54 protein-coding genes are annotated in these 57,671 nt (G+C 43.8%); 14 read left to right on the top strand and 40 right to left on the bottom strand.

The genetic code is table 11. From position 1 onward, the window contains the following. The first annotated feature begins 107 nt into the window (after nt 1-107). Both ACFFGT_RS23505 and ACFFGT_RS23500 read left to right on the top strand, forming a co-directional pair. Entirely contained in the window at nt 108-377 is a 270-nt protein-coding gene (locus ACFFGT_RS23505; protein ID WP_377024959.1) for a hypothetical protein, read from the top strand. Between the two features lie 322 nt (nt 378-699). Then, nucleotides 700-2,358 (top strand): glutamine--tRNA ligase/YqeY domain fusion protein, encoded by a 1,659-nt coding sequence (locus tag ACFFGT_RS23500; RefSeq protein WP_377024958.1) that lies wholly within the window; start codon nt 700-702, stop codon nt 2,356-2,358. 278 nt (nt 2,359-2,636) lie between these two features. Here the strand turns inward: ACFFGT_RS23500 and pgl are convergent, their stop codons facing one another. From pgl to ACFFGT_RS23455, 9 genes are all read right to left on the bottom strand, one after another. Next, complete coding sequence (gene pgl, locus ACFFGT_RS23495) at nt 2,637-3,368, bottom strand: 6-phosphogluconolactonase (protein WP_377024957.1); 732 nt, start codon at nt 3,366-3,368, stop codon at nt 2,637-2,639. Between the two features lie 7 nt (nt 3,369-3,375). Continuing rightward, on the bottom strand, nt 3,376-4,890 hold the full coding sequence (gene zwf, locus ACFFGT_RS23490; protein ID WP_377024956.1) for a glucose-6-phosphate dehydrogenase: 1,515 nt from the start codon (nt 4,888-4,890) through the stop codon (nt 3,376-3,378). Between the two features lie 26 nt (nt 4,891-4,916). After that, nucleotides 4,917-6,341 carry an NADP-dependent phosphogluconate dehydrogenase gene (gene gnd, locus ACFFGT_RS23485; RefSeq protein ID WP_377024955.1) on the bottom strand — a complete coding sequence of 475 codons (1,425 nt, stop codon included), beginning with the start codon at nt 6,339-6,341 and terminating at the stop codon, nt 4,917-4,919. Then, entirely contained in the window at nt 6,338-6,964 is a 627-nt protein-coding gene (locus tag ACFFGT_RS23480) for an HAD family hydrolase (RefSeq protein WP_377024954.1), read from the bottom strand. The genes gnd and ACFFGT_RS23480 overlap by 4 nt, the downstream gene beginning before the upstream one ends. A gap of 101 nt (nt 6,965-7,065) precedes the next feature. Further along, nucleotides 7,066-8,154: a transaldolase gene (gene tal, locus ACFFGT_RS23475; RefSeq protein WP_377024953.1), complete on the bottom strand. Its 1,089-nt coding sequence runs from the start codon at nt 8,152-8,154 to the stop codon at nt 7,066-7,068. Nucleotides 8,155-8,302: 148 nt separating this feature from the next. After that, complete coding sequence (gene rpiA, locus ACFFGT_RS23470) at nt 8,303-9,064, bottom strand: ribose 5-phosphate isomerase A (RefSeq protein ID WP_377024952.1); 762 nt, start codon at nt 9,062-9,064, stop codon at nt 8,303-8,305. A 20-nt stretch (nt 9,065-9,084) separates the two neighbouring features. Next, nucleotides 9,085-11,088 carry a transketolase gene (gene tkt / locus ACFFGT_RS23465; protein ID WP_377024951.1) on the bottom strand — a complete coding sequence of 668 codons (2,004 nt, stop codon included), beginning with the start codon at nt 11,086-11,088 and terminating at the stop codon, nt 9,085-9,087. 28 nt (nt 11,089-11,116) lie between these two features. Further along, nucleotides 11,117-11,872 carry an ROK family protein gene (locus tag ACFFGT_RS23460; protein ID WP_377024950.1) on the bottom strand — a complete coding sequence of 252 codons (756 nt, stop codon included), beginning with the start codon at nt 11,870-11,872 and terminating at the stop codon, nt 11,117-11,119. Nucleotides 11,873-12,114: 242 nt separating this feature from the next. After that, on the bottom strand, nt 12,115-14,499 hold the full coding sequence (locus tag ACFFGT_RS23455) for an alpha-L-rhamnosidase-related protein (protein WP_377024949.1): 2,385 nt from the start codon (nt 14,497-14,499) through the stop codon (nt 12,115-12,117). A 156-nt stretch (nt 14,500-14,655) separates the two neighbouring features. Here ACFFGT_RS23455 and ACFFGT_RS23450 point away from each other — a divergent pair, with 156 nt between their 5' ends. Continuing rightward, on the top strand, nt 14,656-17,064 hold the full coding sequence (locus tag ACFFGT_RS23450) for a DUF2339 domain-containing protein (protein WP_377024948.1): 2,409 nt from the start codon (nt 14,656-14,658) through the stop codon (nt 17,062-17,064). Then, nucleotides 17,057-18,274, top strand: a complete 1,218-nt coding sequence (locus ACFFGT_RS23445; protein ID WP_377024947.1) for a hypothetical protein — start codon at nt 17,057-17,059, stop codon at nt 18,272-18,274. The genes ACFFGT_RS23450 and ACFFGT_RS23445 overlap by 8 nt, the downstream gene beginning before the upstream one ends. Nucleotides 18,275-18,446: 172 nt before the next feature. Here the strand turns inward: ACFFGT_RS23445 and ACFFGT_RS23440 are convergent, their stop codons facing one another. Together ACFFGT_RS23440 and ACFFGT_RS23435 are read right to left on the bottom strand one after the other, a co-directional pair. After that, complete coding sequence (locus tag ACFFGT_RS23440) at nt 18,447-19,376, bottom strand: TIGR01777 family oxidoreductase (protein WP_377024946.1); 930 nt, start codon at nt 19,374-19,376, stop codon at nt 18,447-18,449. Between the two features lie 2 nt (nt 19,377-19,378). Next, on the bottom strand, nt 19,379-20,200 hold the full coding sequence (locus ACFFGT_RS23435) for a DCC1-like thiol-disulfide oxidoreductase family protein (RefSeq protein WP_377024945.1): 822 nt from the start codon (nt 20,198-20,200) through the stop codon (nt 19,379-19,381). 386 nt (nt 20,201-20,586) lie between these two features. Between ACFFGT_RS23435 and ACFFGT_RS23430 the strand changes: the two genes are divergently transcribed. The 4 genes from ACFFGT_RS23430 to xrtN are packed head-to-tail and all read left to right on the top strand — an operon-like array spanning nt 20,587 to nt 25,386. Further along, entirely contained in the window at nt 20,587-21,204 is a 618-nt protein-coding gene (locus tag ACFFGT_RS23430) for a hypothetical protein (protein ID WP_377024944.1), read from the top strand. After that, the gene (locus ACFFGT_RS23425; RefSeq protein ID WP_243484673.1) at nt 21,201-21,503 is read left to right on the top strand and encodes a winged helix-turn-helix domain-containing protein; all 303 of its coding nucleotides are present in this window, start codon (nt 21,201-21,203) and stop codon (nt 21,501-21,503) included. The genes ACFFGT_RS23430 and ACFFGT_RS23425 overlap by 4 nt, the downstream gene beginning before the upstream one ends. Nucleotides 21,504-21,554: 51 nt before the next feature. Beyond that, complete coding sequence (locus ACFFGT_RS23420) at nt 21,555-24,050, top strand: XrtN-dependent VIT domain-containing protein (protein ID WP_377024943.1); 2,496 nt, start codon at nt 21,555-21,557, stop codon at nt 24,048-24,050. After that, nucleotides 24,031-25,386, top strand: coding sequence for an exosortase N (gene xrtN / locus ACFFGT_RS23415; RefSeq protein ID WP_377024942.1), 1,356 nt, complete (start codon nt 24,031-24,033; stop codon nt 25,384-25,386). Before ACFFGT_RS23420 ends, xrtN begins: the two co-directional genes overlap by 20 nt. A 285-nt stretch (nt 25,387-25,671) precedes the next feature. On the opposite strand, the gene ACFFGT_RS23410 is transcribed toward xrtN, so the two are convergent. The 13 genes from ACFFGT_RS23410 to ACFFGT_RS23350 form a co-directional block, all read right to left on the bottom strand. Then, a complete protein-coding gene (locus ACFFGT_RS23410) occupies nt 25,672-26,349 on the bottom strand; it encodes an energy transducer TonB (protein WP_377024941.1) in 678 nt (225 codons plus the stop codon). A gap of 192 nt (nt 26,350-26,541) precedes the next feature. Continuing rightward, nucleotides 26,542-27,249: a peptidoglycan DD-metalloendopeptidase family protein gene (locus ACFFGT_RS23405; protein WP_377024940.1), complete on the bottom strand. Its 708-nt coding sequence runs from the start codon at nt 27,247-27,249 to the stop codon at nt 26,542-26,544. Nucleotides 27,250-27,258: 9 nt separating this feature from the next. Beyond that, nucleotides 27,259-27,636 carry a 30S ribosome-binding factor RbfA gene (gene rbfA, locus ACFFGT_RS23400; protein WP_090532309.1) on the bottom strand — a complete coding sequence of 126 codons (378 nt, stop codon included), beginning with the start codon at nt 27,634-27,636 and terminating at the stop codon, nt 27,259-27,261. Between the two features lie 100 nt (nt 27,637-27,736). Beyond that, entirely contained in the window at nt 27,737-28,102 is a 366-nt protein-coding gene (locus ACFFGT_RS23395) for a hypothetical protein (protein WP_377024939.1), read from the bottom strand. 15 nt (nt 28,103-28,117) lie between these two features. Beyond that, entirely contained in the window at nt 28,118-29,344 is a 1,227-nt protein-coding gene (locus tag ACFFGT_RS23390) for an FtsX-like permease family protein (RefSeq protein ID WP_377024938.1), read from the bottom strand. A gap of 62 nt (nt 29,345-29,406) precedes the next feature. Next, nucleotides 29,407-30,045 (bottom strand): MBL fold metallo-hydrolase, encoded by a 639-nt coding sequence (locus ACFFGT_RS23385; RefSeq protein WP_377024937.1) that lies wholly within the window; start codon nt 30,043-30,045, stop codon nt 29,407-29,409. 165 nt (nt 30,046-30,210) lie between these two features. Next, entirely contained in the window at nt 30,211-30,840 is a 630-nt protein-coding gene (locus ACFFGT_RS23380) for a SprT-like domain-containing protein (RefSeq protein ID WP_377024936.1), read from the bottom strand. An 880-nt stretch (nt 30,841-31,720) separates the two neighbouring features. Next, complete coding sequence (gene feoB, locus ACFFGT_RS23375; protein WP_377024935.1) at nt 31,721-33,835, bottom strand: ferrous iron transport protein B; 2,115 nt, start codon at nt 33,833-33,835, stop codon at nt 31,721-31,723. 11 nt (nt 33,836-33,846) lie between these two features. Continuing rightward, nucleotides 33,847-34,062 (bottom strand): FeoA family protein, encoded by a 216-nt coding sequence (locus ACFFGT_RS23370; RefSeq protein WP_321560051.1) that lies wholly within the window; start codon nt 34,060-34,062, stop codon nt 33,847-33,849. Nucleotides 34,063-34,701: 639 nt separating this feature from the next. After that, nucleotides 34,702-35,100, bottom strand: a complete 399-nt coding sequence (locus ACFFGT_RS23365; protein WP_377024934.1) for a VanZ family protein — start codon at nt 35,098-35,100, stop codon at nt 34,702-34,704. A gap of 1 nt (nt 35,101) precedes the next feature. Next, complete coding sequence (gene gcvH, locus ACFFGT_RS23360) at nt 35,102-35,482, bottom strand: glycine cleavage system protein GcvH (RefSeq protein ID WP_377024933.1); 381 nt, start codon at nt 35,480-35,482, stop codon at nt 35,102-35,104. A gap of 202 nt (nt 35,483-35,684) precedes the next feature. Further along, a complete protein-coding gene (locus ACFFGT_RS23355; RefSeq protein ID WP_377024932.1) occupies nt 35,685-36,707 on the bottom strand; it encodes a tetratricopeptide repeat protein in 1,023 nt (340 codons plus the stop codon). Nucleotides 36,708-36,750: 43 nt separating this feature from the next. Beyond that, nucleotides 36,751-37,698, bottom strand: a complete 948-nt coding sequence (locus tag ACFFGT_RS23350) for a tetratricopeptide repeat protein (protein ID WP_377024931.1) — start codon at nt 37,696-37,698, stop codon at nt 36,751-36,753. A gap of 140 nt (nt 37,699-37,838) precedes the next feature. On the opposite strand from ACFFGT_RS23350, the gene ACFFGT_RS23345 reads away from it, so the two are divergent. The 3 genes from ACFFGT_RS23345 (at nt 37,839) to ACFFGT_RS23335 (ending at nt 40,473) form a co-directional block, all read left to right on the top strand. Then, entirely contained in the window at nt 37,839-39,050 is a 1,212-nt protein-coding gene (locus ACFFGT_RS23345) for a serine hydrolase domain-containing protein (RefSeq protein WP_377024930.1), read from the top strand. A gap of 173 nt (nt 39,051-39,223) precedes the next feature. Further along, nucleotides 39,224-39,538 carry a YbaB/EbfC family nucleoid-associated protein gene (locus ACFFGT_RS23340; protein ID WP_377024929.1) on the top strand — a complete coding sequence of 105 codons (315 nt, stop codon included), beginning with the start codon at nt 39,224-39,226 and terminating at the stop codon, nt 39,536-39,538. Between the two features lie 257 nt (nt 39,539-39,795). Further along, a complete protein-coding gene (locus ACFFGT_RS23335; protein ID WP_377024928.1) occupies nt 39,796-40,473 on the top strand; it encodes a metal-dependent hydrolase in 678 nt (225 codons plus the stop codon). Nucleotides 40,474-40,672: 199 nt separating this feature from the next. Here ACFFGT_RS23335 and ACFFGT_RS23330 read toward each other — a convergent pair whose 3' ends face one another. The 7 genes from ACFFGT_RS23330 to ACFFGT_RS23300 form a co-directional block, all read right to left on the bottom strand. After that, nucleotides 40,673-40,858: a hypothetical protein gene (locus tag ACFFGT_RS23330; protein ID WP_377024927.1), complete on the bottom strand. Its 186-nt coding sequence runs from the start codon at nt 40,856-40,858 to the stop codon at nt 40,673-40,675. Nucleotides 40,859-40,931: 73 nt separating this feature from the next. Continuing rightward, nucleotides 40,932-42,194 (bottom strand): glucose-1-phosphate adenylyltransferase, encoded by a 1,263-nt coding sequence (locus tag ACFFGT_RS23325; RefSeq protein ID WP_377024926.1) that lies wholly within the window; start codon nt 42,192-42,194, stop codon nt 40,932-40,934. Beyond that, nucleotides 42,191-43,615, bottom strand: coding sequence for a glycogen synthase (locus ACFFGT_RS23320; RefSeq protein ID WP_377024925.1), 1,425 nt, complete (start codon nt 43,613-43,615; stop codon nt 42,191-42,193). Before ACFFGT_RS23320 ends, ACFFGT_RS23325 begins: the two co-directional genes overlap by 4 nt. Nucleotides 43,616-44,045: 430 nt before the next feature. After that, nucleotides 44,046-46,853: a DNA polymerase I gene (polA, locus tag ACFFGT_RS23315; protein WP_377024924.1), complete on the bottom strand. Its 2,808-nt coding sequence runs from the start codon at nt 46,851-46,853 to the stop codon at nt 44,046-44,048. Between the two features lie 252 nt (nt 46,854-47,105). Then, nucleotides 47,106-47,669: a DNA-3-methyladenine glycosylase I gene (locus ACFFGT_RS23310; RefSeq protein WP_377024923.1), complete on the bottom strand. Its 564-nt coding sequence runs from the start codon at nt 47,667-47,669 to the stop codon at nt 47,106-47,108. Beyond that, nucleotides 47,669-48,268: an ExbD/TolR family protein gene (locus ACFFGT_RS23305; RefSeq protein ID WP_377024922.1), complete on the bottom strand. Its 600-nt coding sequence runs from the start codon at nt 48,266-48,268 to the stop codon at nt 47,669-47,671. Before ACFFGT_RS23305 ends, ACFFGT_RS23310 begins: the two co-directional genes overlap by 1 nt. A gap of 106 nt (nt 48,269-48,374) precedes the next feature. Beyond that, nucleotides 48,375-48,722 (bottom strand): carboxymuconolactone decarboxylase family protein, encoded by a 348-nt coding sequence (locus ACFFGT_RS23300; protein WP_377024921.1) that lies wholly within the window; start codon nt 48,720-48,722, stop codon nt 48,375-48,377. Between the two features lie 112 nt (nt 48,723-48,834). Here ACFFGT_RS23300 and ACFFGT_RS23295 point away from each other — a divergent pair, with 112 nt between their 5' ends. Both ACFFGT_RS23295 and ACFFGT_RS23290 read left to right on the top strand, forming a co-directional pair. Then, on the top strand, nt 48,835-49,215 hold the full coding sequence (locus tag ACFFGT_RS23295; protein ID WP_377024920.1) for a VOC family protein: 381 nt from the start codon (nt 48,835-48,837) through the stop codon (nt 49,213-49,215). 78 nt (nt 49,216-49,293) lie between these two features. Next, nucleotides 49,294-49,653, top strand: a complete 360-nt coding sequence (locus ACFFGT_RS23290; protein WP_377024919.1) for a VOC family protein — start codon at nt 49,294-49,296, stop codon at nt 49,651-49,653. Between the two features lie 200 nt (nt 49,654-49,853). Here the strand turns inward: ACFFGT_RS23290 and ACFFGT_RS23285 are convergent, their stop codons facing one another. The 9 genes from ACFFGT_RS23285 to ACFFGT_RS23245 form a co-directional block, all read right to left on the bottom strand. After that, on the bottom strand, nt 49,854-50,186 hold the full coding sequence (locus ACFFGT_RS23285) for an MGMT family protein (RefSeq protein ID WP_377024918.1): 333 nt from the start codon (nt 50,184-50,186) through the stop codon (nt 49,854-49,856). Further along, nucleotides 50,186-50,845 (bottom strand): tRNA (guanosine(46)-N7)-methyltransferase TrmB, encoded by a 660-nt coding sequence (gene trmB, locus ACFFGT_RS23280; RefSeq protein ID WP_377024917.1) that lies wholly within the window; start codon nt 50,843-50,845, stop codon nt 50,186-50,188. Before trmB ends, ACFFGT_RS23285 begins: the two co-directional genes overlap by 1 nt. A gap of 103 nt (nt 50,846-50,948) precedes the next feature. Further along, nucleotides 50,949-51,395, bottom strand: a complete 447-nt coding sequence (locus ACFFGT_RS23275) for a hypothetical protein (RefSeq protein ID WP_377024916.1) — start codon at nt 51,393-51,395, stop codon at nt 50,949-50,951. Between the two features lie 3 nt (nt 51,396-51,398). Next, nucleotides 51,399-51,749, bottom strand: coding sequence for a phage holin family protein (locus tag ACFFGT_RS23270; protein ID WP_377024915.1), 351 nt, complete (start codon nt 51,747-51,749; stop codon nt 51,399-51,401). A 63-nt stretch (nt 51,750-51,812) separates the two neighbouring features. Then, nucleotides 51,813-52,079, bottom strand: coding sequence for a YtxH domain-containing protein (locus ACFFGT_RS23265; protein ID WP_090532345.1), 267 nt, complete (start codon nt 52,077-52,079; stop codon nt 51,813-51,815). Between the two features lie 163 nt (nt 52,080-52,242). Further along, the gene (locus tag ACFFGT_RS23260) at nt 52,243-53,277 is read right to left on the bottom strand and encodes an AI-2E family transporter (RefSeq protein WP_377024914.1); all 1,035 of its coding nucleotides are present in this window, start codon (nt 53,275-53,277) and stop codon (nt 52,243-52,245) included. Between the two features lie 82 nt (nt 53,278-53,359). Beyond that, nucleotides 53,360-53,563: a hypothetical protein gene (locus ACFFGT_RS23255; RefSeq protein ID WP_377024913.1), complete on the bottom strand. Its 204-nt coding sequence runs from the start codon at nt 53,561-53,563 to the stop codon at nt 53,360-53,362. Between the two features lies 1 nt (nt 53,564). Continuing rightward, nucleotides 53,565-55,019 (bottom strand): sigma-54-dependent transcriptional regulator, encoded by a 1,455-nt coding sequence (locus tag ACFFGT_RS23250; protein WP_377024912.1) that lies wholly within the window; start codon nt 55,017-55,019, stop codon nt 53,565-53,567. A gap of 174 nt (nt 55,020-55,193) precedes the next feature. Continuing rightward, nucleotides 55,194-55,799, bottom strand: coding sequence for an outer membrane beta-barrel protein (locus tag ACFFGT_RS23245; RefSeq protein ID WP_377024911.1), 606 nt, complete (start codon nt 55,797-55,799; stop codon nt 55,194-55,196). Nucleotides 55,800-56,200: 401 nt separating this feature from the next. On the opposite strand from ACFFGT_RS23245, the gene ACFFGT_RS23240 reads away from it, so the two are divergent. Next, entirely contained in the window at nt 56,201-57,406 is a 1,206-nt protein-coding gene (locus ACFFGT_RS23240) for an alkaline phosphatase family protein (protein WP_377024910.1), read from the top strand. Nucleotides 57,407-57,671 lie beyond the last annotated feature (265 nt).

Raw genomic sequence — 57,671 nt, 5'->3', positions numbered from 1 at the left:
CATCGTCGCGCTCTTGGCCGCGCGGGGCCAGATACTTTTGTCTTGACACAAAAGTATCCAAGACCGAGCGATAGCGAGATAACGAACACCATCCCTAAAAAACAACTGTGAGTAACTCAAGTCAGCAGATAGGCTTCTTTGCCGCACAGGCCTTTGCCCTGCAAAACGGTCAGAACCACGGGCTGCAATTATTTTGCCCCGCTGTGCTCGCGCTTTCCCTATGCTTCTGCAAAAACTTGCTATGCCCCTTCCTGCGCTCAAGGCCATCATTGTTCTGCCCGCTTTCACCCGAAGCTTACCTGCTGACGAGAACATTCTTTATTTATCATGTCATGGGTACATCTTCGTCGTCATGTATAGCGGCTCTGCATCTTTAAGAAGATCCTTTGCTATCGCTATCCATGACATAATAAAAACGGGGGTCATGCTGAGCCCGTCGAAGCATGGTGGACAGGGCCTCTGCGCGCGTCCTTCGACAAGCTCAGGATGACAGGCCCTCTTTTTGTCGTTTCACCTTCAGAGTTCGCTGGATTTAAACTCTCAGGATGACAAACACTATTTTGAACATTTAATTTAGTTCATTTTTACCCTTTGCATCTTCGCGCCTTTGCGCGATTAACCATCTCCATCTAACAGAACACTTCTTAGTGCACACCGCATAAAATTTTGTTACTTTTGCCCATATTGCTATACTTATTTATGAGCGAAGAAAGATCACTGAACTTTATAGAGGAAATTGTTGAAGAGGATTTGGCTGCCGGTAAAAACGACAACCGTGTACTTACCCGTTTCCCGCCCGAACCTAATGGTTACCTGCATATTGGCCACGCCAAGTCAATTTGCCTTAACTTTGGTTTGGCAAAAAAATATAATGGCCTTACCAACCTCCGTTTTGACGATACCAACCCCGTTAAAGAGGATGTTGAATATGTTGACAGCATTAAGGAAGATGTAAAATGGCTTGGCTTTGATTGGGCCAATGAGCTTTACGCTTCTGATTACTTCGACCAGCTATACAACTTTGCTGTCGAACTGATCAAAAACAACCTGGCTTATGTTGACGATAGTACTGCCGAAGAAATAGCCGCCCAGAAGGGTACGCCTACCGAACCAGGTACGCCTAATCAATACCGCAGCCGCTCTGTTGAAGAAAACCTGCAATTGTTTGCCGATATGAAGGATGGCAAATATCCTGATGGTGCCAAGGTACTGCGTGCAAAGCTTGATTTGGCATCACCTAACATGCACCTGCGCGATCCATTGATGTACCGCATTAAGCATGCCCATCACCACCGCACAGGCGATAAATGGTGCATTTACCCGATGTATGATTTCGCACACGGGCAGTCAGACGCTATTGAAGAGATCACGCACTCTATTTGTACATTGGAGTTTGTACCTCATCGCCCTTTGTACGATTGGTTTATTGAGCGGTTAAATATTTTTCCCTCAAAACAATACGAGTTTGCCCGTTTAAACCTTAACTATACGGTAATGAGCAAGCGCAAGCTGCTGCAACTGGTTACAGAAGGCCATGTTGACGGCTGGGACGACCCGCGCATGCCTACTATCAGTGGTTTACGCCGCCGTGGTTATACTCCCGCTTCTATCCGCGAGTTTTGCGAGCGTATTGGCGTGGCTAAACGCGAAAACATGATAGATGTTGGCCTGCTGGAATTTTGTATCCGCGAGGACTTAAACAAAACCGCATGGCGCCGTATGGCTGTACTTGATCCGGTTAAACTGATCCTTGATAACTACCCTGAAGGCGAAACTGAAGTGATGCACGGCGAAAACAACCCCGAAGTTGAAGGCGGTGACGGCGGCAGGGACATTCCATTTGGTCGTGAGCTGTGGATAGAGCGTGAGGACTTTATGGAAGTTGCTCCAAAGAAATTCTTCCGTTTAGGTATCGGGCTGATGGTGCGCCTTAAAAATGCCTATATCATTAAAGGCGAAAGTATTGTTAAAGATGCCGATGGCAACATCACCGAAATACATTGCAGCTACCTGCCCGAATCAAAATCAGGCAATGATACCAGCGGTATCAACGTAAAAGGCACCATCCACTGGGTAAGTGTTGAACACGCTAAAACCGCCGAAGTGAGGCTGTATGATCGTTTATTCCAGGTTGAAGACCCATCAAACGAGGATGGTGACTTTAAGGATTATATCAACCCTAACAGCCTGCAGATCTTATCAACCGTATACATCGAACCAGATTTGGTTAATGCCGAATTAGGCAAACCTGTTCAGTTTATGCGTAAAGGTTATTTCACTTTAGATAAAAACTCTACTGAAGATAAGCTGGTATTTAACCGCACGGTGACGTTGAAGGATGGATGGGGTAAAAAATAGCCTCGCCCCCCGGCCCCCTAAAGGGGGAGTTTTAGAATTTCAAAAGCGGGTTGAACCTTTGGTTCAACCCGCTTTTTTATGCCAATTTCTCTATTCAACCAAGTTGTCCCATAAAAACCATGTCATTGCGAGGTACGAAGCAATCGCACGGAAGCACGACCGCCCTGTATGGTATGCGATTGCTTCGTACCTCGCAATGACATGGTGTGATATTTAAACAACAAAAAGGGCTCAAGCATAATGCTTAAGCCCTTTTACTATTCAATTGAATAAAATTGTTATTCTTTATTCTCCAATGCTTCAGCAGCGGCTTCATCTAAAAACCATTCTACTTCGCCCGATATTGAATCGATAAGCTGCGCAGGATAAAGTTCAATATCCTCATCATCTTCCAGAATGTGTTTTACGGCTTCGGCTTTACCTGCTCCGTAAACTAAAAATGCTATTTGAACAGCGTCATTAATTAACGGGGCGTTCAGAGTAATACGCCATACCTGCTGGTCTTCCAGCCATACTTCTTTTACACCGGGTATACGATCATGCAGTACCGGTGTATAAGGGAATAATGATGCAGTGTGTGAATTATCGCCCAGGCCTAATAGTACCAGGTCAAAACTTACTTCACCATCGTCAAAAAAGGCGGAGATGATCTCCCAGTATTTGGCAGCAGCTTCGGCCGGCTCAAATGAGGTGTCAACCGCAAATATATTGCCCGGGTTTATCATTAAGGGCTCAAACAGCGCCTTTTTAGCCATCAGGTAATTGCTGTCCTTATGGTCTTGGGGCACGTTTCGCTCATCGCCAAAAAAGAAGAAAACCTTTTCCCAGTTTACCTGGTCGGCATAAGTTGTTGATGCTAACAGCTCATATAGCTTTTTAGGTGAGCTTCCGCCCGAAAGCGCCACGCTGAACTTACCATTTTTGTTAATAGCTTCGGTAGCCAGGGTAACAAAATGATCGGCCAGCCCGGTTAAAACTTCACCTTCCGTGTTATAGATATTCAGTGTCATCAGCTTTTTATTTTTTACCGTTTACAGGTAAAGTAAACCAATTATAGCCATCGCGGGCAATTAAAGCTTCAGCAGCTTCAGGGCCCCATGAATCGGCCGAATAATTAGGGAAATTCAGGCTCTTTTTACTTTGCCATGTGCTCAGGATAGGCATTACCAGTTCCCATGCAGCTTCCACCTGGTCACCACGCATAAACAGGGTTTGGTCGCCCATCATGGTATCCAAAATCAGTGTTTCGTAAGCCTCAGGTGCCTGGTTGGTATAAGTACCTTTGTAATCAAACACCATATCAACGGCGTTTAATACCATATCAATGCCAGGGCGTTTAGCCTGTACCTGCAAACGGATGCTCATTTCAGGCTGAATGCTGATAATAAGCCTGTTTTGCTGCCAGCTTTCTGTTGCCTCGGCAGGGAAAATCTGGTGTGGAACGTCCTTAAACTGGATGGTAATAACCGATGAAGACTGGTGCATCCTTTTACCTGTACGCAGATAAAAAGGAACACCCTGCCAGCGCCAGTTGTCAATAAAGAATTTAATAGCCGCAAAAGTTTCGGTATTTGATTCCGGATTAACTTTTGGCTCTTCGCGATATCCAGGTACTTCTTTACCTTTCATCCATCCGCTGCCATACTGACCCCTAACAGTGGAGCTACGCACATCCTCAGCAGTAAATTTGCGCATGGCTTTCAGCACATCAACCTTGCGGTCGCGTACTTCATCGGCACTAAAGCTGATTGGCGGCTCCATAGCAACGTGGCAAAGCAATTGCAACAGGTGGTTCTGGATCATATCCCTCATCGCACCTGAGCCGTCGTAGTAATCGCCGCGTTCTTCAACGCCTAACTGCTCGGTAACAGAAATTTGAACGTGCTCAATATGGTTACGGTTCCATAGCGGCTCCATAATGGAGTTTGCAAAACGGAAAGCCATGATATTTTGAACCGTTTCTTTACCAAGGTAATGGTCAATACGATAGATCTGGCACTCGTCAAAAATGCTCTTTAATAACTGGTTCAGGTCCTTCGCTGTTTCCAGGTCATGACCAAACGGCTTCTCAATGATGATCCTTACACGTTTCTTATCATCGGCCAGTTTGGCTTTTGATATGTTTGATGCAATGATCGGGAAGAAATTAGGCGCTACCGCAAGGTAAAACAACACGTTTGCCTTGGTTTTCCACTCGGCATTGTGTTTCTCGATACGTTTGCCAAACTCTTTATAAGTTTCAAAGTCGTTGGCATCCGATACCTGGTAATAGATGTTTTTAACAAATTCGGCCCATTGTTTATCGTCTGTTTTACCGCTGCGCGAAAACTGGTTGATATCCTTATACAGGTTCTCCCTGAATTGTTCATCAGTAAGCTTGGTACGACCGGTACCTATGATGGAAAACTGCTTAGGCATCCAGCCATCTAAAAATAGATTATATAGGGCCGGTGCAATTTTCCGGGAATTTAAATCTCCTGTGCCACCAAAAATGATGAATATGGTAGGATCTGATTTAGTGCTTGTGCTCATTGTTGTATTTTAATTAATACCGTTAATTAATCGTTTACCGGTGCCCATTGTGTATGGAAAGTACCTTCTTTGCCAATAAGCTCATAAGTATGCGCACCGAAGTAGTCGCGCTGGGCCTGGGTAAGGTTTGAAGGCATCCTTTCGCTGCGGAAAGCATCGAAATAACTTAATGCCGAAGCATAACCCGGAGCAGCAACACCGGCAGCAATAGTGGCCGATAATACTTTCCTGATGCCCGGTAAAGTTCCGGCAACCAGTGCCTGAACATCGCTGTCAAGCAACAGGTGAGGCAATTGCTGATCTTTGCTGTAAGCGTTGTAAATATCGTTCAGGAATTCTGAACGGATGATACAGCCGCCTCTCCAGATCTTGGCAATTTCGCCCAAATGAAGATCATATTTATACTCTTCAGATGCTTTGGTAAGCAGGTGCATACCCTGAGCATAAGTAACGATGCTGGTAAAGTAGAAAGCCTGCTCTAAAGCAACCAATAATTCTTCCTTATCGCCTTTCAGGTCGATAGGGTCATTATACAGCGTTGAAGCTTTTTCACGCAGTGATTTGTATTTTGACAGATCGCGCATGGATACTGATGTATCGATGGTTGGGATAGGGGTTACCAGGTCCATAGCCACTTGTGATGTCCATTTACCGGTACCTTTAGCTTTGGCTTCGTCCTTAATATCATCTAACAATAAATGATCGGTGCCCGGAGCTTTATATTTGAAAATATCTTTGGTGATATCTAACAGGAACGATTGTAAACGGCCTTCGTTCCATTTAGTGAACAAGTCGCCTATTTCATCATTACCTAACTTCAAGCCTTTTTTCAGGATCTCATAAGTTTCAGCAATTACCTGCATAATACCGTACTCGATACCGTTGTGTACCATTTTAACAAAGTGGCCCGATGCGCCGGGGCCAATGTAGGTAACACAAGGCTCACCGTTAACTTTAGCGGCAATAGCTTCAAAAATAGGTTTCATTACAGCGTAAGCATCCTTATCGCCACCCGGCATCATGCTCGGGCCGCGGCGGGCACCTTCTTCACCACCTGATACACCCATACCGAAGAAATGCAGGCCTATGGCTTCCAGTTCTTCAACACGACGGTTGGTATCGGTAAAGTGCGAGTTACCGCCATCAATCAGGATATCGCCTTTTTCCAATAACGGGGTTAATTCCTCAATTACAGCGTCAACAATTTTACCGGCAGGCACTAACATCATGATAGCCCTTGGCGTGGTTAGGCTTTGTATAAATTCCTTAACATCGGCAAAACCTTTAGCGGCCCTGTCACCAGCTTCCTGGTTCAATGAATCTACTTTACCGGTATCTTTATCGTGCCCGGCCACCGCGAAGCCATGATCGGCCATGTTCAGCAGCAGGCTGCGACCCATAACACCCAGGCCTATCATGCCAAAAGCGTATTTGTTTTCTGTTGCGCTCATTTTGTTTTGAGGTTTTCTTTTTTAAGTGTTTCTAAAATCTTTTTTGTGCCTTCGAGGCTGGTATGCTGGAACGAGCGGATACCTAATTTCTGCGCCGTATCAACAAACATTTTCCTGTCGTCAAAGTACACACATTGTTGTGGTGATGCCTGGGCTATGCCCATGGCCAACTGCCAGATGCCGGGATCAGGTTTACGCATTTTCACTTCGCATGATGATATAAAGGCATCAAAACACTCATGCAGCTTAAACTTGCGCACCCGGTAATCATTCAGTTCTTTACCTTCGTTATTAAGCGAAATAATACGGAAGCCGCAATCTTTTTTCCACTCTTTAAGAAATTGCAGCATCGGCAATTCAACCGACGTAGAGAAGATAAATTCCTTAAAATCTTCGCGTACAAAATCCCTTGGGTGGTTAAATATCACCGTATCAAGATATTCGTCGAGCGTGACGCTGCCAATTTCGTATACGTTGAAAATAAAATTGTGCAGGGCGTTAACCTCGGCATAGTCGAGTTTAAAACGTTTGGCCGCTTCTTCGCGGGCTTCGTGTCCCCATCCGTTCGACAGCAAAATACCGCCCACGTCGAAAAAAAGGATCTTCAGATCAGCAACTTCCATAGATGTAGTTTTATTGTTAGTCCTGAGTCGAAAGTCTTTAGTCTTAAGTTCTAAATCAAAAGTTTCGACTTAGAACTCAAGACTTTCGACTAAAGACTTAATTACTTGTTTTTTTGTGTTTCGATAGCGTTCAACAGCTTTTCAAATGGCTTGTTGAATTTCTCGATGCCTTCGTCTTCTAACTGCTGGGTTACAGCAGCAAGGTCGATACCTAAAGAAGGCAATTTAGCTAAGGTCTCGGTAGCTTTATCTAAACCGGCTTCCAAAGTGTTAGCTGCAATACCATGATCACGGAAAGCTTCAACAGTTTCCAAAGGAACGGTATCAACAGTATCCGGGCCAATCAGGGCCTCAACATATTTGGTATCTTTAAATGCAGGGTTTTTGCTGCCGGTACTTGCCCATAGCAAACGCTGTGGTTGCGCGCCCTGGTCAGCAAGTTTTTGCCACCTTTCGCCGCTGAATACCCTTTTGTAAATTTCGTATGCTTTTTTTGCTGATGCGATAGCAACTTCGCCATATAATTCTTTTTCGCCTTTAGCTTCGATGATCGGGTCAACAACCACGTCAATACGGCTCAGGAAGAAACTTGCTACTGATGCAATGTGAGCAATTTTATGACCGGCGGCCAAATGCTCTTCCAAACCTGCAATGTAGGCTTCAGTTACTTCTTCGTAACGCTCTAAACCAAACAGCAGGGTAACGTTGATGTTGATACCTTTTGCAATTGATTGCTGGATAGCAGCAAGACCTGGTTTAGTACCAGGGATTTTGATCATTACGTTTTCGCGGTCAACTTTTTTCCAAAGTTCTTCGGCTTGTTTAGCAGTACCTTCGGTATCTAAGGCCAAAAACGGAGAAACCTCAAGGCTTACATAACCATCAACTTTGTTCGACTCTTCGTAAACACCTTTAAACAGGTCGGCGGCAGCCTGGATATCTTTAACAGCAATTTCAAAAAACAGCTTTTCGTTATCGCTTTCAGATTTAAGGGCAGCAATATCAGCATCATAATCAGAACTGCTGCTGATAGCTTTTTCAAAAATTGCAGGGTTTGAAGTAACACCGCGAACGCCGTCAACATCAATTAATTGTTTAAGTTTTCCTGAAGAGATGATTTCACGGTCAATAAAATCAAGCCAGATGCTCTGACCGAAACCATGTATCTGTGCTACGTTATTAGTTGCCATAATAGGGTTTGTTTTTGTGTGTTTAATTAATTTTTTTAAAAGCGCGATGAAGGTAGCAAAAATCGCTACCAAATCGGTCTGTTATGTAAAGTTCTTAATAAGTACGCCAGCAATTGTAAGATTTATATCATAGTTTGTTAACATACAATCAACTGTTTGAAGCCATGATTATATTCAGGTTATAACCGATAAAAAGCCCGCTCTCAATCACTCCTGTTATCGATTTGATATCCTTTTCAAAGCTTTTTCCAATTTCATCAAACTTGCAATCCAGTACCAGGTTGCCGTTCTCTGAAATTATGGGGCCGTCTTTACCTTTTGCCGGCCTGATGGCTATTTCGGTAGCTCCCAAACTTTTCAGTTCCTTTTCCACATAGGGCAGGGCCTGCGGGAAAACCTCGATAGGCACCGGGAATTTCGAGCCTAATTTATCAACCATTTTTGAATCGTCAACTATAATGTAGCTAACCACGCTTGAGCTGATGAGCAACTTCTCTTTAAACATGGCCCCACCGCGTCCTTTAATCAGACTTTGATCGGGGTCAACCTCATCTGCGCCGTCAAACAGCCAGTCGGGTTTGTGTTCATAAAGGGTTGTCATGGGCAGGCCCAGCTTACTGCAAAACATAGAAAGCTCTACCGAAGTGGGGATAGCCTTTACATTCAGTTTTTCATCTTTTACCCTTTGGGCAATTGCCACCAAAGCCATGTACGATGTTGAACCCGAGCCCACACCTATAATATCGCCATCCTTTACTTTTGCCGCAATTTCGGCCGCTACCTTTTGTTTGCCTTCGATGTTGATGATCTTATCGGCCCACTCCAGGTTATTTATCAGGTTGCTGTTCCAGTTCATGTTAGGGTGAATGGAGAGCGGTGAGTGGTGAGTGGTGAATAGATAACTACTCACCGCTCACTATTCACTACTCACTATAATAATGCTTTCGCTTTTTTAACAACGTTATCAACAGTGAAACCGAAGTGTTTATAAAGATCTTCGGCAGGGGCCGATTCACCAAAGGTGGTCATGCCCAGCATATCGCCTTCATCGGTAGTATATTTATGCCAGCCCATTGGCGATGCCATTTCAACAGCTAAACGTTTTTTGCTTGCTTTAGGGAATACCGACTCTTTGTAAGCCTCATCCTGTTTTTCAAACAATTCCCATGATGGCATACTTACCACGCGGGTTGAAATACCTTCTGCTTCCAGTTTAGCCTGCGCATCCATGATCAGCGCAACTTCAGATCCGGTAGCCATCAGGATCAGATCAGGGCCTTTGCTGCCCTCAGAAAGAATGTAAGCACCTTTTTCCAGGTTTTCGGCTTTGCCGTATTTATCCTGGTCAAGGATAGGTAAACCCTGGCGGGTGAAGATCAATACAGTTGGACCGCCTTTTTTCTCGATAGCAACACGCCATGCATGCGCACTTTCGTTGGCATCAGCCGGGCGGATCACGGTTAAGTTTGGTATAGAACGTAAAGAAGCAAGCTGTTCAATAGGCTGGTGGGTAGTACCATCCTCACCTAAGCCGATACTGTCATGCGTATAAACAAAAATCGGGTTTATTTTCATAATGGCAGCCAAACGGATTGGCGGGCGCATATACTCAGAAAACATGAGGAAGGTAGCGCCGAAAGGCAGCAGGCCTTTAGTCAAAGCCATACCATTCAATGCCGACCCCATGGCATGCTCGCGGATCCCGAAGTGGAAATTGCGGCCTGCACGGTTTTCTGAAGTAAATGAATCGTATTCTTTCAGGTTAGTTTCGGTTGATGGGGCAAGATCGGCAGCACCACCTATCAGGTTTGGCAATGCAGGAGCAATGGCGTTTAATACTTTGCCTGATGCCTGGCGGGTTGCCATTTTAGGGTCGGAACCTTTAAATACAGGCAGTTTATCTTTCCAGCCTGCAGGAAGCTCACCTTTAGCGGCAGCTTCATATTCGGCAGCCAGCTCAGGGAATTTTGCTTTATAATCGGCAAAAAGCTTATTCCATTTTTCTTCAACAGCTGCTCCGCGTGCACCTTTAGTATGGTAGTAATCCAACACCTCGTCAGATACGTTGAATGACTTATCAGGATCAAAACCGAAGAATTGTTTTACCAATTTAATTTCGTCGGCCCCCAGTGGAGAGCCGTGTGAACCTGCAGTTCCAGATTTATTTGGACTACCGTAAGCAATCAGAGAACGAACACGGATAAATGACGGTCTCTGAGTTTCAGATTTGGCATTGATAATAGCCAGTTCAAGTGCATGGATATCATTAACGTCGCTAATATCCTGCACATGCCAGCCGTATGAACGGAAACGGGCGCTTACATCTTCAGTAAAGGCAATATCGGTGCTGCCTTCAATAGAGATGTGGTTATCATCATATAAATAAATAAGGTTACCCAATTGCAGGTGACCTGCTAATGATGCTGCTTCAGAAGTAACACCTTCCATTAAATCGCCATCGCTGCAGATGGTGTAAATATGGTAGTTAAATAACTCAAAGCCTGGCTTGTTGTAACGGGCAGCAAGATGTTTTTGCGCTATACCAAAGCCCACTGCATTAGCAAAGCCCTGTCCCAGCGGACCGGTGGTTACTTCAATGCCAGGAGCCAAACCATATTCCGGGTGACCGGCGGTTTTGCTGTTAAGCTGACGGAATTGTTTGATATCATCTAAAGAAAGATCATAGCCTGTTAAATACAAAAAGTTGTACTGTAAAATACAAGCGTGGCCTGCTGAAAGGATAAACCTGTCGCGGTTTGCCCAATCAGGGCTTTTAGGGTTGTAGTTCATGAACTTTGTCCATAAAACATGGCCCATTGGCGCAAGCGCCATAGCTGTACCAGGGTGGCCTGAATTTGCTTTTTGCACTGCATCGGCTGCCAATACCCTTACGGTATCTATCGCCAATTTTTCTATGTCTTGTTTGCTTTCCATTTTATTGTCGGTATTGTAGTTTTTTGTTTTATTCGGTTGGTTTTACTTTAGCGCGTTTAGTTTTGCCTTCACCCTCGTTGAGCCAAAGCCTTGCACCGCCTTTGATCCCATCGGCATTGGTAACAATCTTCATATTTTTATCAAGCTTAAAAGTAAGCTCATCTGAATTGCCGCCGCCAATATATAAAGTATCGTAATTAAATACGGTTTTCAATATTTTGAAAACCTTTTTCATGCGTTTGTTCCATCTTTCCTTACCTTCTTTTTCTAAAGCCTTTTCACCTATATAGTTATCATAGGTAATGCCCTCCTTTATCGGGAGGTGGGCAAGCTCAAAATGGGGCAATAAATGACCGTCCATTAACAAAGCGGTACCAAAACCTGTACCCAGTGTTATCACCATTTCCAAACCTTTGCCGCTTACAACGCCAAGGCCCTGCATATCGGCATCATTAACCACTTGCGCCGGTTTGCCAAGCGCTTTTTCCAATTTCTTGCTTAAATCAACATCAGCCCAAAAATCAGTACCAAGGTTAGGCGCAGTTTTAACAACTCCATTTTTTACGTAACCCGGAAAACCAACCGAGATCTTATCATATGCAGGAAAATCCTTTACGAGGGTATTGATAGTTTTAATAACATTTTCGGGATTTGCAGGAGCCGGAGTAGCAATTTTGTCATACTCCATCTTTAATTCCCCTTTTTTGTTCAGGATAGTGGCTTTGATGTGTGAACCACCGATATCGATTGAGAGAACCCTTAGTTGGGATGGTGTGTTTTTCATTTAGCGTAATTTATTTAGCTGGTTAGTAATTTGGTGAACCCCTTAGTTCCCAGCGCATAAATATCACATTTTAATAATATCAAATTGTTAAATAATGTGATAAAATCAATTTATCACTCTGCAGCAACGGAGGTAAAGTTAGCGTTGCTTTTATTTACCCAACCAATTTTTAAAAGTATTTTACTTATGCGTGGCAAAATCAATGTAATTAAGGTAAAATGTTAATAACCTCGTTAATTTTTTTAAATAATTAAACTGTTATTACCTGTTTTTAGCGTAAAAGTTTTCCCTTTCCACACAAAAATGCCCGATGTGTTTTTTGGAAGCGCTATATTGATGCTCCATTTCCCTTTTTCAAACACATATTTAGCATAAACCTTCCCGTTAGGATGCGGTATTTCGCCGCTGATATTTTTGATCTGACCCAAATGCGGCTCAATTTTTATTTTGCTGAAACCCGGTGCATAAGTATCCACACCTAAAATGGTACGGTAAAACTCAATGTTAGGGCTTGCGCCCCAGGCATGGCAGTCGGACCGGTTATGGTCAAGGTCGGAGATCTCGGCCCAGGTGGTTAAACCCATTTTAATATTATCCCGCCAAATGTTGAGCCAGTTTAAATAATCATCGCCCAAACCACCCTTTACCATAGCCTGGTGCAGGTAGTATTTAAAGTAAATAGTGCATTTGGTGAGTGCGGTATCGTTCAGTAATTTTAAACTCAGCTCATGTGCCGTAGCGCCATTTACCATTCCTGCTAATACAGCTATGGAATTAGTATGCTGGGAGAATAGTTGCTTATCCTCGGTATCGGCATAAAGTTTTTTACCTGCATCCCAGTATTTGCTTTGAATAGCGGTTTCCAATTGTGCGGCTTTGGCTTTATACATTGCCGCAAATGCAGGCATCCCCATTTTTGCTTCCATTTCGGCCGCCTGCTGATAAGCCCACATCAGCTGCAGGTCTAATATGGCCGATGTGCCTTTGGCGCTTTTTGGCGCCTGGCCAAAATCCCAGCCTTTATCATTCACCCAGTCAACAAATGTCCAGTAGGGCGTATCTTTTAAAGAACCATCGGCCTGCTGGTATTTGCTGAAAAAGTTGAGTACATCGCGCATGCCCGGCAGCTTGTCCTTAATATATAAACTGTCGGGCCGGTACATCCAGTAATCATGCAGCATACCTATATACCATAAGGAAAAGGTGGAGATAATTTGCGGTGAGAATGAGGGATGACGGCTCAGCGTGATCCCTTCGGCCAGCCGTGAATGATCCATCTGGTTGATGGCGTTGCGCACCAGCCTATCATCACCGCTGTTATAAAAGGATACCAGCGCCTGGATGCGGGTATCGCCTACGTATTGCAGCTGTTCATAATAGGGGCAATCGGTATAGGTTTCGCCGGCGCAAAGGCGGGCGGTGCGCCAGCCGATATCCAGCATTTGCTGCATTTCGGGATTGGGCGTTTCCAGTTTGGCGTTCAGCTTAAATGGATAGCCGGTAAACGTTCCGTAAATATCATCAATAATCAGCGGCTCATCTTTGGTTGTTATTTTAACTTCAACATACCTGAAGGTGCGCCAGGTTAGGGTAGTAAATGAATTACCGGCAGCACCATCGGCAATGATACTATCCCGGCGGCCTACGAAGATCTTTCCATCCACATCATTCCGGTTGCCTTTAACTGTGCCTTCGGGGCCGGTCAGTGTTTTAAACAGCGATTCGGTATAACTGATGCCAATGCCTGCATTTTTCCCCCTGCTGAAGTTAAGTGTTAAAAATGCGTTGGTTAAATACGTTTGATCAAGTATTAAAGTAGCTGAAGTATGAGCTGGGACGGTGATTTCTGTTTTGCCTGCAGGGAATGATGATGGTACACTTACACCATCTGCCTTTCTTAACACCGGGATCCTTTGTGTGGTCATTTCCATGGGCGGGATGGACGATGGCACCAGCATCCAGCCAAAAGCATTGGTTACTCCCTTGGGGTTCCCGTTATCAATACGGATGGCATTTTTCCAGTTGGTGTCGTCGAGCCCTGCCGTGTTCCAGTCTTTAACTGATTGGTTTAAATCGATCCGCTCGCCCGGCCCGGCAACATAGTAAGGGTGCCAGCCGATACCGGTAATAGGTAGAAATGATTTGTCGCGGATCCCTTTCCAGGTTTTATTGGTATTGATAAGTTCCTCATTTGGAGTATCGCCCTGCATAATAAACCCTGTTTGTAGGGAGATCTGTGCTTCGGGACGGTAATCGCCATCGTTCCAAACTACGGCAGCTATGAGGTTTTTTCCTGCCACGAGATACGGGGCAAGGTTAACCGTTTCGTAATTCCAATAATAGGTATCACCACGGGCCGGGCCTAATGAAACCAGCGTTTGGTTAACATAAAGCTTATAGCGGTTATCGGCAGATACATGGACGATAAATGATGAAGGCTTAGCTGCAAGCTCGACGCTTTTCCTGAAATAATAAACGCCGTAATCTTTCAGTGATTCACCCGGAACGGTGATCCATGAGGCTTTCCATTGATGATTTAAAAGCGCTGGATTTATGTTTTGTGCATAAGCGGATGCTGCAATAAAAAGAAAAAATGCAAAAAAGCTGCGCTTGAAAAATATCTTCATGAAACAGTGCGGTTTATGGGTGAGTGGTAAATGCTGCACAGCTAAATTACAATTAAAGCGGGATTTAATTTATATGCAATAGGTTTATTGATTAAAAGGCCAGATAGTGGAATATTTTATAATTCCGTTATCTTTATTTTTTACAAACCTAAAACTATGGATGTATTAGCCGTTGTCTTATTAGTGGTTGTCATTATAATGATGCTGAACCACAAGGGCAGTTTAAACAATAAGATCAGCGATCTTGAACTTAAAATACACGATTTAAAGCGCCTTGTTGAGCAGCTTAAGATAACCCGGATAGTTAGTGAAGACGTTAAACAGGTTGAAACGCCCAAGCCGGCAATCAGCGAACCGCCACCTGCGCCGCTGCCTGAAATCCCTGTTGTTAAACCCCAGCCCCCTGCCGGGCCTGAGATAAAACCACAGCCACCAATCCTCAAACCTGAAGAAATTGAAAGGCAGTACGAAGTTATTGAAGATAGCCTGTCAACCATCCATCGCCCCATAAAAACACGCGATTTTGGGCCCGCAAAACCTTTAGAACCCAAACCATCTTTCTTTGAGCGCCACCCCGACCTGGAGAAATTCATCGGCGAAAACCTCATCAATAAAATAGGTATAGCCATTCTGGTGCTGGCCATTGGTTTCTTTGTAAAATACGCCATTGATAACGACTGGATCGGTCTCGTAGGCCGCGTTGGTATCGGCATTCTTTGCGGCGGTATCCTGATTGGTGTTGCCCATATGCTCCGCAATAGTTATAAGGCATTTAGTTCGGTGCTTGTAGGCGGCGGTCTGGCAGTGTTTTACTTTACCATAACGCTGGCATTTCAGCAGTTTCACCTGTTTAGCCAAACAACGGCCTTCGTCATTTTAATTGTGATCACCATTTTTGCGGTGCTGCTTTCCTTGTTGTACGATAAACAGGAGCTTGCTGTAATTGCTTTGGTTGGCGGCTTTGCCAGTCCTTTTATGGTAAGCAATGGCAGCGCCAATTATAACGGCTTGTTTATTTACCTGCTGATATTAAATACCGGGCTGCTCATTATTGCTTATTACAAAGCATGGCGGGTACTCAATATCGTATCGTTCGGGTTTACGGTCATTGTTTTTTCAACGGTGCTGTATACGCTTACGCCGGCTACTTACCATTTTGGTTTTATTTATGCCAGCATTTTTTACGCGCTTTACTTTGTTATTAACATAGCTAACAACGTGCGCGAAAACAAAAAATTCATCGCTTCCGATTTCAGCATCCTGCTTATCAATACCGGTTTGTATTTTGCTGCCGGCCTGTACCTGTTAACCATGATGCATGATGAGCAGTACCGGGGCTTATTTTGCGTGAGTTTGGCTGTTGTAAACCTGGTGCTGTCATACATCCTGTTCCGCAATCGTAAGGTGGACACCAATATCCTGTACCTGCTTATTGGCATTACGCTAACCTTTATTTCGTTAGCTGCACCAATTCAATTGCATGGCAATAACATCACTATTTTCTGGGCTTCAGAAACGGTATTGCTGTACTGGCTTTACCTGCGCTCGGGGATTCAATTGATGAAATTTACCTCCGTTTTTCTGTGGATAGCCATGTTGCTAAGTTTATCGATGGACCTTTACCAAACCTATTATAACTACAGTGAAAGCCTCACTATAATAGCTAACAAAGGTTTCATCACTACTGTTTTTGCTGCCATCAGTTCAGTTTTACTTTCGATACTGGTTAAAAGGGATTCAACGAAACAGCTGCATACCGAAGTTTTTACAGAGCAGCTTTTCGGCGTGGCAGCGCTTGTGCTTTTATATTTAAGCGGCTTATTGGAAATCAACCACCAGTTCCTGAACCATTACCCGGGCACCGGGCTTAATGTTTTATACTTGATGGTTTATACGCCTGTGTTCGTGTTTATTTATTATACGCTGTCAGCTAAAATACAGGTCATCAACTTTGCCGGTGGTGTGAAACTTACCATTCTGCTCATCTGTGTAATTATTTACCTGGTGCTTACACCACAATACTATTCACTGCAGCATTTAATGCTTGAAGGCGGCAAACCATCAGCCAGTCATTTTATAGCACACTGGATAGGCGCTGTATTTATTGGTCTGCTGTTTTACAGGGTGATCCGCCTGTGCCAGCAAACCATGGACGAAAGCCTGAAGAAAGTATTTACCTGGGCATTAAGTGCAGGCGTTGTTTTGTTTTTAAGCTTTGAAGTAAGCCTGATGAGCAACCTCCTATTCTTTAGTAGAGCAAACCCCATTGATCAAATAGAAACCGTGTATGTAAAAACCGGTTTACCTGTATTATGGGGGTTGTTTTCCTTCGCGCTGATGTGGCTGGGGATGCAATACAAGCTGCGGGTAATGCGGGTGGCCTCGTTAACGCTGTTCTCGCTTACTTTATTAAAACTATTTTTGTTCGATATTAAAAACATCCCGGTTTGGGGTAAAATAGCTGCTTTCTTTTGTTTGGGGGTACTGCTCCTTATTGTTGCATTTATGTACCAGCGAACAGCAAAAAAATCCATTGCCGATGATGAAGCTAAAAAAAATGAATAGGCTAACACTTTTTATACTGCTGCTTTGCGGGGCGATATTACCTGCATCGGCACAAAAAAACTTTAAATATAAAGCCGCGCTGCAAAAAATTGACAGCACCGGCTTTTACCGCATTGGCCTACAACCCGGTTTGGTAGCGAAAGCCAAACCCGATCTGTCGGATCTCCGTATTGCCGATGCAAAGGGCAACTTTGTGCCATACATCCAGGCGGGCAGCCTCCCGCAAAAAAGCCAGAAAAGTTTTGTTATTTTTCCGGAGATAACCAACACACCAAAAACGGATACCAGCACCGTTTTCATTATCGAAAATAAAACTGGGCTGGTGCTCGACCGCCTCTGGATCCGCCTGCAAAACACCGCTGTGAAACGCAAAGTGAACTTACTGGGCAGCGACGACCTGAGCCAGTGGTTTGCCATACAGGAAGATATCCCGCTGCAGGAAGCTGTACAAAACAGTGAGGGCACTTACCTGCAATCGTTATCCTTCCCGGCCAGTAATTACCGTTACCTCAAAATCCAGGTAAACGACAAGAACAAAAACCCGGTTAAATTTTTGCAGGCAGGCATTTATACCGAATACGCATCGACCGCTCAAAGCTATACTGCGATTGCGCCTGTAAATGTTATCCGCGCGGACAGTAATAAAACCAGCTTTATTGATATTAAGCTGAATGATAACTACCAGGTAAACAGGCTGCATCTCAACATCAGCGCGCCGAGGTATTATAAACGCGGCGTTGCGGTTTACCAGTTTGTAAACAACGGTAAAGAGCTGTTGAGCGAAGCCGAACTCTCATCAGGTAAAGATCCCGACATGCTCATCGCCGCCAAAACCAATCACCTGCTGATAGAGATAAGCAATGGCGATAACCAGCCGCTGAACATCGGGGAGATCAAAGCTTATCAATCCGACGAATACCTGATCAGCTACCTGGAGGCGAAGCAAAGCTACCAGTTTTTGGTTGGCGATTCATCGGCACAGGCACCGGAATATGATCTTAAGTTTTTTGCAGATAGCATCAGGGGGAACACTCCTGTTATAAAGCACAACCCTGTTGTTAAAAATATCGGCTACTCTGTGACGGTAAAACTGGCCGGGAAGGATTATACGGTGCTGATTTGGGTTGCGATCATTGTTTCATTAGGCTTGCTGTTGTTTTTGACTTTGAAGATGATCAAGGAGGTTAAGAAGAAGGAAGGGGAAAAGTAAACGCTATTAAAATAAACCCATGCCATTGCGAGCGTAGCGCGGCAATCTCGTAGCTATACAGAGCGGATTTGCTTATCGAATAGTAAAACGACGAGATTGCCGCGTCACCCCCATCACTCATTCCCCCGCTGTTCCTCGCAATGACATTTTGGGAGTTTGTTTCATTAACTAACTACTCCCTTACACTCAAAATATCATGCACCGCATACTCCGCTTTTTCATATTGAAATTTAAAGCCACTATCTAATAATCTTTTAGGCATTACCCAGCGGCTTTTTAATATCAGCTCGGTTTCGGTACCGATTACAATAGCCCCAACCTCCAGTAACCATTGCGGGGCAGGCAAACCAAAAGGTGCACCATAGGCCTTGCGGATGGCATGCATCATATCTGTGTTTTTGGCACCTTCGGGGGCAGTACAGTTAAATACGCCTTTCAGTTCGGGATGATCCAGCAGCCATTGGGTACTGCGGGCTACATCATGCTCATGTACCCAGGCCATGTATTGTTGTCCGTCGCCCTGTTTACCGCCGAGGCCAAACCTTACTAAATTCAATAATCGCGGGAAAACGCTGTCGCTTCTGCCAAGCACAATGCCCATGCGCAAGGCAATTTTGCGGGTATGGGGCGTATCGGTTTTAAAAAAAGTACTTTCCCAGATATTGCAAACATCAATAGAAAAGCCATAACCTATTTCGCCGGTTTCCTCATCCTGCGGGTGATCTTCGGCATGGCGGTAAATGGTGGCAGAGGTTACATTGATCCAAACTTTTGGAGGGTTAACCATTTTATGGATCACCCTGCCCAGCAATTCGGTAGGTACCACCCTTGAGCGGATGATCTCCCTTTTATTTTTTTCGGTGTAGCGGCAGTTTACATTTTTGCCGCAAAGGTTTATCAGCATATCGGCGCCGGCAAGGTGTACTGTCCAGCCTGCTTCGTTTTCGCCATCCCAAAGGGCGGTATGCACATTGCCGTTTACCGGTTTTTGTTTACGGGCGAGGATGATCACTTCATCTGCCAAATTGCGGTAGTATTTAGCCAGTACCGTACCGAGGTAACCGTTGCCACCCGCCAGTACAATTTTTTTATAGGGTTTCATGATCAGTTAAGGTTTAAAATCAATAACAATAAAACTATGCGGTAGGTTACCCAGGTGATGGTGAGCACCCAGCCAAGCCCCAGTAATTTGGTACGCCGAATGTGTTCCAGGAACATCAAGCCGGCAACTGCCATAAAGTACAAAGCATAAACCGCCGGACCGAATTGAAAAAAGTGGCTCACAGCCAAACCTGTCAGCAGTAATAAACTACCCGCAAAAGAGATGGTCATCATGTTGCCGAGGTAGGTCCACAGGTTACGGCGGTCAAAGCTGCATATGGCTGCTCCCTGGAAAATGATTTGCCCGCCACAGATCAGGTATTCACGATATGGATTGCCCAATGGCACCAGGCCAACAAGCAGGTGAGCATAGCCGGTTAAAATAAACCCGGTGCAAAACCAGGTAAACAGCAAATACAATAAGCGGTAGTGAAGCTTAAATGTGGGCTGATATTCAAAACCGGTTTCGGCCGCGGGGATAATAACCCGGCGGTTGTATGATATAAAGGCATAAAGCTTGCTCATGAGCCAGATGAATGGCTTAAATGCAAACAGAGGAGTAAATATCGGCCAGGTATTGGCAATTATTTTGAACAGGCTTTTAACGCCATAGGTAACTTCACCGCTTTCCAAATCAATCAAAGCTATTTCATTAACTGCCCGTTGCCTGTCATAAACAGGGCAGGTACTGGTATGTGCTTCTTGCTGGTATGAAGAGCGGCCATTATGGTCAAGCATCCCGGTTTTAACAAAAGCGTGGGTATAAACACGGCACATGGGGCATTCGGCATCAAACAGGATCATGTGGTTCTTGAGCATTTTCATAACTTTCAGCGTTTTCTGAAACAAATATACAATATATTTTAAACTTTCAATAAATACTGAAAATTAAATTCATGTCAATCTGGTTATAAATAACATCTTAAAAAAGCTTTTAAAACGAATTTGTCATTTCGACAGAGCGGAGCTGGGTTGAGCAACGGGGCGAGGGAGAAATCTTATACGCCATGCTCTAAACCTTGCATGAGGCTCTACTGCGCGTATAAGATTTCTCCTCACCCCAACCACAAAACCTTCGCCGGTTCGTTCGAAATGACATGAAGGTTAATTATTAAATGGTAGTAAACTATTAAATGACTAATAAAAAATATTCTCTCGCCCCCTTGCAGAATCAAATCTTATCTTTAACTTTGAACAACAAAGTACTTTTAATGAAAGATCAAGACATTCATGCAGAATTAAGTTCCATCCGCAACCTGATGGAGCGTTCGGCCAAGTTTATTTCTCTCAGCGGCCTTTCGGGAGTAATGGCCGGGATCTACGCGTTTATTGGCGCGGGGATAGGATATAAATTACTTCAGGGCGAATATGCTGCACTTAGGGAGCGCCATACCTATAACGAAGAATTACTGATCATCAAATTATTTATCGTAGCTGTAGCGGTTCTTGTGCTTTCTATCGGTACGGGGATCTGGCTTTCGGTACGCAAAGCTAAAAGAACCGGGCAATCGGTTTGGAATGCCGGCAGCAAACGCCTGCTCATTAATATGGCCATCCCGCTGGTAAGCGGCGGCCTGTTCACTTTGATACTCGTTTACCGTGGTTATTATGGTGTTGTGGCGCCGGCTACAATGATATTTTATGGCATGTCGTTAGTTGCGGGCAGTCATTATACATATTCGGGTATTAGGAGCTTGGGGATATTGGAGATTTTATTAGGTTTGCTTTGTGCTGTAATGCCGGGCTACGGCTTAATTTTCTGGAGTATTGGTTTCGGTCTGCTCCACATTATTTATGGTACAGTAATGCATTTTAGATACGATAAGTGAAGATATCATTAGATCAGTTTGATAAAGCCTTTGAAAACCGCATCCGCCTGCAAATCATGAGCGTATTGGTTGCCAACGAAAGCTACGACTTTAACTCGCTTAAAGAATTGCTTGACCTTACCGACGGCAACCTGGCATCGCACCTGAAAGCGTTGGAGAAGGAAGAATACATCCAGGTGCAAAAAACTTTCATAGGCCGCAAACCCAATACCCGTTACCTGGCATCCGAAAAAGGCCGCGCCGCTTTCCGGCTGCACCTGCTTGCCCTCGAAAATTTAATCAAACAACAAAAACTATAATTTTTTTTATTCATATACTTTGAATTACAAAGTACTTTTAAAACAACAAATATGAAAAACCTTAAAGCAATCCTATATCACGATAGTGTACTAAAACTTGGCCTAATCCTAATCACTATATCTGCCGGTCTCTTCTTTATTGAAGAGTCCGGTCTTTTTGAAGTATCGGAAGGTGCAGCGTTTTCTATTTTCTTTTGTAATTACTTCCTCTCTGTATTCTATTTCTTCGCAATGATAAGATACCGAAAAGAGCTCCGCTATTGGGCCTTGCTCCTTGTATTATGGTTCATCAGCGCGTTCGCCCTTAACCTCGGTATGAATGTATTTGACAAATCAGTCACCTGGTTATGCGTTTTGATCTGCCTGTCATGCGTTGCCCTTATACTCTCCGTTTTTATGGATGAACTTGGCCAGAAATTGAAACATGTTGTCGTATTTTTACTGGGCTCGGCTTTTGTGCTATTTGTATATTACAGTATTTACCTAACCTCCATGTATCTCATCGGCATTTTTGCCGCTATTGTAATTGGCCTGTCCCTGCATGTTTTTGTTCCGGCCGGTCTGGCTATAGTTACCTTCATAACAATAAAAAAGGCGGTGCAGGGAAGCCGTTCACTGAAGGTGGCCGCGGCAACCGGTGTATTAATCCCTATTATAGCATGCAGCATATTTATATGGCAATGGAAAAGCATTAACAATCAGGTTAACCTTGCTATCAATCACAATACTCTATCTGAAGGCAAGCTGCCAACCTGGGTAGTGATCAGTCAAAACATCCCCAAAAATGCGCTGGCCGAACGCATTATTAAAGCAGGCATTGTATACAAAACAGCCAACCTGAGTGATAACTGGTTTTGGGGCGACTGGAATAAAGCTTCATTTGATGAACCCAAAAAGCATGACCCATTTGTGGTAATAGCAAGCCTGTTTGGCGGCGACTTAAACCTCGATGAAAAGGAACGGATAAAAATACTGGAAGCCCTGTATGATTCACGCCACCAGGCACAGGAGCGGCTTTGGAACGGCGATAAGCTGAAAACCGCCAATGTGATCACCAATGTGAAGATCTTCCCGGAATACCGCCTGGCCTATACCGAAAAAACACTGACCGTACACAATACAGGAACTCATGGCTGGTGGGGCAGAGGTGAAGCCATTTATACATTCCATGTACCCGAAGGTTCGGTTGTTAGCTCTTTATCTTTATGGATAGATGGCAAAGAGCAGAAATCAAGATTGACCACCAAAGCTAAAGCCGATTCGGCATACCATCAGATCGTGGGCGTTGAGCAGCATGACCCATCGGTAATTCACTGGCAGGAGGGCAATACTGTAACGGCACGGATTTTCCCCTGTACTCCTGAAGAAAACCGCAAGTTCAGGGTAGGTATTACAAGTCCGCTGCGCAAGCAAGGTGATATGCTTACTTATGAAAGCAGCTATTTCGATGGCCCATCGCCCGAAAGCGCTGCCGAAGCTGTCCAGGTATCATTTTCCAAAAAACCCGAAGGTCTGAACATGCCAAACTTTGACGAGATCAGCGAGGGCATTTATACTGCCGACCGGCTTTATCAGCCCGATGAACAGATCACCTTTAAAGCCCCGCCGCTTGCCGGTGTACCATTTGCATTTGCCGGCAAGGGTTATCAGCTCAAAGATTATCAGCCGCAAACCACAAGCTTTAACCCCGAAGCCATCTATCTCGACCTGAATGCAAACTGGTCGGCCAGCGAACTGAACGAACTTTGGCCTGCCATCAAAACAAAAAAGGTATACTATTACGATGGTAAGCTGGAAACCCTAACGGAGGAAAATCGCGACAATGTTTATAGCAGGATGAGCAAACTCAATTTCAGCATGTTCCCTGTTAATGAGATCAAACACCCCGAAAGTTCATTGCTCATTACCAAATGCGCTGAAACCTCGCCCAACCTGCACGATCTTGACGAATCAGACTTTGGCAAAGCGCTGACTGCTTATCTGCCCAATGCAAAACCATTGCAGCTATACAATATCGGCACAAGCCTAACACCCTATTTAAAAGCGTTGAAAGAGATGCGGGTATTCACCTATAACGAGGGCGATGCAACCACGCTGCAAAGCCGCGTCGCTAAACATGAATTTACCCGCTCGCAGGAAGATTCAACCCATGTAGTGCTTGCCCAATCGGGCCTGGTTATTGAACAAACTGCCGATACATTAAAAACCGGCAATGCCCCCGATCACCTGTTACGCCTGTTTGCTTATAATGATATTATGAAAAAGGTGGGGCCGCATTATTTTGATAAAACTTATGTGCAGTCTGATATTATCGATGAAGCTAACCAGGCTTTTATAGCATCGCCTGTTTCGAGCCTTATTGTACTGGAAACCCAAAAAGATTATGAGCGCTTCGGGATTGATGAAAACAAGAACAGCCTTCAAAATGCATCAGCAAAATCATCGGGCGCAGTGCCCGAACCCGGTGAATGGCTGCTGATACTGGTTGTAATAGCGGTTATAAACTTCTTAGTATACAGGAGCAAGCATGTTCAGCCGGAGCTATAATTTGCAGGAGTATATACCATTTAAATTAACCGGCAGCAGGTTGATCATTAACAGCTGCTGGTTAATATATATTGGTATTGCAACGAGGCTATGTATCATTTATTTTAAATGGGACGCCAATATGCTGCTGGGCCTGGCGCTGATGCCTTATGTCTGCAAGGTAAAGCGCAGCGGCTTTTCATTAAGGTACTTAATTCCGGCAGTTCTCTTCACAGCAATAGCCGTTTACATTCCGGTTAAAACAAATTTGTTCCTGGCATTGCTATTTTCTGCATTGCTATTTTTCGAGAACCTGAAAGGAAAAATAAGCCTGGTATTGTTCCTGCTGCTCTTGCTCATCTCGCCGGCATTTGAGTATATCAGCAATACTTTTAGCTTTCCTTTACGGATCTGGCTAAGCGGGGTAGCGGCCTCCCTGCTTGCAGCAATGGGAATGGAGGCCAGTGCTGCTGGCAACATCATCCAGCTTAAAGGCTCCGAATTTGCTGTGGACCAGGCATGCGCCGGTCTGCATATGCTGGCTACCTCATTCATGATCTGCCTGTTCATGATAGCTCATTACCAGCGGCAGGCGGCAAAGCAATTGCACCTGATGTGGATCTTGTTTTTGTTGGTGTTTACTTTTGCGCTAAACATCTTGTGCAACCTTTGCCGCATCCTGCTGCTGGTATTTTTTAAAATACCGGCAGGCACCTTAATGCACGACCTAACCGGGATCATTTGCCTGCTCATTTATGTGGTATTGCCTTTACTATGCCTTTCTGCCTTCATATTAAAACGGGCCGAAAAGCCATACATCGATCCCCGGTTTTATAAAACTGTCAGACTGGCGCCGGATGAATTACGCTTCCCGCTGATCCACCTTGCATTGGCTGCCCTGCTGGTTGTGGTAACCTTCCACATCAAATCAATGGATGACCTGAATGATAAAAGCGTAAGTAATGTATCCCTAACCGGGTATAAAAAAGCGGTATTGGAAAGCGGGGTGATCAAATTTGAAAAAGCCGGTGCACTGGTTTACGTTAAACCGTCCCCCTTTTATTGCCCCGAGCACGACCCAATGATCTGCTGGCAAGGGAGCGGTTATGTTTTCAGCAAGATAAAAAAAGAAGTTATTGCCGGTCGCCAGGTTTACTTAGGCGAACTTACCAAGGCGAAGGATAAAATTTACGCAGCATGGTGGTTTGATAACGGCAGCATAAAATCTGTCAACGAGTTTGAATGGCGATGGGCAGCAGCAAAAGGGGGCAGGTTGTTTTATTTGGTGAATGTTAATGCCGCTACAGAGGCTGCGTTGCTGGAATCCGTGAAAAGTTTGCCGGCTATAAAACAATAGCGGCCATTTCCTTTCCGCTTCATAACAAAATCGCCTCATTGGTGTCTCGCAAAGGCGCTAAGACGCAAAGTTTTTAGATCAGGCTGAACTCGTTGCAAGCGAGCGCAAGATTAAGCGCATGATCAAACCATAAACTATGTCATTGCGAGGCACGAAGCAATCGCACGGAAGCATATTCGCCCTGTATAGTATGCGATTGCCGCGTCGCGCCCAGGCTCATTCCCGTTTCGCTCTTTGCAATGACATGGTGTTGATCTCCTTAATTACAAGCGAGTTGAATAGGGATTAAGGGGCTGCGCAATATTTCCTGATAAAATTATCGGCTTTATCGCTGCCTATGTTGCGGATAAAATTCCAGTCGTGGCAGGCGCCTTCTTTGTCGCCTTGTTTAAATTTTTCGCTGGCCTGGCTTAGTACATCGTTTATAAAGTCGTCATCGTAGCCAAGCTGTTTTTTGAGGTTAATGATGATAGCCTCTTTAGTGGTATCGGCCTTGCCTTTGTATTTGTTGCTGTAGTAATTAGTCACGGCGTTTTCCAGTTCCTGCTGTGCTTTATAGCTGGCAATGGCGCTTTGCATATCGCGGATATTGGCGGGCCCGCAGCGCGCAGGGTCGGGATCAAAACGGATGGGTTGTACAATGTTTGTTTTGGCATTATAACCCGCCGGGATCACCCATTGGCCCGATGTAAGTTTAATAACCCTTAAAGCCTCGTCGTCCAGGTCAATGCCGGGGCCATCCTGCACCTTGGCATCGTGTACTATACCGTCTTTATCAATTACAAACGAAACGTTGATACTGCCCGAAATACAGTTTTGCCGCGAGTATTCGGGGTAGATGATCTTTGCCTTCAGGAAATCATTAAGCGCCTGCTGTCCGCCTTTAAATGCAGGCTGCTGGGCAAATGAATTGCTTACTGTAAAAAGGAGCAGTGCGATATGGAGGTACAGCGCTTTAAGCATAGTATAAATATCGACAATAAATTGGGGATTATGTTTGGGAATTTTATTGGGTGGTGGTGCGAAAAAAGCGTCATTGCGAGGTACGAAGCAATCGCGAACTGTACAGGGCGGATTTGCGTAGCCCCTCTGCCTATCGGGGATTGCTTCGTACCTCGCAATGACGGGTGGAAATACCGGACTATTGCTATGCTCCTACCCCACATTCACCGCATCCGGAAACCTCAATATCAAACCCGGATCGGGGATATTCTTCTGCCAGATCTCTTTTTCCGAAAACTTGCACACGCCGGGGAAATCGCCCTGCCTGCCTTCCATATCAAACATTAGCTGGAAATGCAGGTGGGGCGGCCATTGACCATTTTCATTGGTATCACCAAAGGTTGCAATCTGCTGGTTTCTAAATATGGGCATGCCAATTGAAAGGCCTTCCAAACTTGTTCGGCTTAAATGACCGTACAGGCTGTAAAGGGTTAACCCATCCAAATCGTGCTGTAAAATAATGGTTGGGCCGTAATCACCAATGTTGTTGTTATCCCGGAAGCTATGCACAGCGCCGTCGAGCGGGGTGTATACAGGTGTTCCGGCATCGCACCAGATATCAACACCTAAATGCAGGCGCCGGGGCTCATCATCAGTATCAAAATGGCTGCTGAAGGCATAAATGGTGCGGTGCTCCATATACCCGCCAATGCCGTAACGGCAATTATTGTTAGTCAGTTTTTCATTGATCAACTGACTAAACATCGAAGGCCTGTTAAAAACCTCTGCCGTCAACTCTTTATTGGCGGCAGTAAGGTCAAAATGGTAAAGGCGGTCATGATCTGCATCAAAATCAACCACTTTGCCAATGGCTTCGGGATGATTATTGATGTAATTAGCAAACAGTGCGTGCCGATCCATTAAAAGCTATTAATTTTCTTCTGTATCGGGCTGACGCTCTTCTTTGCTGATCTTATCAAAGATCTTATCCATGCGTTCAACGTATTCGCTGGTATCGTCAACAAAAAACTCCAGCTGCGGAATGATCCTTACCTGGTCTTTAATCCGTGCGCCCAGCTTATACCTGATCTCCGAAGCGTGCGATTTGATGGTATGCAATGCGGTTTGCACATTAGGGTTACCTAAAAAGCTCAAAAATATACGGGCTATGGCCAAATCGGGTGTTACACGTACCTTGGTTATGGTTACCAGTGTATTAGGCAAATAATTCATGCCTTCACGCTGAAAAATAGCTGCAAGGTCTTCCTGTATTACTCCGGCAAATTTTTGCTGACGTTTTGATTCCATTGGTTGTTAGTTAACGCCGATAAGGCAGATGAGTATTTAATGCTTAATGCAAAAGCCTAAGTTATTGTTTTTGGCTTTTATTAACAATGGCGGCAGGGTGTTAATTACACACGTCCTGCGGTATCTCTTTGGTTATTTTTATTACTTTTTTTACAACAAGGGTGCTGTCATATTCCGATCCCATCCCTGCTTTGCCCGATTTTGATTTGATCCCTTCAACCTCTACGTAAACGGGTTCGTAAGGTTTCTCGAAATTGAGCTGCGAATACTGCAATTCAAGCTGGGCCGAACTGTCAACAGCCCAAAACTCCTGGCCGCTGTCGCAATCTTTAAATGATTTTATTTCGGGGCCGGCGCTGTATAAGCCTTTATAAAGCGTAACCTGCTCATTTTTATGGGTATCATTATTACATGCATAAACAGCAATAACAACAAGCAGTAAAACAAAAACTTTGATGTACCTCATACCCATTTAGCAAATTTACAAATCCTGTTTGATTTCATCCAATCCTTTAATACTTAAACGGGCGCTGATGCCGGCTGCAATTACCGAAATTCCTCCAACAGTTAACAGCACAAGGCCAAAATCCTTAATTTTAAGGTCGATAGGGTACGAGTCCAGCACCGTCATTTTGGCCCCCATTTTTATCCAGCCGTAATGCTGCTGCAGCAGGCAAAAAACGGTACCCAGCACTATGCCAATGATACAGCCTATAGCGGTAATCATCATCCCTTCAAAAAAGAAGATTCCCTGGATCATACGTTTGTTGGCACCCAATCCGCTTAAAATGGCTATATCCTTGCGTTTATCGATAACCAGCATGGTTAACGAGCCAATGATATTAAATATTGCGATGATAAGCACAAAGGTAAGGATCATGTAAACAGCCCAGCTTTCGTAATTAAGGGTTTTATACAATTCGCTGTTTTGTTCCTTGCGGTTTTTCACGGTAAAATCATTCCCTATTTTATCCTGGATGCTTTTTTGCATGGCATCGATATTGGTACCGCGTTTAAAATTAAGCTGGATAGAGGATACATTTACCGGCTGATCGAGCAGGTCGCGGGCAAACTCTATGGGGGTTACGGCTATATCATCAAACTCCTGCTGTATGGCAAACACGCCCGATGGGTTAATACTGCGCACAACAAATTCGTTTAAAGGATTGACCGAGTTTTCCGCATCACGCCGGGGCGAAAAGATCTGCATAGGCGAAAGCTCGTCATGAACATTAATACCCAGGCTGCCCTGTATGGTAGCGCCAATTACGGCAAAATTCTGGTTCCCGCTTTTCAACGTGAACGAGCCGCTGGCTATGGTGCTATCGAGCTGCGGATTTTTCAAAAAATCATCGCTCACACCCATTATAGTTCCTAAAAAGGGTTTATCGCCATACTTGATCAGGGCTTTTTCCTGCAGTACCTCGGTAAAGGAAAACACATGCGCATCTTTATGTAATGAAGCGAAGTAAGGCGTATTGGGGTTGAACGTTTTGCCCAGTTTGGTCTCTATCTTTATTTCGGGCGTAAAGTTGCTGTATAGCGACAGGATAACCTTTTCAAAACCATTGAACACCGAAAGGATGATGAGCAAAGCCGCACTGCCAATGAGTACCCCCAGCATGGAAATGCCCGAAATGATATTAATAGCATGCATTTTTTTGCCCGAGAACAGGTAACGCTTAGCTATGTAAATGGAGGTGTTCAATTGTGTTGGAGTTATACGTTCAGGTTTTACTTATGCTTGATAAAACGTTGCTAAGGCTTTAACTAAGTTAAAAACGGATTGTTTTGTTTTTCGTAACCGATGGTTGTTTCAGGGCCGTGGCCGGGATAAACGGTAACATCATCGGGCAGGGTGAACAGTTTTGTTTCGATATTATCTATCAGCTGGGTAAAGTTACCGCCGGGCAAATCCGTGCGACCGATACTTTGCCTGAACAATACGTCGCCGCCAATTAATATTTTATCATCCTTATCATAAAAGCACAAATGCGCAGGCGAATGGCCCGGTGCAAAGATCAGATGCAGCGTAGTGTTGCCAAAATGAATGACACCGGTTTCGGGCAAAAACTCATCGGGCATAGGCGATACATCATAGCGGAAACCCATAGATGGCGCATAAGCGACCACGGCAGCCAGTGTTTCCGATTCGCCAATGTGGAAACGGGGTTTAAGGCCGTACTGATCAAATATAAATTTATTACCCAGCACATGGTCAACATGGCAATGGGTGTTGAGCAGCATAACAGGCTTGAGGTTATTGCTTTTAATGAAGTTGACAACAGTGTTTTGCTCGGGGGCTGTGTACATGCCCGGATCAATGATCACACATTCGCCGGTTTCATCGTATAAGATATAAGTGTTTTCCTGGTAAGGGTTATTTACAAATGATATAACTTTTGCCATGCGGTAAAAGTACGGAATAAATTGATTGGGTGTTTCGGAATAAGATTGAGAGATCGTCATTGCGAGGCACGAAGCAATCGCGAACTATACAGAGCGGCTCTGCCAATCGGGGATTGCTTCGTGCCTCGCAATGACGGCCTTTATAAAAGGCTTCAATAAAACAATCTAAGCCGCTGTCGCACCCTCAATCAACTCCACCTCCGCTACCGGGCTAAACAGGTAGATGCGTTTGGTAGCAACCTCGGTACATTTAAACCGCTTGCGCAGCTTTTCATCCTTGCGGAACACTCTGCCATCCTTCAACTTAAATAATGCTTTAAGAGGGATCTTCTCTACCGTTAAAATTGCTTCCGATGCTTTCGGCGGATCGTATTTGCGCAATGAGCGGTACAGGTTAAGATCTGAGCAGCTTGATGCCGCGGGATTATCCAGGTAGTTTATGATAGCTTTTTTAACATCGGCCGGAAAAATTTCCTTTTCAAAAAATGGCTGCATCATTTTTTTGAAATTGTTTTTCCATTCTGTTCCGTGAGGCTTGGCTTTTTGCTTATGCTCGTTCCAGGTATGCAGGTGCGCAAACTCGTGTACCGTTGTTACCAGGAAAGCATATGGGTTAAGGTCATAATTAACCGAGATGCGGTGACCTTTGCCGCCGTAAGGCGAGCGGTAATCACCAAATTTACTGTTACGGTTACGCGAAATTTTAAATTCGCATTTGAAGTAGTCGATCCACCGGGCAATAAGCGGGGCTGCTTCTGCCGGTAAATATTTCTCTAAAACTTTTACTTTATCCAATTTTTACCTCAATACAAAAATAAGGATTTTTTGGCTTATAGTTTACAGATCGATAGTGCCTCAGTTTGAAATATGATGCTTAAATGAATTAAAGCTGAAATTACTTCATGCAAAAGTAGAGACCGATAACCGATAGTATTTGGATGCAAAAAACCACCGAAAGTCTCTTAAAGCCGTTTATTTTGAATGGGCCGAATATATAAACTGCCAAGGACAGCAAATATACCGCCAGTGCAAAGCCTGCAACTATTAAAAGATTTGGGCCTTCAGGGTCATTGAAAAAGAAGAATAGCGACCTTGAGCAAATAATGGCCGTTACCGCCAATAGTATTAATGAAATCTTTTTTGACTTAAAATATAAGTTTGGTGTGTTATTACCCATGTCCATAAGATGAGTATTTGTACAAATATAATAATGTCGCCGGAGACTTTTTATCTATTTACTTCTAATTAAAAACCATGTCATTGCGAGCGCAGCGTGACAATCGCACAGAAACACAGCCGCCCTGTTTAGTATGCGATTGCCGCGTCACCCCATCACTCATCTCCCACTGTTCCTTGTAATGACGTGATTTTAAGTTGTTGATTATTAGGTATGTTTTTTTGACAGATACTATAAATATGGGCGTTGCCTGCGGCCCGTGCTATCCGCTCATACTGCACAGGCATTAGCCACAAGGCCGGTATCCGCTACTATCACTAACGCGGCCCGCGCGCGCCATCGCTGAAATATATTTATACGTCATTACGGTTTTTCTCAGGGTTTCCCTGATGGTTCCTCGTGACATTTTGCGCCCTGCTGCCCAAAATCAGAGAATTCGAATAGCAATAAACTTTTACCATGAACCATCAACTATGATCCATGAACTAAACTAAAAAACTACTTCAACCAATGATATACTATAAACGATGCCGTATACGCCAGTGCAGTCATATAGGCAAACTGTGTTGCCGGCCATCGCCAGTCCTTGGTTTCGCGGTACACTACGGCTACAGTACTGGCGCACTGCATGGCGAAGGCATAAAACATCATGAGCGAAAAGGCCACGGCCAGCGTAAACACCGGCTGACCGGTTTGCGGGTTTTTAGCCTCGTGCATTTTTTGCTGTACCGATTGCAGCTTGTCGGCATCCCCTTCTACGCTGTAAATGGTTGCCATGGTGCCTACAAATACCTCGCGGGCGGCAAAGGAGCTGATGAGTGCTATGCCTATCTTCCAGTCGAAACCAAGGGGTTTAATAGCGGGCTCAATAATATGGCCGAATACACCGGCATAGGAGTTTTCCAGCTTTTCGGACGCGATAACTTTGGCAAGACTATCGGGCGTCATCGTTTTGGTATATTGCGGCTGACTGTAAGTTTTATCTATCCGCGCAAACCTGTCGCCGGGGCCGTATGATTTCATTACCCACAGGATCACCGATACGGCTATAATTACTTTACCAGCTTGCAGCACGAAAGTTTTTGAACGATCGTACATGGTAAAAATCACGTTCTTCCATCTTGGCATGCGGTAAACCGGCAACTCCATAATAAAGTAACCGCGTTCGCGTGCCTTCAGGATGAATTTCATTACAAAAGCCACAATAATTGCCGAAAAGATGCTGAGCACATACATGGCTGTAAGCGCCAGGCCCTGCAGGTTAAACACCCACCAAACATTGCGGTTAGGCACTACCAGCGCAATGAGCAGGGTATACACCGGTAAACGGGCCGAGCAGGCCACCAGGGGTGTAACCATGATGGTGATCATCCTGTCTTTCCAGTTTTCGATGTTACGGGTGCTCATGATGGATGGTACCGCACAGGCAAAACCGCCAATAAGCGGCACAACTGATTTTCCGTTAAGCCCTACCTTGCGCATTACTTTATCCATCATGAACGTAACGCGCGACATGTAGCCGGTATCTTCCAGAATAGAGATGAGTGCAAAAAGGATGGCTATTTGCGGTATAAATACCAGTACCCCGCTTAAACCGGCAAGCACACCATCAATGATCAGGCTGCTCAGCGGCCCGGCAGGCAATATTTTGGCAGCGCCGGCCTGCAGCCAGATGAACAGATCTTCGATGAGCGACATCGGGTAGGCCGACCATGAAAAAATAGCCTGGAATATGAACAGTAATATGGCGAAGAAAATGATAAAGCCAAATACCTTATGGGTAAGGATCTTATCTATTTTATTACTTACGGTTTCATCATGGGCCGTTTCCGGCTTGGTAACGGTATCGTAAAGCAGGTCGTTTATAAAATTATAACGCGCAATGGTTTCTGTTGCCTGTGCCTTTTGCGAGTGGAAGGAGTGTTCAAGCTCCAACTCTTCAATCCGGTCACTTTCGGTGGTTGAAAGATAGCTCAGTGTTTCGTGCTGGTGGGCAAGCTGAAGGGCTAAATAGGGGTTTTCAACCTGCATCTCCCCTTTTATTTGCGCTATGATTTCCGGCGCGATACTTTCAACATCAATAGTATCCTGCTGTAAAGCTATTTTATTGGCAAAAGCTATGGCGCTTTTCAGTTTATCAATACCGGTGTTTTTCCTGGCGGAGATAGATACCACGGGCACGCCCAGTTTTTTTGCAAAAAGATCGACATTGATTTTGATGCCTGCCTTTTCCGAAACATCAATCATATTGAGTGCAACCACTACAGGAATCTTAAGGTCGGCTATCTGTGTGTACAGCAGCAAATTACGCTTAAGATTGGATGCATCAAGTATAATGACGATCAAATCGGGCGTTAAGCCTTTTGATCTATCAGCTAATACCGAAAATACAACAGATTCGTCTTTACTTTTGGGATAGATGCTGTAGGTGCCCGGAAGGTCGACTATTTCGGCTGTGCGGCCATCAGGGAGCTGGCAAAGGCCTGTTTTTTTATCAACAGTAACCCCCGGAAAATTCCCGATCTTTTGATTTAACCCGGTGAGTATATTAAACAGAGTTGATTTACCGGTGTTGGGGTTTCCTACAAGTGCAACTCTTATATCGGCTTTCAATGCTTACAAAACTACTGCAAAATGATGGTGGACGCTTCAAACCTGCGTAAGCTAAGCTGGTAGCCTGATACGCTGATGGCAATAGGATCGCCAAGTGGAGCAATACGCGAAATGCGGACTTCTTCGCCAGGTAAACAACCCATCTCCATCAACTTTACCGACATTTCAAGATCGGTAAATTCCTTTACGATACCAATTTCGCCTACTTCCAGTTGTGATAGCCTCATCATTTATAATATAAAACATAGCAAATGTAAGCTTATTTATATTAAATCCAAATAAGATGTGCTGTGATGTGCAGATTTTAAATGTGCAGATGTGCAAATGACTTTAATGTGAAGTTTGGATGCGATGTTTGGATTTCAGATATGCAATTTCAACTGTGCAGTTGGCTTTTTTGTATATTTTTTGTATAATTGATTTGGCTTTTTTACTGACATAGTTATGTCAGTGTTCAACTTTTAAAAAAAGAGGTGTTCAGCTTTTAATTTCTAAAAAATCTAAACCCCTGATTATCAGCAATTATTTGTTCATGCTTGATAATTAGCTGATAGTTGATAAAATTAAAGCATTGATTATCAGCGGTATTTGTTTTGAAAAAAAACGCAAGTGTTTACACTTTAAAAAGTTGAACACCCGCAAATTAAACAGTAATTTTCGCCTGGCCTGATATAGTCTTACGCGCTAACTCATCATTTGCACATCCGCACATTTAAAATCTGCACATCTAACTCATCATTTGCACATCCGCACATTTGGAACCTGCACATTTGATTTTCCCAAAATGCGGGCAGCCGCAGCCTTTGTGAAAAATGCCGCATGATGAAGCTACTGTTAATAACAGCGCAGCCAATAAAATAACCAATCTATTTTTTTTCATTTTTTCCAATCGCCTCAACAGTCAGCATAACACTAAAAATCCCCATACAAGCTCCAAGCACATCGCAAAAAAGATCATTCCAGTCGCCGGTGCGCCAGGTGAAAACGGATACCTGCAACACTTCAATAAGGCCCCCGAAAAATACACTGATAGCCCATATAATAAACACGCCTGTATACGTAAGCCGCCGGGGTTTTTGTTGCCTTATTACGCCAAAACAAACCAGTACAACCTGGGTGAAAAATAAACCGCAGTGCGTTAGCTTATCAAAACCAGCAAAAAACAGCGGCGATTTATCAACAGAATCAAGATGTACAGAGCAAATAACTAAAACAAATAAGGCCCACAAAATAGCGGGCCCATGATATTTTAAGATTAGCTTCATCTTATACGCCGATAACCGTTTTGTAATCATCGGCAGATAAAAGTGAGTCAACATCGGCAGCATCAGCAATGGTGATCTTTACCATCCAGCCTTCGCCATACGGGTCGCTGTTAACCAGGTCGGGTTGGTTGTTTAATGCCGGGTTAACTTCGGTTACAGTACCGGTAACAGGCATAAACAGGTCAGATACAGTTTTTACTGCTTCTACAGTGCCAAAAACTTCGTCTTTAGCAACTTCTTTACCTAATGAAGTAACATCAACATAAACAATGTCGCCCAGCTCGCTTTGAGCAAATTCGGTGATGCCTACGGTAGCTACATTGCCTTCAACCTTTATCCACTCGTGGTCTTTGGTGTATTTTAATTCAGCCGGAAAATTCATGTCGTTAAATTTTGTGTGTTCAAAAATAGTGTAAATATGTTTCAATGTGCAAATTTCAGCTATGCAAATTTATTGATGTGCGGATTTCAGATGTGCAGATATGCAAATGATTTTTGAAGTATTTACTTTTCTGACATTTCCTCAATCTGCACATCTGAAATTTGCACATCTGCACACCAATAAATTTGCACATCTGCATGATTTAAAACTCGCGTTTGGTATGAGCTACCCAGGTATCAAGGGCAATGAGTTGTTTTTCGTTCTCTTTAAACCATTTAACGTTTTCGTCCTGGTTGGCGGCTAATGATATTAGGTGTGCAAATGCCTCCATGTTTTCGCTTTCAGCCATTTGCTTAAAGTAACCAGCCATGTAGCGGGTATAAAACTCGCTTTTAGGATCGCCGTAAAACAGATCGGATATGGCAAATACTTTAGTGAGCTGCAATTTGAGTGAATCGGTAACGGTAAGACTTGATTTGCCCGATGTGGCATTTACAATGGTCATGGGTAAAAGCAAGTTACCACTGTTAAGATCACTGGTATTGATGGTCATGTCAACGCTTTTTTCACCGGTTTTCTTTATGCCGTGGTGCAAAATGTTCTGTATGTTTTGATAGGCTCCTATAGACCTTTTAGTTTGGGGCTCAAGCATCAAAAAGCTGCACCAGGCCAGCAGGGCACAACCGCGTTTGCTCTGCATTTCAAGGGCCATGGCATAAGCACGCTGACTGCTGGCATGTTTAGGATCGAGTTTAATGGCATCTACGGCGCAGTCTTCGCTCTCCTTATATTTTTTTACCCGGTAATAAGTTATGGATAAATTGTAATGCAGGCGCTGATAGTCGGGATCAACCGACAGGCCTTTTTGAAACAGTTCAATAGCTTTTTCGGGTTGATTGTCGTCGTCATAAATACTGCCGAGCATATCATATGCCCCTCCGCTTTTAGGATCGAGCTTCATTAACTTTTCGAGGTATGGGATAGCCTCTTTGGCCTTGCCGCTGCTAAACAGGGTAAAGGACATTTCATGGTAGGCCGTGGGATAATTAGGGTCGAGCTTTAAGGCGGCCTGGTACTTTTCAATTGCTTCGCTGTATTTGCCCTGGTCGTGAAGGGCAACTCCTTCTTTTACAAGTGCAACGGCGTCCTGGTTTGATTGGGCTTTTACTGTAAGCGATAGTGCGACCGCCATAAACAGCAATAGGATTTTGTGATAGGTTTTCATACCGAAATTTACGAAACCTGTTTTGCAAAAAGCAAGGATCGGTCTAAAATTTTCTTTCGGCCGATACCATCCATTCGTCCAGCGCCTTGCGTTGGCCGGCATTGTTTTGCAGCCATTGTACACCGGCCGTTTTATCGGCACTGAGGCTGATTAGCTTAACGGCTGTTGAAAAGTGCGGTGTTTGCGATAGCTTATAAAAAAAGGCGGCATAGTAATTCCAAAAGAAGGTTTTTCCTCCTGTTTTTTCGCCCAGCTTCCCAACCGCTGTAAAGATATTTTTCAACCTGCTTTCCAGTTGATCGCCCGATGTAGCAACAGCAGCGCTTAAAGTTTTATTGAGCATCAGGGTTTCGGCATCTGCTTTCCCTGCTTTTAAGTCGCCGCCTTTTAATAAACTTTGCAGGTTAGTGTATGCTTCGTCGGCACGGGAGCCTTCCGGGTCAAGCAGCAGGAAACTGCACAGGCCCATCAGTGCCGGCACTCTTTTGTTTTGATGAAAAGTTACCAGCCCATATAAACGCTGGCTGTTGGCATGTTTAGGATCGAGCTTAATGGCTTCAATGGCCGCGAGTTCGGCATCGGCATATTTTTGCGCACGGAAATAGGCTATCCCCAGGTTAAAATACAGCGGCTGATAACCAGGCTTTATTTTGATCCCTTCTTTATATGCATCAATCGCCTGTTGCGGCTGATGTGCGGTATCATAAATGCTGCCCATCAGTTCATAAGCCGGGCCGGTAAGATCGCCGCCGGCTTTTATAACCTTGTTTAAGTAAGGGATAGCTTCCGTACCCTTTCCTGATGCATTGAGGCTAAATGCCAGCTGGTAATTGGCCTGTACGTTATCAGGTTCGGAGGCAAGCGCTTCCTTATACTTTTCAATAGCGGCAGGATAATTTTTTTCACTGTTAAGCCTGATGCCTTCTTTTATTGCACTGTTAACATCAGTATTTTGAGCCTGTGCCAGCCCTGAGGCGAGCACCAAAGTCATAATAAGCAAACATTTTTTCAACAAAATCATACTTAAACATACTAAAGAGTGCTAACTAACAGAAAAATTTAAAACTTTAATTAATACCTGCTGTATAATTTCTAATTTTCGCGTTCGTTTAGTGTGAGATAAATTGCTTTATGAGATTAGTGTACAAAAGCCTGGTAGTGTTTACTGCCCCCCTGTTACTGTTAGCCTGTTCATCCAAAAATAAAAATAAAGACCAATCGCAATCGCAGGTTGTAGTCAAGCCGCTCGACACTACCGCCCTGCTGGCCTATAACCCTAAAAACGCCGATAAAAGGATCGATGCCGTAATGCAGGAGCTGCACCGTACCCGCGGCTTTAACGGCAATGTGCTGGTGGCAAAAAAAGGTAAAATAGTTTATGAAAAAGCCATAGGTTGGGCCGATTACCTGCACCGCGACAGCCTGAAGATTAACTCGCAGTTTGAGCTGGCTTCGGTTACCAAAACCATGACATCAACCGGGATCCTCCTGCTGATGGAACGCGGCAAACTGAAGCTTGACGATGATGTTAAAAAGTTTTTTCCCGATTTCCCGTACGATGGGGTAACCATTCGCCTGTTGCTCACCCACCGGTCGGGAATGATGAACTATGTATATTTTGTTGATGATATATACCGCAAAAATCATTTGAACCAGCGCAAGGGGCTTACCAATGCTGAGGCCATGAAAATGATTGCCGATTATAAGCCGACGCGTTTCAACGAGCCTAATAAGCGTTTCCTGTATAATAACTCCAACTTTATGGTGCTGGGCTCCATCATTGAAAAAGTGAGCGGCATGAGCTATGCCCAATTTATGCAGGAAAACGTGTTTAAACCGGCCAGCATGGCGCATACCCATGTTTACTCAAAAGCGGTATATGATAAAATTCCGGTTGATGTTGTTGGGCACGACCGCGGCCAGTGGCGCTATTCGGTAGCACAAAACTTTTTGGATGGGCCCGTTGGCGATAAGGGTATTTACAGCACTGTTGGTGATCTGTTCCTGTTTGACCGTGCGTTACGCGCCGGACTGCTGTTGAAACAGGCTACACTTGACTCTGCCTATGTACCACGTAACCCAATGCTGCACGGGCACTTTAGTTACGGTTACGGCTGGCGTACCTTTACTGCGCCGGGCCAGGAAGTGATTTACCATACCGGTTGGTGGCATGGTTTCAGGCATATTTACCTGCGCGATATGAAGAATGATATTACGGTAGTATTGCTTACCAACCTGGCCAATGGCAGCCTGCTTAAGCTTGATGACCTGTTTAATACTGTTGGCATGCCTGTTGTACGCAAAAGTGCGTATAATGGTAATGGCGATACCAGTGATGATTAACTTTTCGATGTGCAGATTTTCGATGTGCATATGTGCAAATTGGTGGGATGGAATGAAAATTGAGGCTCATTAGGCAGATGATCTAAAAATCATCTGCACATTTGAAATTTGCACATCTGCATATTAAAAGTCATCTGCATATTTGCACATCTGAAATCTGAAATCAAAAAACAATGTTTGATAAACTAATGGAAGCCCAGCAAAAGGCTGGCGAAATGAAAAAACGCCTTGATGCTATCAGTGTATCAGGCTCGGCCGAGGGCGGCAAAATAGTTGTGAACGCGAATGCCAATAAAGTGATCCAATCAGTAATAATTGATCCTGGTTTTTTAGCAGATGTTGATAAAGAAGAACTGGAAGAATTACTGGTTGTTGCAGTCAATAAAGCCCTTGAGCAAGCCGAAAACATTAGCCAAAGCGAAATGGCGGCCATGACCCAAAGTATGTTTGGTGGTTTGGGCGGTTTGGGTAATATGTTCGGTAAATAAGCCTGATTCTTAGGTCTTTTTAAAAGATAACAAAGCGTCATTGCGAGGAACGAAGCAATCCCCGATTAGCAGGTCCGCCCTGTAAAGTTTGGGATTGCTTCGTACCTTACAGAAATGACGTTTTTTGATTCATTATCCACCTCAATTTTGAATCATACATTAAACCTGTTCAAACACATATTTGTAACTTTTCTGCCACTAAATCAAATCGCTTCGGTAAGTGTTTACTTTTGATCTGATCATAAAATAAAATTTCTATGAAGACTACTTATTATGGCCAGTCGGCCCTTGAGATTGTAACCGGTGGGAAAAAACTACTTTTCGATCCTTTTATAAGCCCTAACCCGCTGGCAAAGGATATTGATATTCACAGCTTAAAACCCGATTATATCCTGATATCGCATGGTCATGGCGACCACGTGGCCGATCTTTTGGAAATTGCTAAAAGCAGTGGCGCAAAGGTGATCTGCATTGCCGAAATTGCCGGATGGCTTGGCACCAAAGGCATTGAAAATGTACACGGAATGAACATTGGCGGTGGCTTTAACTTTGATTTCGGTCGCGTTAAAATGGTAAATGCTGTACATTCAAGCACTTTGCCTGATGGTTCACCAGGCGGTAACCCAGCCGGCTTTGTTATTTATGCCGAAGGAAAAGCGGTTTATTTTGCAGGTGACACGGCGCTTACTTATGATATGAAACTGCTGGAAGATGAAAACCTCGACTGGGCATTTCTTCCTATCGGCGATAATTACACCATGGGAGCCGATGATGCTATCAAAGCTGCGGCGTTCATCAACTGTAAAAATATTATCGGCGTTCATTATGACTCATTCCCGGTTATTAAAATTGACAAGGATGAAGTATCCGGGAAATTTATCAAAGCCGGTTTGAATTTGAAATTACCTGCTATTGGGGAGACTATAGAGTTGTAAAATTAACCATGTCATTGCGAGGAGGAACGACGAAGCAATCTCGTAGACATGCCTACCGAACATGCATTGGCTACGAGATTGCCGCGCTTCGCTCGCAATGACATACTTTTTTCAAACGCAAACAGCCCCGGCATTTTACCGGGGCTGTTTGCGTTTAGGATACCAATACCGGAATCAACTTCCTGCTCAGAAAAAAGACTTATTTTTTCATCTTCATGGTGTCTTTTTTCATGGTGGTATCTTTTTTCATCTTCTTTGTCTTCGTTTTCTTCTTGGTAGTATCTGTTTGCATAATGCCTTTTGACGGGCTAACTACAGTAACATGAGCGAAAACGCTGCCGAAAGAGATCGCTGCTAAAGCGATCATACATAGTGCCTTTTTCATAGTTGATTATGTTTTAGATGGTTAGTACTATCTATAACAAATTAACTATGGTTTGTTTTTTTTTATTTTTTAATTAAATAACTGTACCGCTTGGTATTATGGCACGTTTCTTAACTACTACAATTCCGTCTTGCACGGTATGGGTGCCATAATCACCGTCTTCAAGCTTCTCGCCGCAGTTAATGGTTACGTTATCGCCTATGTAAGTATTTTTATCAATGATGGCGTTCAGGATGTGGCAATTATCGCCTATCCCCATAATTGGAGATCCGCTTTCTTTCGATTCGGCAATCTCCTCAAGGGTTTGATAATTGTCGCTGCCCATCACATAACAGTTTTCAATAATGGTATTAACACCAATACGGGTACGAATGCCTATTATCGAATGCGTGATCTGTTTAGCATTGATGATGCAACCATCGGCAACAATGGATTTTTCCATCAGTGTACCTGATATTTTTGACGGCGGCAACATGCGTGCACGGGTATAGATCGGGTTTTTATCAAACAGGTTGAATTTTGGGATATTATCAGTTAAGCCCAGGTTGGCCTCAAAAAATGAAGGGATAGTACCGATATCTGTCCAGTAGCCTTCGTATTGATAGCTGGCTACACGATGGCCCTCAATTGATTGCGGGATAATTTCTTTACCAAAATCGGTGCGCTCGTTGCCTTCAAGCAATTCATATAACAGCTTGCGGTTAAAGATGTAGATCCCCATGGATGCCAGGTATACACGGCCTTCTGCCTGCATCTCCGGACTAACCTCTGAGGCCCAGCTTTCAAAATTGCTTTTTGGCTTTTCGATAAACGAGGTGATCATGTTGTTCTCATCCGTTTTCAGGATGCCAAAGCCCGGTACATCGGCTGCATCAACAGGGATGGTGGCTATGGAGATTTCAGCATTGGTTTCAATATGATGATTGATCATATCTTCAAAATCCATCTGGTACAACTGATCGCCCGAAAGGATCAGTACATACTCAAATTCATGTACAGCCAAATGGTGTAAGCTTTGCCTTACAGCATCCGCAGTACCCTGGAACCAGGCCACGCTCGACGGTGTTTGCTCTGCTGCAAGGATATCAACAAAAGCGTCGCTAAAACTACTGAAGTGATAAGTGTTTTTAATGTGTTTGTTTAATGATGCCGAGTTAAATTGCGTTAACACATAAATGCGCGTAATACCCGAGTGCAGGCAGTTTGAAATAGGGATATCAACCAAACGGTATTTACCCGCAATTGGTACTGCCGGTTTTGACCGCGTTGCAGTAAGCGGTGATAAGCGGCTGCCCTGGCCGCCACCGAGCACAATGGAAATTACTTTGGATGTCATATGGTTAGTTTTAAGCTTTCGTATAGTTCGGTATATTGTTGTGTGGAGCGTGTCCAGGAAAAATCAAGCGCCATCATTTGCTTGCGGAGCTGCTGCATTTTTGCGGTATCTTTATAAAGCTGCTTGGCCCTGAACACTGAATGACAGATATCCTGCACGCTGGCCTGTATAAAGCGGATGCCGTAGCCCCCTTCGTCGCCAAAGTCGATAACAGAATCCCGTAAACCGCCGGTGCTGCGTACAATAGGCATGGTGCCGTAACGCAGTGCATATAGCTGGTTGAGGCCGCATGGTTCTACGCGTGATGGCATGAGCAGGAAATCGGCCCCGGCGTAAATCAGGTGCGCCAGTGACTCGTCATAGCCAATAAATACATTGCAATGCTCCGGGTATTTATTTTTAAGCTGAAGCAGGGCCAGCTCATTTTCCTTATCGCCTGTGCCTAATATTACAAAGTTCACTTCGCCTTCGTTTTCGAGCAGGCTGCGCTCAATGGCGGCAGGAAGCAGGTCGGCACCTTTTTCAACAACAAGGCGACCGATAAAGGTGAACAATGGTTTTTCGGGATCAAGCTCAAAGCGTTTGCAAATGGCTTCCTTATTTGCCTTTTTACCCTTAGCCAATGTTTTAGCCGAAAACTTGTTTGGGATCATCGGGTCGGTTTGGGGGTTCCAAACCTCGGTGTCGATACCATTCATGATGCCATGGCCTTTAGCCCGCTCAATGTAAAACAGGTACTCCAAACCGTTTGAGTTGTAGGTAAGTTCTTCCAGATAAGTTGGGGATACCGTAGTGTAAAGCCAGCTGCATTTAACTGCAGATGCCAATGGGTTGATACCGCCTGCCCAATCAAGCAAGCCTGTTTTGGTAAGATCGATTTCGGGCAATAATGATAGCCTGTCCCAGCCGAAAGCACCGTGATACTGGCCATTGTGTATGGTAAATACGGTCGGTGTGTTAGCCAGCCGCGTATAAAGTTTTGAATGATAAAGCAGGAAAGGGACTAAACCCGCATGGTGGTCGTGACAATGAATGAGATCGGGAGTTTGCTGTGAATAGCTGATCCAGTCTAAAAATGCCAGCTGAAAGGCCATGAACTGGTCGCGCTCATCAGGGTAACTGTAAATATTTTCCCTGTCGAGCAAGCCCGGAATCTTCACTAAGTAAAGCTCAAACCCAAGTTTGTTTGTTTTTTCTTTCAGGATCTCGAAGAAAAGACGGCGGTTGCCGAGCAAGGTTGCCGCAGCAAAAACAATTTCAAATTCGTTTTCCTGGGTAAACTTACGATCGTAAAAAGGCATAACAACGGCGGCCTGCAAACCTGCAAGATTCTGGTACTTAGGCAATGCGCCAACAACATCGGCAAGCCCGCCAACTTTAGCAACGGGATAGCACTCGGCACTCAAATGGTATATTTTCATTCAGGTTTTATTGGCTCAATTTAAGCAAAGATTACCAAAAGAGAAACCTATGAGAATTAATATAGTTTTGGAAAAATTAGATAAAAAGCACTGAAATTTTATTATCGTTAAGATGTTATAGTTGTAAAAATGATAGGGAAAAGGGGGAATTGAGGATACCATTATCTCCCGGCGTCATTGCGAGGCACGAAGCAATCCCCTGTTTACAGAGCAGCTATGCAAGTTTCTCTGTGCAGTCTGGGATTGCTTCGTGCCTCGCAATGACGGTGGAAATAAAGATTTAACTTGCGCTCGTTTGTAACGAGTGCTTAACGTGGTTGGGCGATTGTATCGCCAGTTTGCGTTTTAAACGCAAACCCATATTAAGCGCTCGTTACAAACGAGCGCAAGGGTATTTTTGTGAAGCTCCCCCTTCAGGGGGCCGGGGGGCTTAATGCGCCTCCAGCCAGTTCAATCCTGAGCCAATCTCTACCATGATAGGCACCTCCGTTTTGATGGCGGTTTTCATGTTGTGCATAATGATGGGCTTTACAATTTCCACTTCATGATGCGGTACGTCAAACACCAACTCGTCATGTACCTGCATGGTCATGCGGGTATCCAGCTTTTGGGCTTTTAGCTCACGGTGGATATTGATCATAGCTATTTTGATCATATCGGCAGCCGAACCCTGTATTGGGGCGTTGATGGCATTTCGCTCGGCAAAACCACGAACGGTAGCATTTGCCGAATTGATATCGCGCAGATAGCGGCGGCGGCCCATCAGCGTACATACATAGCCGTTTTCGCGGGCAAAGTTCATAGTATCGCTCATGTATTGCTTAATACCGGCAAACTGGATAAAGTATTGTTCAATGATTTCGGCAGCCTCCTTACGCGGAATGCCCAGGCTTTGTGATAAACCAAAGGCCGACTGCCCGTAAATAATACCAAAGTTAACCGCCTTAGCATTGCGGCGCTGATCGCTGGTTACCTCATCCAACCCGATGCCATAAACGTTGGCAGCCGTTGCCGTGTGGATATCAAGGTTGTTGATAAATGCCTGCATCATGTTGGGGTCCTTGCTGATCTCGGCTATAATGCGAAGCTCTATCTGTGAATAATCCGCAGATACTATGGTGTGACTACTATCCCGCGGAATAAAAGCTTTCCTTACCTCGCGGCCGCGTTCGGTGCGGATAGGGATGTTTTGCAGGTTGGGGTTAACACTGCTTAACCGGCCTGTTGCAGCAACAGCCTGGTTGTATGAAGTATGCACACGACCGGTTTTAGGGTTCACCATCTGCGGCAGCGCATCAACATAGGTCGATTTTAATTTTTGCAGCTGGCGGAAATCAAGGATGTCACGTACAATATCGCTCTTTGCAGCTAATGAAAGCAAAACGTCCTCGCCGGTTTGATACTGGCCGGTTTTGGTCTTTTTAGCTTTAGGATCAAGCATTAATTTCTCAAACAATACCTCGCCTAATTGCTTTGGCGACGCGATGTTGAATTTTACGCCTGCTTTTTCATATACCGTTTTTTCGTACTGAGCAATGTCCGTTTCCAGTGTTTTGCTGAATTCGCGCAGGGTATCATGGTCTATTTTTACACCCTCATACTCCATATCGGCCAATACATAAATAAGCGGATGCTCTATCTCATTAACCAGTTTCTCGCCTTCAACCTCTTTCAGTTTAGGCTCAAAAACATGTTTAAGCTGCAGGGTGATATCGGCATCTTCGGCGGCGTATTCTTTTATTTTTTCAAATTCCACATCGCGCATATTGCCCTGATTTTTGCCTTTGGCACCAATAAGCTCGGTTATGGATACCGGTTTGTAACCCAGGTAATTTTCCGACAGGATATCCATATTATGGCGGGTATCAGGATCGATGATATAGTGGGCCAGCATAGTATCAAACAGGATGCCTTTTACTTCAATGTTATACCATTTCAGCATCAGGATATCAAACTTAATGTTCTGTCCTATTTTGCCGATGCTTTCGTTTTCAAGGATCTCTTTAAACTCGGTAACTATGCTTTGTGCAGCAGGCTGATCGGCAGGAACCGGTACGTACCAGCCTTCGCCCGGTTTAACTGAAAATGAAAGGCCTACCAGTTCGCAATAATTAGGGTCGGTACCGGTGGTTTCGGTATCAAAGCAAAAAGTTGGTTGCTGGGCTAATATTTTAATGAGTTCGGCGCGTTTTTCAACGGTATCGGCCAGGTGATACTCATGAGGTGTGTTGTTGATGTTTTTTGCAGCGATGGTAAGCTCCTCACGAATGTCTTCCACATCAACCGTCATCGTGGTGCGACCAGTGGCCGTCGCGTTGCCAAAAAGGTCGATCTGGGTACCGGCAGGCTTTAACTCGGTTATGCTGAAATCATCGCCAAAAACGCGCCTGCCTAAAGTGCGAAACTCTAACTCGGCAAAAAGCGGCTCCAATAACTCTTTGCTTGGCGCACATACTTCAAGGCCTTCTTCATCTAATTCAACCGGAACATTTAGTAATATAGTGGCCAGTTTTTTTGACATAAGCCCCTGTTCTTTAAACTGCTCCACGTTTTCGCGTTGTTTGCCTTTAAGCTCGTGGCTATGCTCAAAGATGTTTTCCATTGAGCCGTATTGCTTAATAAGGGTTTTAGCTGTTTTTTCGCCAATGCCCGGAATGCCGGGGATGCCGTCAACAGCATCACCCCATAAACCGAGGATATCAATTACCTGGTCAACCCGCTCAATTTCCCATTTGGCCAATATCTCTTTAACACCCTGTATTTCCATCTCGTTACCCATACGGGCCGGTTTGTAAATGAAAATATTATCTGATACCAGCTGACCAAAATCCTTATCGGGCGTCATACAGTAAACGGTATAACCCTTTTGTTCGGCCTTTTTGGCAAGTGTACCTATAATATCGTCGGCCTCATAACCATCCGAAGTAATAACAGGGATGTTGAAGCCTAATATGATTTTTATTACATAGGGTAAAGCTTTTGCCAAATCTTCGGGCATGGCTTCGCGGTGCGCTTTGTAGCCTTCAAAATCGGTATGGCGTTCGGTTGGTGCTTCGGTATCAAATACTACAGCCATGTGGGTGGGGGCCTCTTTTTTCAAAACATCAAGCAGTGTATTGGTAAAACCCATCATTGCCGAGGTGTTTAACCCATTTGATGTAAAGCGGGGTGTTTTACTTAAAGCAAAATGCGCCCGGTAAATAAGGGCCATGCCATCCAAAAGAAATAGTTTTTTCATCTTTTTATGATTTCACTGATTTTTATTTTCTGGGATTTCATCGATTGATTTATGATTTCACAGATTTTAAAATGAGCGATAGTAATTGATTTCATTATGATGCACCGATAAATTAAATGATCAATGCGATTTTTCCCGTTTCAAAAATACAATTAATGTTGACGAATAATCATCCCTTCCAATTCAAAAATCAAACCGGTTAAATCGTCAAAAATCAATAATTAACTAATCAAGAATCTGTGAAATCCCAAACTATTTGAAACTGCAATCAGGAATATGATCATTAACCATACCTGTGGCCTGCATGTGGGCATAACAAATGGTGCTGCCGAAAAACTTAAAGCCCCGCTTTTTCATATCCTTACTGATAGCGTCAGATTCGGGGCTGGTAGCCGGTATTTTATGCGAATGGTTTACAATAGGTTTGCCATTGGGCATAAAGCTGTACAGGTATTTATCAAAAGAACCAAACTCTTTTTGTATGCCGATAAACAGTTTGGCATTGTTGATAGCAGCCAGTATTTTAAGCCTGTTGCGGATGATGCCTGTATCCTGCATTAAGCGTTCAACATCTTCATCGGTAAAGGCGGCTACTTTTTCTACATCAAAATTGGCAAAGGCCTTGCGATAACCTTCGCGGCGGCGTAAAATGGTGATCCAGCTTAGACCCGCCTGTGCAGATTCGAGAATTAAAAACTCGAACAACGTATGATCATCATGTACTTCTTTGCCCCATTCTTCATCATGGTATTTGATATATAGTTCGTCTGTACCTGCCCAGGAGCAGCGGGTTAGATTGTCGGTTTGATTGCTCATTATATTTGTCTTATGTAGGAATAGATGATAGAAAATTTGCTGATTTTTTGCTGACCTAACATGTCTATTACATTTTTGATTTCGGGGTAAGGGGTTTCTCCATCGGCCATAATAAAAATACGTGTTGACCTATTATGCTTTTCGAATGTAGCTTTGCGCGATTCTTTTATCCATTCGGCTAATTCATCGAGCCTTAATCCCGGTTGATTGTAATAATCCGTAGCATTGTAATAATCCGAAATGTATTTTTTAATTTGAGTCAATGGCGTTCCGATCACATCCGTTTCGCCAAATTTATTTATCTCAGCTGGTGTGAAACCGGCGTGGTATCTACCTCCCATATTTTTTAGTGTTGCCTCGCGTATATCCGGAGCATCAAGCTTTAGCATCAACTTTTTTTGCCCGATAAGTATAGTGGTGATGTAGCTATCAGGATCTGCAGTATTAAAAGATGACCCTGTTGGCAAATTGATCAAAATAGGATAACGTATTGCCGGGCGACCACTCAGCATCAAGAATAATAACACGATCAACAATAAGTTGAACATCGGAAACATGTCTACGTCAAAATGCTTTCTGCGGAATTTAGGTTTGTACATAGCGTGAAAAGGTTAAGTAAAGGATTAAACAAAGGTATTACAAGGAGCGAATCCTATAATGCTAAACAGAATCTGCTTCACTCCTTATAACGATGCTGTTGCGTACTTATTTCACCTCATTCAACTCATCCCAGTACTCCACCGCCCTGCGGTAATGCGGAATAACTATTGACCCGCCTACCAGGTTGGCTATCATAAAAATCTCGTTCATTTCATCGTGGTTAACGCCGGCTTCGTGGCATTTGCCAAGATGGTATTTGATACAGTCGTCGCAGCGCAAAACCATGCTGGCTACCAGGCCAAGCATCTCTTTGGTTTTTACATCAAGTGCACCTTCGGCATAACTGGTTGTATCAAGCGCAAAAAAGCGTTTGATGTTGGTATTGGCTGTTTCCATGATCCTGTCGTTCATCTTAGAACGATAGGCGTCAAATTCTTCTATAAGTTTTCCCACAGTACGTGTGTTTATTAATAAAATATTTAAGCTAATTAAGCTAAAATATTTAGCATTTAAAAGAATGGATTATTATTTTTATGGCGTTAACCAAATTTTTTACGCACTGATTATGGAAAGTTTATCACCCAACATTTTTGTAAATGACATTACCCAAACCATCGGCTTTTATGAGCTGCTGGGCTTCAAAGTTGCAATGAGCGTACCCGAAACCGGAACCGATCTTGTTTGGGCCATGATGACCAATGGCAGCGTCACCATGATGTTCCAGGCTTTCAGCAGCCTGGCCGATGACCTGCCGGAGATAAGCCGCACAGATGGCGGCTCATTATTGTTATATATCAACCTCAAAAATATCCGTGCATTTTTTGAAGAAATAAAGGATAAGGTAACCGTATTAAAAGGCCTCGAAACTACCTTTTACGGTGCTACGGAGTTTTCAATAAAGGATAATAACGGTTATGTGCTTACTTTTGCCGAGCATGAGGCCTAATATTCTCATAAAAGTTAACATTAATTATTAAATATATTATTAAGAAGTCTCCCCTTTAGGGGAGATTTAGAGGGGCATATGATCAACTTTAAACGCGCCGACCATATCCAGGTTTGTGTTCCGTTAGAACGGCTGGAAGAAGCAAGGATTTTTTATACTGATGTTGTAGGATTGAAGCGAATAGAACGGCCGGCTTTTAATTCAAAAGGCTACTGGTTTCAGATAGCTGATATCCAGCTGCATTTAAGTACCGAGGAAGCTTTACCGCGCACATCGCGGCATACAGCCTTTGAGGTTACCGACATTACCGAAGCCCGGCGGCATTTAGAAAGTTTCGGTGTTGAATTTTGGGAAGAACCGGTTATCCCCGGCCGTACCCGGTTTTCGTTTATTGATCCGTTTGGGAACAGGATGGAACTGTTGCAGTTTACGGAATAGTTTTATCGTACTGCCGACGAGGTAAAAAAATCTATGTCATTGCGTGGAGAAACGACGAAGCAATCGCATACTATACAGGCGGCTATGCTTCCGTGCGGTTGCCACGCTGAGCTCGCAATGACATGGTTTTGTAACTTTCGTCTTTTTAATACTTCTCGGCTGAAGTCAAACGGTGGAGTTGGCATTGTAGACAGGCTGCCCTATAGTGCCAGCTCAATCATCGGGTCCCAGAAATGCGATTTGAAATCCTGGATCTGGTCGTCAACTACTTTTACCCCTTCGCTTTCCAGCATATCGGCCATACGATTGCCGCCGAAGTGGGCTTTTGCTGTTAATAAACCCTGGCGGTTTACAACCCGGTGCGCCGGAACCGGTGGTTTGGCATTGCCCGCTGCCTGCATGGCCCAACCCACCATACGCGATGAGCCTTTGGTGCCAAGATATGCGGCAATAGCACCATATGATGTTACCCGGCCTGTGGGTATGAGCCTTGCAACCTGGTATACTTTTTCAAAAAAATTAATGTCCTCCATTAAGCAGTTTCAGTAAATGAAAACTTAAGGTAGTTAATGTTTTTATTATCCTTTAAATATTTTTTCTCGTAGTAAGTTTTGATGGAAAGCACTTCATCGGCATATTCCGAATGGTAAAGGTCTTCGGTTTTAGCGTGAAGGTTTAGCTTCAGTTCATCAATTTTTTCGGCAGTATAGGCATGTAAACCGTCATTGTCGGTTTTGAGGTTAACACAGCCGCCTGGCTTTAAAGTGATGATGTATTTATCTAAAAAGCGGGGAGATGTTAATCTCTTTTTCTCACGGCTTAGCTGTGGCTGCGGATCAGGGAAGGTGATCCAGATCTCATCTATTTCGCCGGGGCCAAAATAATCGAGCAGGTTCTCAATCTGGATGCGTAAAAAGGCAACGTTAGGTACGCCATCTTCAATAGCGGTTTTAGCACCCCGCCAAATGCGGTTGCCTTTATAATCAATACCAATAAAATTTTTGTTGGGGAACATGCAGGCAAGGTTCACGGTGTATTCGCCTTTGCCGCAGGCCAGTTCAAGTACCACAGGATTTTCATTTTTGAAAAATCCGGAGCTCCATTGGCCTTTGAAAGGTTTGCCGGCATCTAATTGCAATACATTGTCAAAGGTCTCAATTTCGGCAAAACGCCTTAACTTATCTTTTCCCACTTTACGTTTTTAAAATAAAGCGCAAAAATATTGAAATTATTAACACGAACTACCTGCTGCAGGATGCATTAAATAGAATTGCACCATTTTTTTTAGAATACCCCTATACTATTGCGCCGCCCACAGGCTTAACATAAGGCGCAGGCTTGTATTCTGCGTCCTCTTTCTTTTTAGTGAATTTGGCAAAAAGAGCTTTTGCTTTATCCCAGATGCCACTAACGGTATCTTCGTTAACATAGTTTGATGCTTTTTGCGAAACAAGACCAACCAGTGTTTTTACTAAAAAATTAGAATGCTTGAAAAGCGTTTTGTTTAACGTAAGCGGAATCACAAACCTGGAGATCAGGTTAAGGATATCGGGATGAAAGAAACTGGTGTTTTTTACGCCGTCGGTATCGTTTGAACGCGGAAACAAAGTAAGCACGGTTGAAAATATGGCAGCCGGACTGTTGACGCGTGCCTTCAACGCCAGCGTTTGTTGCTTTTCGAGTGACTTTAACCTGAATATTTCGGCCTGCAGATCGCTGATGTTGGTGATATGAAGATCCATGGTTTATCGTTTAAATATTTTTTGAATAAAGATGTTGACAAGCGGCCTTTCAAGGTGGCGTTTAAATATCTTGATAAACATGGCTATCAAAAAGTAAAGGATGGCAACACAACCAAAACCTTCCCAGTAGGAGTGAAAAACACTGGCCAGAAAAAAACCTAAGGTAACACTTGCAAAAAGAAATGCCAGTACCATGCTTATCACGGTTACCAAATCGGCAATGATGCTTGCTAATATGGAGGTTCCGCCTTCAATAGCTTCATATTTGAAAAGTTTAAACCGTGTTTCGGCGTATTCCTTTAACTGGTCGACTATTGGCGGTAACGGTGGTTGGGTATCTTTTTTAGCTTCCATAGGTAAGGTTATATATCCCGGATGAGGTTTTTATCTGCATCCGGGATTAGTGTTTATACATGCTTATGCGTGCTCAAGGTCGTCCTGGTATTCTTCTTCGGCACCTTTAATTTTCGACTTGATGTTTTCAACAACTTTGTCTTTTAAACCAACCAGGTTGTCAATTTCGGCAGCTGCGGTATCTTTTATTGATTCGCCAAGATTTTTTAATGATTCAGTTAGCTTGTCGCGGGTTTCATTGCCTTTATCAGGTGCAAACAAAATGCCTAACGCTGCCCCTGCTGCTAAACCGGCAAGCAATGCAACAACTACTTTTGAGTTATCATTCATTGTAATATAATTTAAAGTTGAACATTTGATTAGTTACTCGTAAATATCCTGCCAAATATGTGCATTTGGCGCATTTATTTTTATTTAAGTATAAATTAACTTTTATCCGGTAAACAAATTTTACCCTGTGTTCACAAAACTGTTCAGGGCTGTACGGTATAATTTATACACTGTTTATCCGCTCAAGCCTGTCGGCCGCCATGCGGTTTGTTTCATAAATCTCCAGCAGCAGCATGAAGTATGATAACAGTACCGGGCCAAATACCAGGCCCAGGATGCCAAACAAAGGTAAACCAATAAATACCCCTATTACCGAAATTATGGGATGCGTATTGGCTATACGCTTGTTAATGATCATGCGTAAAACGTTATCAATATTGCCAATAACCAGCAATCCATAAACAAGTATGGCCACTCCCTGCCAGTTATGCCCCTGCGCAAACAATAGAATACTTGCCGGGATGCTCAATGTTGGTGCCCCAACAACAGGCAAAAAGGAAATAAAAGCACCTATTACCCCCCAAAACACAGCATCCGGAATGCTCAGCGCATAAAAACCCAGCGCCAGCAAAAAGCCCTGGGTAACGGCTATTATTCCTTGTCCTAAAACGTTTGAATAAGTAGAATCGCGTAGGGCGGTTGCAAATTTTAATGCATGCTGTTCGCGGAAAGGGGCATACTTTAACAGGCCTGCTTCAAACTCCCTCATTTGCGTAAACATAAAATACAGTATAAAGTATAATACCAGCAGGGTTATTATGGTATTGGCAACATTGCCCAGTATAGATGGAAACAGCCCGGTGGCAAAATTACCTAACTTTTGCAGGGTATCTTCGGCAAAATGGGGTTGATTGAGGTTTGTGCCGGCAAACGTATCAATTTTTGAGATCCATTGATCAATAGGGAGATCTTTGAGGTTGATATTTGATATTTTGCCAACAACCATAATGCTCAGCGTAAGAAAAGGGATCACTATAACAATAAGCGAGCTGAAAATGATGAGCAGGGCAACCAGGGTTTTGTTCCAGTTACGCTTTTCAACCAGGTTTACAAACAGGGGCCTGAAAATAGTATACAATACTACCGCACCAAGAATTGCACTAAACAAACTGCTTATTGCATAAAGCAGAAAACAGCCCAGTACAATGATGCTTACCAGGATGATATTGTTGCGCTGTTTGTAGTTGAAAATTGACATTTAGGCTGTTGTATTGATACTTGCTTAAAACAAAAAAACGCCAAAAAGTTTTAGCGTTTCAAGTATTAATTACAACGCCTTTTTAATTGGTATCGTTAAGCAGTTTATTGATCCTGGTTGAGCTTATTTCTATAGTGTCCATATAAAACAAACAATCCGACGTTGGGTTGGGTATTTCGTACCGTAACTGTTCAAGTGCCAGGTGAATGTTTGATAATTGATTTTTTATATCGTGCCTTAATTTACGCAAGGCTTCGGCATCGTTTTTTTCTGCATTAGCCTCCATATTACTTAAGGTTAATGGCCTTCATTTTATTATAGAGGGTTTTACGGTCGATATTCAGGATCTCGGCTGCTTTGGTTTTGTTGAAGTTAACTTCCCGCAGCACCCTGATAATCGTTTCATATTCGGCCTCAAGCGCGGCATTTTTAAGGTCATGGCGCGGCTCTTTCACCTCTGGCACTTCTGCTGCTGCATACGGTGACGGATGCTGCTGTTGTGCATAGTGGTGATTTGGCGCTTCGTACGATAATTTATAGGTCGACATTTCAAGCGGTAGTGCTTTCAATGTGATCTCATTGCCCTCGGCCAAAAGCGCTGCCCGGCGGATCACATTTTTAAGCTCGCGGATATTGCCCTGCCAGCGGTAGTTCATAAAGCAATCCACAACCTCCTGTGAAAGCGACTCAACATTTCGGCCAAGCTCCTGGTTGGCGATCCTTAAAAAATGTTCGGCCAGTAATATAATATCGTGCCCGCGCTCACGCAATGGGGGCATGTAAATGCTGAACTCGTTAAAGCGATGGTAAAGATCCTCGCGGAAACGGCCTTTCTGGATGCCCTCCTGCAGGTTTTCGTTGGTGGCAATGATAATGCGCACATCAAGGTCAATCTCCTTGGTACTGCCTATTCTTTTAACCTTGCGTTCCTGTACGGTACGGAGTAAAGCTGCCTGGATCTCGTACGATAGGTTGCCTACTTCATCCAAAAACAAAGTACCGCCGTTAGCCATTTCAAAGTGGCCAATTTTGGTATACAAAGCACCGGTAAATGAACCTTTTTCGTGCCCGAAGAATTCGCTTGCTGCAAGCTCCTTGGTTAAGGAACCGCAGTCCATAGCTATAAAAGGCTGGTTGTGCCGCGGACTGTTCAGGTGGATGCTTTTGGCAACCGACTCTTTTCCTGTACCGCTTTCGCCTAAAATAATAACGCTGTAATTTGTTGGTGCTACCAGCTCAATCTGGCGGGCCAGCTCTTTTGATGCACGGCTGGTGCCGGTAACAAACTCGGCCGCAAACACAGTTTTTTTGGCCGCATTAGATTTGGTTTTTTCGGGTAAAATGGCCGCTTGCGGCTCCTCGTCAACCTCAACCAGGGCATGGTGGGTTTCAAAGGCCTTATTTATGGTATTTAAGATCTCATCGGGATACAGCGGCTTGGTGATATAATCATAAGCCCCCATTTTAATAAGCTCAACAGCCATTTTAATGTCTGAATAGCCGGTGATGATGATAACTCCGGTTTTGGGGTATTGGATTTTGATATTACGGAGCATTTCGCGCCCGTCTGTATCTTCAAGCCTGAAATCACATAGTACAAGTTGATATTCACCGTTTTTCAACGCCTCCATCCCCCCGGTACCGCTTGATGCGGTACTAACGTCAAACCCATTCCGCGTTAAAAACTTCGATAGCAATAACGCAACATTAACTTCATCATCAATGATGAGGATCCTCTTCATATTCAGCAATTATTGTGCGGTAAATGTATTATTACGTGTCAAAATACAAACAATGTGCTAATTTATACGATTTATTTAATTATAAGGGTTCATATCAACTAAAAAAACATAATAAAAAAGGGGAGCCCGAATGAGCTCCCCTTTTTTTTGTCAAGGTATTTGTAGGGCCATATATTAAAAGCCGTACGCTACACGTAAACCTATAAAGTTCACTTTGCTTGCATCAACACCAGTTGCATATTTGGTAGTTGCTTCATAGCGAACACCAGCATCAATAAAGCTGCTTGCGCTTACTGGGAACTGAACACCAATTTGCGGAGCGTAAACAAAAGCGGTTGATTTATTGGCGCCAACGTCAGATTTGTTTAACAAAAACGCTGCACCGGCTTCACCCTGAACGTAAAAATTGCTAATAGGGAAGAATTTTAAACCAGCTTTAACCGGGATCAAATGAAAATCGGTAGGGTTAACATTGGTATTACCTACAAATACATCGTTTTTACCAAAAACGTTGTTGTAACCTGCGTTAACAGTAACAAATAATTTGTCTGAAAGAACCGGGATATCAGCCTGTACCGAACCGCCTAAATTCCATTTGTAATTGTCTTTGAAATTACCAAGAGGAATACCTGCGTCAACACCGATGCTGTAACGGATGCCGCTTTTAGTTGTAGTTGATGTTGTAGTAGTGGTAGTAGGTGTAGATGTTTGTGCTTTTGCACCAAATGCTAAGCCTGCAAATGCAAGGGCTAATGCTGAAACTTTGAATAAATTTTTCATAACTATTGTTGTGTTTTTGATATATGTTGTTTTAAACACATGGCAAATTAACAACACAAATCAGATGCGATTTTTCATCCAAAAGTCATGAGTATTTAATCGATTGATTAATAGTAATTTATTTTTTGACCCTATGGGTATTATGGTCAGGACAGTGTCAAATGGCGTTATGATTGCCGTTTTTCTGTCAAAATTAACATTGTATTAACATGGTGTTTTGGGCCTGAAAATGATGAATTCTGCGTGAAATTGAATAAAACAGTACCGGAGCACAAAAAATTGATCGCGAAACATGAGATTAACGCAGGTTTTCATGTTAGGGTTCGATTATCATTCGGTTAAATTATCTCTTCTTAACATAGATGGATTTCGGGCGGATTATTTTCGTTAAAAAAATGATCATGAAATACGCAGGCCGTTATCTAATAGTTTTTATTGCATTGTTGCTTGGGCAGATAAGCCAGGCCCAGGAAAAACAATTTAACCACGGCAAGCGGGTGGTGATCATTATGATGGATGGTTTTGGTATGAGTTATTTTAATAATGCACCTATGCCGCATTTAAAAGCCATGATTGCCAAAAGTTTTTTTAAACAGGTTAACGCTTTAATGCCAACGGTTACCAATGCCAATAACACTTCCATTTGCACGGGTACCTTTCCCGAAGTAAACGGCATTAGCGGCAACTTCTTTTTGAATGATAAGGGGGAAGAGGAATATATGGAAGACAAGCACCTTGTACTTGCTCCGACTATATTTCAAAAATTAAAGGCAGATGGCATCAAGTCGGCATTGCTTTCGAGTAAAAAGAAAAGCACCACCCTGCTGCCCGAAGGTGCCGATATTGTAGTATCGCCGGAAACAGCCGATACATCGTGGGTTAACAGAATAGGGACACCTCCAGAGATTTACAGCGCCGAAGTAAACTATTGGACAATGAAAGCGGGCATTTACCTGTTGAAAAACCGGAAAGACATCCGGTGCATCTATATCCATACTACAGATTACCCTATGCATACCTGGGCGCCAACTGATAGCAGCTCCATCAGGCACCTGGCCAACATTGATAACCTGATAGGCCAGATCAGCGAAACTGCTCCTGATGCTACCATACTCATCACTGCCGATCATGATGTGAACCATAAAAGCCGTTGCATAGATGTGAAGAAAGCATTGCAGCTGCAACATGTTGATATTAAACTGGCGCTAAGCCCCGAAAAGGATAAGTATGTAAAGCACCACCGGGGTTTTGGTGGTGCGGCCTATGTTTACCTCAATAAAGACAGTGATTTGCCTGAGGTTAAAAAAGCCTTATACAAAATTAAGGGAATTGAAACAGTGCTTACCCGTGCCGAAGCGGCAAAAAAATACCACCTTCCGCCAACCCGCATAGGCGATCTTATCGTACTCGGTGATTCAACAACAGTTTTTGGCGATCTGGAAAATGGGGCTGAAGAAGACCTGCCGGAAACATACCGCAGTCATGGTTCTGTTTACGAGATAAAAGTACCGCTTATAATCCTGAACGCTGAAAAGATGCCGCCTGCATCATACTTTAATTATAATAAAGATTTGGCGGGATGGCTGACGGATAAGAAATATTGGTAGGGGGAATCTTATTTATAAAATTGTCATTTCGATGGAGCAGTGGGAGGAAAAAGCGTTGGGGCGAAAGAGAAACTATCTCTTGAGCGATAGCGAAAAATCTTATGCGTCATAAAACCGATCTGCATAGTTCGTCATGCGGGGCGTATAAGATCGTATGCATGAAATAGTTAAAGAAGAGTTCTTGAAAGAAAGGTTGTAGATTAAAGTGAAAACTAAGAACAAACACTTTAAATCAAGAACTCATGAAACAAGTTACACAATTAGA

Origin of the sequence: Mucilaginibacter angelicae, from assembly GCF_042434235.1 — a bacterium.
Lineage (GTDB): Bacteria > Bacteroidota > Bacteroidia > Sphingobacteriales > Sphingobacteriaceae > Mucilaginibacter > Mucilaginibacter angelicae.
Note: the sequence above shows the minus strand (reverse complement) of the source record. Positions and strands in the feature narration are given on the sequence as shown.

Excerpts from the sequence above, each read along its gene's own strand:
- ACFFGT_RS23240 (WP_377024910.1), top strand. The coding sequence starts at position 56,201 with ATGAAATACGCAGGCCGTTATCTAATAGTTTTTATTGCATTGTTGCTT.
- ACFFGT_RS23335 (WP_377024928.1), top strand. The coding sequence starts at position 39,796 with ATGAAGACTACTTATTATGGCCAGTCGGCCCTTGAGATTGTAACCGGT.
- ACFFGT_RS23245 (WP_377024911.1), bottom strand. The coding sequence starts at position 55,799 with ATGAAAAATTTATTCAAAGTTTCAGCATTAGCCCTTGCATTTGCAGGC.
- ACFFGT_RS23325 (WP_377024926.1), bottom strand. The coding sequence starts at position 42,194 with ATGACATCCAAAGTAATTTCCATTGTGCTCGGTGGCGGCCAGGGCAGC.
- rbfA (WP_090532309.1), bottom strand. The coding sequence starts at position 27,636 with ATGGAATCAAAACGTCAGCAAAAATTTGCCGGAGTAATACAGGAAGAC.
- ACFFGT_RS23250 (WP_377024912.1), bottom strand. The coding sequence starts at position 55,019 with ATGAAGAGGATCCTCATCATTGATGATGAAGTTAATGTTGCGTTATTG.
- ACFFGT_RS23500 (WP_377024958.1), top strand. The coding sequence starts at position 700 with ATGAGCGAAGAAAGATCACTGAACTTTATAGAGGAAATTGTTGAAGAG.
- ACFFGT_RS23455 (WP_377024949.1), bottom strand. The coding sequence starts at position 14,499 with ATGAAGATATTTTTCAAGCGCAGCTTTTTTGCATTTTTTCTTTTTATT.
- ACFFGT_RS23320 (WP_377024925.1), bottom strand. The coding sequence starts at position 43,615 with ATGAAAATATACCATTTGAGTGCCGAGTGCTATCCCGTTGCTAAAGTT.
- ACFFGT_RS23290 (WP_377024919.1), top strand. The coding sequence starts at position 49,294 with ATGATCAACTTTAAACGCGCCGACCATATCCAGGTTTGTGTTCCGTTA.
- ACFFGT_RS23285 (WP_377024918.1), bottom strand. The coding sequence starts at position 50,186 with ATGGAGGACATTAATTTTTTTGAAAAAGTATACCAGGTTGCAAGGCTC.
- ACFFGT_RS23260 (WP_377024914.1), bottom strand. The coding sequence starts at position 53,277 with ATGTCAATTTTCAACTACAAACAGCGCAACAATATCATCCTGGTAAGC.
- ACFFGT_RS23385 (WP_377024937.1), bottom strand. The coding sequence starts at position 30,045 with ATGGCAAAAGTTATATCATTTGTAAATAACCCTTACCAGGAAAACACT.
- ACFFGT_RS23440 (WP_377024946.1), bottom strand. The coding sequence starts at position 19,376 with ATGAAACCCTATAAAAAAATTGTACTGGCGGGTGGCAACGGTTACCTC.
- gcvH (WP_377024933.1), bottom strand. The coding sequence starts at position 35,482 with ATGAATTTTCCGGCTGAATTAAAATACACCAAAGACCACGAGTGGATA.
- ACFFGT_RS23355 (WP_377024932.1), bottom strand. The coding sequence starts at position 36,707 with ATGAAAACCTATCACAAAATCCTATTGCTGTTTATGGCGGTCGCACTA.
- gnd (WP_377024955.1), bottom strand. The coding sequence starts at position 6,341 with ATGAGCGCAACAGAAAACAAATACGCTTTTGGCATGATAGGCCTGGGT.
- ACFFGT_RS23365 (WP_377024934.1), bottom strand. The coding sequence starts at position 35,100 with ATGAAGCTAATCTTAAAATATCATGGGCCCGCTATTTTGTGGGCCTTA.
- ACFFGT_RS23450 (WP_377024948.1), top strand. The coding sequence starts at position 14,656 with ATGGATGTATTAGCCGTTGTCTTATTAGTGGTTGTCATTATAATGATG.
- ACFFGT_RS23445 (WP_377024947.1), top strand. The coding sequence starts at position 17,057 with ATGAATAGGCTAACACTTTTTATACTGCTGCTTTGCGGGGCGATATTA.
- ACFFGT_RS23345 (WP_377024930.1), top strand. The coding sequence starts at position 37,839 with ATGAGATTAGTGTACAAAAGCCTGGTAGTGTTTACTGCCCCCCTGTTA.
- xrtN (WP_377024942.1), top strand. The coding sequence starts at position 24,031 with ATGTTCAGCCGGAGCTATAATTTGCAGGAGTATATACCATTTAAATTA.
- ACFFGT_RS23265 (WP_090532345.1), bottom strand. The coding sequence starts at position 52,079 with ATGAATGATAACTCAAAAGTAGTTGTTGCATTGCTTGCCGGTTTAGCA.
- ACFFGT_RS23305 (WP_377024922.1), bottom strand. The coding sequence starts at position 48,268 with ATGTACAAACCTAAATTCCGCAGAAAGCATTTTGACGTAGACATGTTT.
- ACFFGT_RS23480 (WP_377024954.1), bottom strand. The coding sequence starts at position 6,964 with ATGGAAGTTGCTGATCTGAAGATCCTTTTTTTCGACGTGGGCGGTATT.
- ACFFGT_RS23430 (WP_377024944.1), top strand. The coding sequence starts at position 20,587 with ATGAAAGATCAAGACATTCATGCAGAATTAAGTTCCATCCGCAACCTG.
- pgl (WP_377024957.1), bottom strand. The coding sequence starts at position 3,368 with ATGACACTGAATATCTATAACACGGAAGGTGAAGTTTTAACCGGGCTG.
- ACFFGT_RS23370 (WP_321560051.1), bottom strand. The coding sequence starts at position 34,062 with ATGAGGCTATCACAACTGGAAGTAGGCGAAATTGGTATCGTAAAGGAA.
- ACFFGT_RS23275 (WP_377024916.1), bottom strand. The coding sequence starts at position 51,395 with ATGGATCTTCATATCACCAACATCAGCGATCTGCAGGCCGAAATATTC.
- tal (WP_377024953.1), bottom strand. The coding sequence starts at position 8,154 with ATGGCAACTAATAACGTAGCACAGATACATGGTTTCGGTCAGAGCATC.
- ACFFGT_RS23310 (WP_377024923.1), bottom strand. The coding sequence starts at position 47,669 with ATGAGCAATCAAACCGACAATCTAACCCGCTGCTCCTGGGCAGGTACA.
- tkt (WP_377024951.1), bottom strand. The coding sequence starts at position 11,088 with ATGGAAAGCAAACAAGACATAGAAAAATTGGCGATAGATACCGTAAGG.
- ACFFGT_RS23420 (WP_377024943.1), top strand. The coding sequence starts at position 21,555 with ATGAAAAACCTTAAAGCAATCCTATATCACGATAGTGTACTAAAACTT.
- zwf (WP_377024956.1), bottom strand. The coding sequence starts at position 4,890 with ATGAGCACAAGCACTAAATCAGATCCTACCATATTCATCATTTTTGGT.
- ACFFGT_RS23295 (WP_377024920.1), top strand. The coding sequence starts at position 48,835 with ATGGAAAGTTTATCACCCAACATTTTTGTAAATGACATTACCCAAACC.
- ACFFGT_RS23330 (WP_377024927.1), bottom strand. The coding sequence starts at position 40,858 with ATGAAAAAGGCACTATGTATGATCGCTTTAGCAGCGATCTCTTTCGGC.
- ACFFGT_RS23435 (WP_377024945.1), bottom strand. The coding sequence starts at position 20,200 with ATGAAAATGCTCAAGAACCACATGATCCTGTTTGATGCCGAATGCCCC.
- ACFFGT_RS23270 (WP_377024915.1), bottom strand. The coding sequence starts at position 51,749 with ATGGAAGCTAAAAAAGATACCCAACCACCGTTACCGCCAATAGTCGAC.
- ACFFGT_RS23395 (WP_377024939.1), bottom strand. The coding sequence starts at position 28,102 with ATGAGGTACATCAAAGTTTTTGTTTTACTGCTTGTTGTTATTGCTGTT.
- ACFFGT_RS23255 (WP_377024913.1), bottom strand. The coding sequence starts at position 53,563 with ATGGAGGCTAATGCAGAAAAAAACGATGCCGAAGCCTTGCGTAAATTA.
- ACFFGT_RS23460 (WP_377024950.1), bottom strand. The coding sequence starts at position 11,872 with ATGAAAAACACACCATCCCAACTAAGGGTTCTCTCAATCGATATCGGT.
- ACFFGT_RS23340 (WP_377024929.1), top strand. The coding sequence starts at position 39,224 with ATGTTTGATAAACTAATGGAAGCCCAGCAAAAGGCTGGCGAAATGAAA.
- polA (WP_377024924.1), bottom strand. The coding sequence starts at position 46,853 with ATGAAAAAACTATTTCTTTTGGATGGCATGGCCCTTATTTACCGGGCG.
- ACFFGT_RS23350 (WP_377024931.1), bottom strand. The coding sequence starts at position 37,698 with ATGACTTTGGTGCTCGCCTCAGGGCTGGCACAGGCTCAAAATACTGAT.
- ACFFGT_RS23410 (WP_377024941.1), bottom strand. The coding sequence starts at position 26,349 with ATGCTTAAAGCGCTGTACCTCCATATCGCACTGCTCCTTTTTACAGTA.
- ACFFGT_RS23405 (WP_377024940.1), bottom strand. The coding sequence starts at position 27,249 with ATGGATCGGCACGCACTGTTTGCTAATTACATCAATAATCATCCCGAA.